36 protein-coding genes and 1 tRNA gene are annotated in these 41276 nt (G+C 68.0%); 22 read left to right on the top strand and 15 right to left on the bottom strand.

What is annotated here, in order from left to right; translation table 11 throughout:
* Positions 1-498: 498 nt before the first annotated feature.
* Positions 499-1059 (bottom strand): OsmC family protein, encoded by a 561-nt coding sequence (locus tag MKL09_RS23485; RefSeq protein ID WP_244024224.1) that lies wholly within the window; start codon positions 1057-1059, stop codon positions 499-501.
* A 157-nt stretch (positions 1060-1216) separates the two neighbouring features.
* Here MKL09_RS23485 and MKL09_RS23490 point away from each other — a divergent pair, with 157 nt between their 5' ends.
* The 7 genes from MKL09_RS23490 (at position 1217) to MKL09_RS23520 (ending at position 12315) form a co-directional block, all read left to right on the top strand.
* Positions 1217-2140 carry a LysR family transcriptional regulator gene (locus MKL09_RS23490; RefSeq protein ID WP_244024226.1) on the top strand — a complete coding sequence of 308 codons (924 nt, stop codon included), beginning with the start codon at positions 1217-1219 and terminating at the stop codon, positions 2138-2140.
* Between the two features lie 170 nt (positions 2141-2310).
* A complete protein-coding gene (locus MKL09_RS23495) occupies positions 2311-2664 on the top strand; it encodes a hypothetical protein (RefSeq protein WP_244024227.1) in 354 nt (117 codons plus the stop codon).
* 2205 nt (positions 2665-4869) lie between these two features.
* Positions 4870-5160, top strand: coding sequence for a hypothetical protein (locus MKL09_RS23500; RefSeq protein ID WP_244024229.1), 291 nt, complete (start codon positions 4870-4872; stop codon positions 5158-5160).
* A gap of 97 nt (positions 5161-5257) precedes the next feature.
* On the top strand, positions 5258-6175 hold the full coding sequence (locus tag MKL09_RS23505) for a formylglycine-generating enzyme family protein (RefSeq protein WP_244024283.1): 918 nt from the start codon (positions 5258-5260) through the stop codon (positions 6173-6175).
* A gap of 50 nt (positions 6176-6225) precedes the next feature.
* Positions 6226-7866, top strand: a complete 1641-nt coding sequence (locus tag MKL09_RS23510; protein WP_244024284.1) for an arylsulfatase — start codon at positions 6226-6228, stop codon at positions 7864-7866.
* Positions 7867-7942: 76 nt separating this feature from the next.
* Positions 7943-8965: a transporter gene (locus MKL09_RS23515; protein ID WP_409566975.1), complete on the top strand. Its 1023-nt coding sequence runs from the start codon at positions 7943-7945 to the stop codon at positions 8963-8965.
* Positions 8966-9495: 530 nt separating this feature from the next.
* On the top strand, positions 9496-12315 hold the full coding sequence (locus tag MKL09_RS23520; protein ID WP_244024231.1) for a PAS domain-containing protein: 2820 nt from the start codon (positions 9496-9498) through the stop codon (positions 12313-12315).
* 263 nt (positions 12316-12578) lie between these two features.
* Here MKL09_RS23520 and MKL09_RS23525 read toward each other — a convergent pair whose 3' ends face one another.
* Positions 12579-12779 (bottom strand): hypothetical protein, encoded by a 201-nt coding sequence (locus MKL09_RS23525; RefSeq protein ID WP_244024233.1) that lies wholly within the window; start codon positions 12777-12779, stop codon positions 12579-12581.
* Positions 12780-12845: 66 nt separating this feature from the next.
* Positions 12846-13184 carry a hypothetical protein gene (locus MKL09_RS23530; protein ID WP_244024235.1) on the bottom strand — a complete coding sequence of 113 codons (339 nt, stop codon included), beginning with the start codon at positions 13182-13184 and terminating at the stop codon, positions 12846-12848.
* A gap of 247 nt (positions 13185-13431) precedes the next feature.
* Here MKL09_RS23530 and MKL09_RS23535 point away from each other — a divergent pair, with 247 nt between their 5' ends.
* The 3 genes from MKL09_RS23535 (at position 13432) to aqpZ (ending at position 15395) form a co-directional block, all read left to right on the top strand.
* Complete coding sequence (locus MKL09_RS23535) at positions 13432-13665, top strand: hypothetical protein (protein WP_244024237.1); 234 nt, start codon at positions 13432-13434, stop codon at positions 13663-13665.
* Between the two features lie 358 nt (positions 13666-14023).
* Complete coding sequence (locus MKL09_RS23540; protein WP_244024239.1) at positions 14024-14554, top strand: MucR family transcriptional regulator; 531 nt, start codon at positions 14024-14026, stop codon at positions 14552-14554.
* A 91-nt stretch (positions 14555-14645) separates the two neighbouring features.
* Positions 14646-15395 carry an aquaporin Z gene (gene aqpZ / locus MKL09_RS23545; RefSeq protein WP_244024241.1) on the top strand — a complete coding sequence of 250 codons (750 nt, stop codon included), beginning with the start codon at positions 14646-14648 and terminating at the stop codon, positions 15393-15395.
* A gap of 754 nt (positions 15396-16149) precedes the next feature.
* Here aqpZ and MKL09_RS23550 read toward each other — a convergent pair.
* From MKL09_RS23550 to MKL09_RS23580, 7 genes are all read right to left on the bottom strand, one after another.
* A tRNA-Ser gene (locus MKL09_RS23550) sits at positions 16150-16241 on the bottom strand.
* A 12-nt stretch (positions 16242-16253) separates the two neighbouring features.
* Positions 16254-17084 carry a glycosyltransferase family 2 protein gene (locus MKL09_RS23555; protein ID WP_244024288.1) on the bottom strand — a complete coding sequence of 277 codons (831 nt, stop codon included), beginning with the start codon at positions 17082-17084 and terminating at the stop codon, positions 16254-16256.
* 11 nt (positions 17085-17095) lie between these two features.
* Entirely contained in the window at positions 17096-18364 is a 1269-nt protein-coding gene (gene lysA, locus MKL09_RS23560; protein ID WP_244024243.1) for a diaminopimelate decarboxylase, read from the bottom strand.
* A 135-nt stretch (positions 18365-18499) separates the two neighbouring features.
* Entirely contained in the window at positions 18500-18847 is a 348-nt protein-coding gene (lptM, locus tag MKL09_RS23565) for an LPS translocon maturation chaperone LptM (protein WP_244024245.1), read from the bottom strand.
* 116 nt (positions 18848-18963) lie between these two features.
* Complete coding sequence (locus tag MKL09_RS23570; protein WP_244024247.1) at positions 18964-19266, bottom strand: 3',5'-cyclic-nucleotide phosphodiesterase; 303 nt, start codon at positions 19264-19266, stop codon at positions 18964-18966.
* A gap of 127 nt (positions 19267-19393) precedes the next feature.
* Positions 19394-20083, bottom strand: coding sequence for a hypothetical protein (locus MKL09_RS23575; protein WP_244024249.1), 690 nt, complete (start codon positions 20081-20083; stop codon positions 19394-19396).
* A 109-nt stretch (positions 20084-20192) separates the two neighbouring features.
* Positions 20193-20813, bottom strand: coding sequence for a DUF1134 domain-containing protein (locus MKL09_RS23580; RefSeq protein WP_243962467.1), 621 nt, complete (start codon positions 20811-20813; stop codon positions 20193-20195).
* Between the two features lie 624 nt (positions 20814-21437).
* Here MKL09_RS23580 and MKL09_RS23585 point away from each other — a divergent pair.
* Entirely contained in the window at positions 21438-21887 is a 450-nt protein-coding gene (locus MKL09_RS23585) for a YHS domain-containing (seleno)protein (RefSeq protein WP_244024251.1), read from the top strand.
* Here the strand turns inward: MKL09_RS23585 and MKL09_RS23590 are convergent.
* On the bottom strand, positions 21868-22752 hold the full coding sequence (locus tag MKL09_RS23590; RefSeq protein WP_244024253.1) for a 3'(2'),5'-bisphosphate nucleotidase CysQ: 885 nt from the start codon (positions 22750-22752) through the stop codon (positions 21868-21870). The genes MKL09_RS23585 and MKL09_RS23590 overlap by 20 nt on opposite strands.
* A gap of 347 nt (positions 22753-23099) precedes the next feature.
* On the opposite strand from MKL09_RS23590, the gene MKL09_RS23595 reads away from it, so the two are divergent.
* Together MKL09_RS23595 and MKL09_RS23600 are read left to right on the top strand one after the other, a co-directional pair.
* A complete protein-coding gene (locus tag MKL09_RS23595) occupies positions 23100-24110 on the top strand; it encodes a cytochrome-c peroxidase (protein ID WP_409566976.1) in 1011 nt (336 codons plus the stop codon).
* Positions 24111-24233: 123 nt separating this feature from the next.
* Positions 24234-25895: a methyl-accepting chemotaxis protein gene (locus MKL09_RS23600; protein WP_244024257.1), complete on the top strand. Its 1662-nt coding sequence runs from the start codon at positions 24234-24236 to the stop codon at positions 25893-25895.
* Between the two features lie 24 nt (positions 25896-25919).
* Here MKL09_RS23600 and MKL09_RS23605 read toward each other — a convergent pair whose 3' ends face one another.
* Positions 25920-28856 carry a bifunctional [glutamine synthetase] adenylyltransferase/[glutamine synthetase]-adenylyl-L-tyrosine phosphorylase gene (locus MKL09_RS23605; RefSeq protein ID WP_244024259.1) on the bottom strand — a complete coding sequence of 979 codons (2937 nt, stop codon included), beginning with the start codon at positions 28854-28856 and terminating at the stop codon, positions 25920-25922.
* A 424-nt stretch (positions 28857-29280) separates the two neighbouring features.
* On the opposite strand from MKL09_RS23605, the gene chpT reads away from it, so the two are divergent.
* The 9 genes from chpT (at position 29281) to MKL09_RS23650 (ending at position 38564) form a co-directional block, all read left to right on the top strand.
* Entirely contained in the window at positions 29281-29991 is a 711-nt protein-coding gene (gene chpT, locus MKL09_RS23610) for a histidine phosphotransferase ChpT (protein WP_244024261.1), read from the top strand.
* 103 nt (positions 29992-30094) lie between these two features.
* Positions 30095-32839 (top strand): hybrid sensor histidine kinase/response regulator, encoded by a 2745-nt coding sequence (locus MKL09_RS23615; protein ID WP_244024263.1) that lies wholly within the window; start codon positions 30095-30097, stop codon positions 32837-32839.
* 45 nt (positions 32840-32884) lie between these two features.
* The gene (locus MKL09_RS23620) at positions 32885-33376 is read left to right on the top strand and encodes a chemotaxis protein CheW (RefSeq protein ID WP_244024265.1); all 492 of its coding nucleotides are present in this window, start codon (positions 32885-32887) and stop codon (positions 33374-33376) included.
* Between the two features lie 10 nt (positions 33377-33386).
* Complete coding sequence (locus tag MKL09_RS23625) at positions 33387-33779, top strand: response regulator (protein ID WP_244024267.1); 393 nt, start codon at positions 33387-33389, stop codon at positions 33777-33779.
* 46 nt (positions 33780-33825) lie between these two features.
* Positions 33826-35019 (top strand): chemotaxis-specific protein-glutamate methyltransferase CheB, encoded by a 1194-nt coding sequence (gene cheB, locus MKL09_RS23630; protein ID WP_244024269.1) that lies wholly within the window; start codon positions 33826-33828, stop codon positions 35017-35019.
* Positions 35016-35882 carry a CheR family methyltransferase gene (locus MKL09_RS23635; RefSeq protein ID WP_244024271.1) on the top strand — a complete coding sequence of 289 codons (867 nt, stop codon included), beginning with the start codon at positions 35016-35018 and terminating at the stop codon, positions 35880-35882. Before cheB ends, MKL09_RS23635 begins: the two co-directional genes overlap by 4 nt.
* A 284-nt stretch (positions 35883-36166) precedes the next feature.
* Positions 36167-36826, top strand: a complete 660-nt coding sequence (locus tag MKL09_RS23640) for a hypothetical protein (protein ID WP_244024273.1) — start codon at positions 36167-36169, stop codon at positions 36824-36826.
* 184 nt (positions 36827-37010) lie between these two features.
* Complete coding sequence (locus tag MKL09_RS23645; RefSeq protein ID WP_244024275.1) at positions 37011-38027, top strand: asparaginase; 1017 nt, start codon at positions 37011-37013, stop codon at positions 38025-38027.
* 6 nt (positions 38028-38033) lie between these two features.
* Complete coding sequence (locus MKL09_RS23650; RefSeq protein WP_244024277.1) at positions 38034-38564, top strand: isochorismatase family protein; 531 nt, start codon at positions 38034-38036, stop codon at positions 38562-38564.
* A gap of 4 nt (positions 38565-38568) precedes the next feature.
* Here MKL09_RS23650 and MKL09_RS23655 read toward each other — a convergent pair whose 3' ends face one another.
* The 3 genes from MKL09_RS23655 to MKL09_RS23665 form a co-directional block, all read right to left on the bottom strand.
* Positions 38569-39162 carry a sigma-70 family RNA polymerase sigma factor gene (locus MKL09_RS23655; RefSeq protein ID WP_409566977.1) on the bottom strand — a complete coding sequence of 198 codons (594 nt, stop codon included), beginning with the start codon at positions 39160-39162 and terminating at the stop codon, positions 38569-38571.
* Complete coding sequence (locus MKL09_RS23660; RefSeq protein WP_244024279.1) at positions 39156-39434, bottom strand: NepR family anti-sigma factor; 279 nt, start codon at positions 39432-39434, stop codon at positions 39156-39158. Before MKL09_RS23660 ends, MKL09_RS23655 begins: the two co-directional genes overlap by 7 nt.
* A 653-nt stretch (positions 39435-40087) precedes the next feature.
* Positions 40088-41044 (bottom strand): hypothetical protein, encoded by a 957-nt coding sequence (locus MKL09_RS23665; protein WP_244024281.1) that lies wholly within the window; start codon positions 41042-41044, stop codon positions 40088-40090.
* Positions 41045-41276 lie beyond the last annotated feature (232 nt).

Consider the following 41276-nt stretch of genomic DNA (forward strand, 5'->3'; position numbering starts at 1 on the left):
GACCGAACCGCCGACGTACCGGCGTGAGACGCTCCCGGCCTCGGTATCAAGCGCGATCCGAGGCCGGTCCGCCGCCGACCGGATGATTCCTACCAACGCGATTGATAGTGGCGCACCTGCCGTTCGCGGCGTCGCTCGTCGATGCGAGATGGCATCGGAGCATGCTGCCGCCGGGGCTCTCCTTATCGGCGACCGGCATCGGCCTGTGTGCATGTCAACGACCGTTTTCGACGCCCATCCGACCGTGGTGACGCTGCGGTAGCCGCTTGCCACCGGCAGGGCCCCCTGGGGGGCAGACAGGGCCTGGGTTACGGGATCGTCCCGAACCCGCCCCCGCGGATCACGACGGTGCGCCAGGTCCGGAACGCCCAGGACGAGCGATGTTCGTCCCATGCCATGATCGCGAATGTGCCTCGACATTTGGCCCGAGGGCCGCAGGCGATATCCCCCTGCGCCACCTGAAGGAGGGAGATCGGCTCCCGACAGGATACGAGCGGATCACCGCCGCGCGGTCGTTTCCAAGGTGACGTCGAGATGGACCGGGTTGTGCAACGTGTTCGCCACCGGCGACCACAGCACCGCGTGCTTGACCAATGAGTCAAGCGCCTTCCGCGAAGCGTCCGCGTCGATCCTCACCGAGACCCGTATCGCCTCGAAACCGATGGTCTTGGGATGGAGGTCACCGGTTCCCCAGGCGGCCGTGGTGTTGATGTCGGCCTCGACGCCGAGTTCGAGCGCCCTGATCGGGATGCCCCGCGCGAGGGCGTTGGCGTGGATGCCGATGGAGAGGCATGACCCGAAGGCAGCGAGGAGCGCCTCCGAGGCGTTCGGCGCGGCGGTCTCGCCGAGCAGGCCGTCGGGTTCGTCCTCCATCACCCGCTGGGGCGGCAGGTCGCGGATGTAGTTGAGCTGCCGCAGGCGCCCTTGCGCGACCGTGCGGCACCGCAGGGTCCGGATCGCGGCCGGGTCCGACTTCCCGTCGGCGATGACAGCCTGGAGCCGACGCCCGTCGACGGTGTCGGGGAGCGGAGATCCGGGCTTGATGGGGGGCAGCGCCATACTTGTGTCCTTCGTCCTGAATAACTGGCGCAAAAGTTATGCGTCTGAAAATAAATCCTCGTTGGCGATTGTCGCGTATTGAGTATAAGCTTTTCCTTGATGAAGTCGGCTTCCAAAGTCGGCGAGGGGAGATGCAAAAACGGATGGCGGCGCGCGGATGCTGGACTGGGATGACCTGAGGTTCTTCCTGGCGCTCTCGCGGCATGGCTCGCTCTCCGCGGCCGCCAAGGCGCTCCACGTCTCCCAATCGACCGTCGGGCGGCGCCTGACCTCGCTGGAGGCGACCCTGGCGGTGCGGCTGCTCAACCGCACGCCGGAGGGCTACGTGCCGACCCTTGCCGGTGCCGCCGTGCGCGAGAAGGCGGAACGGGTCGAGGTGGAGGCCATCGCGCTCGAACGGGACGTCAGCGGCCGCGACGCCCGATTGCGGGGCCTGGTCCGTGTCACCTGCGCCGAGACGATGGCCGCGCACGTCCTGGCCCCGAGCTTCGCCCGGCTCCACGCGACGCATCCCGACGTGGTGATCGAGCTCATCCCCAATTCGCGGGAGCTCAGCCTGTCGATGCGCGAGGCCGACATTTCGGTGCGGCTGAGCCAACCCGAGCAGCACGACCTCGTCGTCCGACGCATCGGCGGCATCGCCTTCGGCATCTACGCGACGGCGGAGTACCTGCGGGATTACGGCGCGATGGACTTCGACGAAGGCTGCTCGGGGCATCGCCTCATCACGCAACTCGACGACGTGCAGGAGATGACGCAATCGGCCTGGCTCACCGAGATAGCCTCGCGGGCGACAGTGGTCCTGCAGACCAGCAGCCACGAGGCCGCGGTGCTCGCAGCGGCCAACGGCGGCGGCCTGGCTTGCCTGGCACGGTTCCGAGCGGACGCCGAGCCGCGACTGATCCGGCTCCCGGTGCCGATCGAGCCGCCCGGCGCCGACGTCCTCCTGCTGGTCCACAAGGACAACCGCGACACCCCACGGATACGGGTTGTGCTCACGCACATCACAGACTGCATCCACGGGCTTGCGCCGATGCTTCAGCCTCAGGATACGACCGTCCGGGTGGTCGAGCGGTCGTGAGACCGACCCCGGGACGCGGGTCTGCCCCGCATTCGATGTTGCGACGCAGCAAAGTGGTAAGCGTAGGATCGAGGAAGCGCTACCCTCGCATCGACGGGTGAGGGACGGCATCGGGTCGAACGCCCGGCGGGCGGAACCGCGATGCTGCCGGCAAGCCGAAGGCTACCCCGATGCGCATCATCCCCAACCTTGCGATCCTCGCCCTCGCCCTCGCGCCGCTTCCCGCGCTGGCATCCTCCTGTGCCGAGCAGATCGGCACCATCGAGAGACGACTCGACAGCGCCGGTGCGGTGCAGGTCTCCGGTCTACGGGCCGGGCATGTCCTGCGCCCCGGTTCGCTCAGGGCCGTGGCAGCAGTCCGCGTCGACCCGCCGAGCGACCCGGAGACCGTCTCGACCCCCGGTCACATGGCGGAGGCGGAGGTCCTCATCGTTCGTGCGGCCGGGGAGGATCAGAGAGGCGACCAACGCGCCTGCGAGAACACCATGACCCAAGCCAAGGGCATGATCGGCGCCCTGCCGTAATCGCCGAGCGGAGCCGGGGGCGCCACGCTGCTCGGACGGCTTCCAGGCGACGCAATCCGGTCCATGACTGGTCCTCGGGATCGCGTTCAAGCGACGAAGAATATGGATCGGCGTCGAAGCGTGCCCATTCCACAGGCGGGCTTAAGTTATGGAGATGGCAAGTGAAGTGTATGATTAGGTGAGTCCATGATCGACGCCGATTGCTAGCACGCATAAATCTCAGATTTTGGACTCAATACAAAAAGCTGGACGTATTTGTTCAAAGATCACGCTTCGATATTGCTTCACAAACAGATCGCCAACCGGTCATAGCTGCTAGCCCCCGTGAGCCCCGCGGACGAGGGTGCGTATTACGGCTCAGGTTGAAGATTTTATGATGAATCGAGAAGCGGAAACAAAATGTATTACGAATAAATCCCGCAACCGCTAAAATGATGTAATGTGAGAAACCGGACATAGGCGACGATCGTCCGCTGAAGATTGATCTCAATGGCTCTTTTAACGATCCTGCAGCCCTCCGAAGACAGTGCTTTCGCTCGTCGTCGCAAGGTGGCCCTCGCCAATACGAAGTGGTTCCGCGCCATGGGGTGGCGCGCGCTCCGTGATGGCGCACCGAAGAGTGAACTGCGGGCCGCCAACGCACGGGCTGCCGCTCAAATCATCCTTCGGCAGGCCAAGCGCGAGGCGATAATCAATCGCCTTGCCACCGGTGCCTTGGCAGTCGTGGGCTAGCATCCGCAACCGGCTCTCTGTCACAGAAGCATGGGAATATAATAACGATAGCGAGCGATTGTTATTTGAACCATCTAGGAAACAATATCTAAAAATATAAACTGTAGACGTATCCTTCGGATCGGCTTAATCATTCAGATCGTTCCTGCAAGATATCCATGCTGCCTTCGCCGGTCGTCGCTGGAGAATCGACTATGAAATACTTGCTGGTTTCGCTCGGTCTTTTCGCGTTCATTCCAACTGAGGCCAGTGCGATGGTCTGCGCCAGGGGCATCTATCGTGCGGGCTGCGTCGGACCCAATGGCGCCATAGGGGTCCGCCGGGGCGTCCCTGGACGTTGGGCCGGGATACACAGGCCCATGGTCGGACTGTACGGGCGGGGCGCCCGAGGTGTCGCGTTCCGCGGCGGCGGGTTCCGGGGTAACTCTCGCCGCTGACCGCCGCCCGCATGGCCTCTCGGCCGTGGTGCAGGCAAGCCCAGCCACGCTCAAATAAATCTGCGGAGGCATCGGTCATGCAAAGACAATACGTGCGTATTGCCGGCACCATCGCGGAGAAGGTCATCTTGGCTCTTGAGGAAATGGGCCCGGACAAGAGGCTCTTCGGAGCGGGTAGAGAAACTGCTGCTCGTGGCCTGAGGCGGGAACTGGTGGCCGTCATGCCAACCCCGTCTGCGGGAATGCTCGCCGATGCCTGCAACCGATATCTCGCGACAATGCCAGATCGGGGATCGTCGGCTCCTCAGGTCGAGAGGATCAGCACGTTTGATGGGTCCGTAACGATGCGGGCCGGCACAAGGGCATAACCCACGCTCGACACGACCCTCGCGGTGAGCCGTTCGGTTTCTGCCCCATCGCGACAAGGCCGACCCACCCTGAGCCTGGATCGCGTCGCCGCTTGCCGGAGCGGTCGCCCCGGATGCCGGCGGTCCGGGGATTCGCCGGCGATGGCATTCCGGAGGCGAAATCTAGCGACAGCGAGATATTGATGCCGCCGTCAATTTTGACGATCTGGTTTGCAAAAATGAATGCTGTCGAGAGGCGTAAATCTGCCTAACTGCTCGCGAGTATCCTGCGAGTTAGTCTCGCAACTCCTCGCCGATTGTTGCTGGAGAGCGCATCATGAAGCACCTGATGGTTTCACTCGGTCTTTTCGTTGGGATGTTCGCACTCGTCCCGAGCGAAGCCAGTGCGATGGTCTGCGCTCGGGGCATCTATCGCGCTGGTTGCGTCGGCCCCAACGGCGCCGTGGGCGTCCGCCGTGGCGTCTACGGACCTCGGGTGGGGATGTACGGACGCGGAGCCCGAGGTGTCGCGTTCCGTGGCGGCGTGTTCAGGCGTGGCTTCCGCCGCTGAGACGCTCCCGCGGCACGTGCAGGGTCTGCCCGCGGAATAGCGCTTCTGCCGCGTTCCGATGGCTGCAAACCACACCCTAGCAAGCGGCGAAATAGCAATCGGACTGAGAGATCGACTGATGTGGAAACCAGTTATCTTCCTGCTTTCAATGTTTTTAGCGGTCGCGGCTGCTCAAGCGAAGGACGTTCCTCATTTCGACATCGAGGCGATCTGTCGCGAGGCGCCGTCGCTCGGTCAGAGCATGAAAAGTACCGATCAAGGCTGCATTCATGACGAAACACAGGCCCGGGCGCAGGTCGGTCAGCAGTGGTCCCGTTTCACATCCCAGCATCGGGACGAATGCGTTCAAGAAGCAACCATAGGAGGGCCACCAAGCTATGTCGCTCTGCTTACCTGTTTGCAGATGTAGCTTGAATATTAGGCGATAGGAGCACGAGATGGTTGGCGCTTCGTCGATTGCAGCGACCCAGCTCGCTCCTGCGACAACGCCCATTGTTCGTGAAGGTATGCGTTGGATACCCGGCGGGACCTTCCGCATGGGATCGGATCGGCACTATCCCGAGGAAGCGCCGGCTCGGCGCGTGGCCTTGGACGGCTTCTGGATCGACGAGGCCCCGCTAACGAACGCACAGTTCGCGAAGTTCGTGATGGATACCGGCCACCGCACCGTGGCCGAGATCCCCCCGGATCCGAGGGATTATCCCGGGGCCCTTCCGCACATGCTCCATCCCGGGTCACTCGTGTTCATGCCGCCACGCGAGCCGGTGAACCTGCGTTTCCCGAGCCAATGGTGGACGTTCATGGCGGGCGCGGACTGGCGGCACCCCTATGGACCGGGAAGCGCGTCCGAAGGGCTTCACGACCATCCCGTCGTGCATGTCGCGTTCGCGGATGCCGAGGCCTACGCGATGTGGGCGGGGAAGGCCCTGCCGACCGAGGCCGAATGGGAGTTCGCCGCCCGGGGCGGCCTCGAAGAGACGGAGTTCGCCTGGGGGAACGTGCTCGACCCCGGGGGGACGCTGATGGCGAACATCTGGGAAGGCCAGTTCCCCCACAGGAACACCTCCTCGTTCGAGAGGACGTCGCCCGTCGGCAGCTTCCCGGCGAACGGTTACGGCCTGTCCGACATGATCGGCAACGTCTGGGAGTGGACCACGGATTGGTATGCCTCCGGATCGAGGGATGCCTCCCAACAATCCTGCTGCATCCCCCGGAACCCGCGGGGTGGTCGCGAGGAGGACAGTCTCGATCCTGGCCAGCCTCGCATCAGGATCCCCCGCAAGGTGGTGAAGGGCGGATCGCATCTCTGCGCGCCCAACTACTGCCGGCGCTACCGGCCGGCCGCACGGCACGCGCAGCCGGTCGACACGTCGATGAGCCATGTCGGCTTCCGATGCATCATCAGGGAAGGAAACCGGACGTGAGACGCAACGCGACGGACGAAGGCCGCGCGGTCGATGAGGACCATGTGGCCATGAATCGCCGCAACATGCTTCTCAGCGGCACCTCGTTGCTCGCGACGGCCGGGCTCGTGGCCGCCGCCCAGGTCAAGCCCGCTACGGCTCAGCCGTCGACGCCGCCATCGGGGCAGAAACCGAACATCGTGGTCATCATGGGCGACGACATCGGCATCTGGAATATCGGCGCCTACCACCGTGGCATGATGGCGGGACGCACGCCCCACCTCGACAAGGTCGCCGCCGAGGGCATGCTGTTCACCGACTACTACGCCGAGGCGAGCTGCACGGCGGGACGCGCCGCCTTCATCACCGGCGAGTTGCCGATCCGTACCGGCATGACCACCGTCGGCCAGGCCGGTGCCCCGACCGGCCTCCCGGCCCAGGCGGTGACCATCGCCACCGCGCTGAAGGGAATGGGCTACGCCACCGGCCAGTTCGGCAAGAACCACCTCGGCGACAAGAACGAGTTCCTGCCCACCGTGCACGGCTTCGACGAGTTCTTCGGCTACCTCTACCACCTCGACGCGATGGAGGACCCGGCGCATCCCGCCTATCCGCAGGACCTGCTGGGCAGGGTCGGCCCGCGCAACATGGTCCATTCGTGGGCGACCACCGCGGACGATGCCACCGACGACCCACGCTGGGGCAAGGTCGGTAAGCAGCGGATCGAGGACGCCGGGACACTCTATCCGAAGCGGATGGAGACGGTGGACGACGAGATCCGCGATCTGGCCCTCGGCTTCATCGACAAGGCCAAAGCCGACGGCAAGCCGTTCTTCGTGTGGCTGAACCCGACCCGGATGCACGTCACGACGCACCTGTCGCCGAAGTATCAGGCGTTGCGCAACTCGAACAACGGCTGGACCATCCACGAGGCCGGCATGGCACAGCTCGACGATGATGTCGGCCTAGTGATGAAGAAGCTGACGGACTTGGGCGTGGACGACAATACCATCGTCGTCTTCACCACCGACAATGGTACCGAGGTCTTCACCTGGCCGGACGGCGGCCAGACCCCGTTCGCGCAGTCGAAGGGCACGGTGATGGAGGGCGGCTTCCGCGCACCGGCGATGATCCGCTGGCCGGGCAAGGTGCCGGCCGGCAAGGTCGAGAACGGCGTCATCTCCGGCCTCGACTGGTTCCCGACCCTGGTCGCGGCCGCGGGCAATGCGAACGTCGCCGAGGAGCTCAAGGCTGGCAAGACCATCGGTGACCAGACCTACAAGGTCCATCTCGACGGCTACAACCAGATGGATTTGATCACCGGCAAGGGCCCCTCGAACCGCGACGTCATCTGGTATTTCGGCGAGAGCGATCTCGGTGCCGTGCGGGTCGGCGACTACAAGTACCGCTTCGTCGATCAACCTGGCGGATGGTTGGGCGACAAGACAAAGCCGGACGTACCCTACATCACGAACCTGCGCCTGGATCCCTTTGAGCGCACCGGCTGGCCCGCGGACGGGACCAAGGCCGGGTCGCAATATTACATGAGCTGGTTCCTGTACGAGTTCTGGCGCTTCGCGTTCGTCCAGCAGGAGGTCGAGAAGCTGGCCATGACTGCGGTCGAGTTCCCGCCGATGCAGAAGGGCGCGAGCTTCAACCTCGATGCGGTGAAGGCGAAGATCGTGGCGGCCAGGTCGGCGATGGGCAAGTGACGGATGGTTTTTCGGGCCCTGATCCAAGCATAGCTCATTTGAGAGCATGGCTTTTCTAGCTTACTTGGAGAGCGTGATGCTTGATCTTAGCCGTTCAATGTGCGCATACGCCCTTGCGGTGCTCGTTGCAGCGTGTGTGCTTATTCCCAAAGAGGCCGATGCGGCCGAAGCAGCGCAGGGTGTATACATACTGGGTAATCGCGGACCGCTGGCGGGGGTGACGCCCCCGCCGGGCTTCTACTTCGAGAGCGAGACCTACTTCTACCAGGGCGATCTCGGCGGCAACCGCACCTTCCAAAGCGGCGGCGTCGTGGCGGCGAACGTGAAGCTCGATATCTCCGCGACCTTCATGACACCGGTCTGGGTCACGCCGGTCGAGATCCTGGGGGGGAACCTCGGCTTCTCCATCACCATTCCGTTCGGGACGCCCAACGTAAGCGCGGGGGCGGTCCTCTCGTCGCCCCGGATCGACCGGATCATCAGCGGGCGCGAGCGGGACGCGGTGTTCGACGTCGGCGACATCTACCTCGCCTCGTTCGTAGGCTGGCATTCCGGCAACTTCCACTGGAGCGCCACGGCCCTCGGGGTCGTCCCATCCGGCTCCTACGAGACCGGGCAACTGTCCAACATCTCGCTCAATCGCCCGGCGCTCGACCTCAGCGGGGCGCTGACCTACCTCGATCCGGTCCTCGGCTACGAACTCTCGGTGGTGCCGGGGATCACCTTCAACTGGATCAACCCGGCGACGCAGTACCTCACGGGCACCGAATTCCACCTGGAATGGTCGGCGTCGAAATACCTGAGCAAGGAATTGTCGCTGGGCCTCGTCGGGTATTTCTACGACCAGCTCACGGGGGATGGCGGATCCGGCGACAGGATCGGGCCCTTCAAGGGCCGGGTCACGGCCCTCGGTGGCCAGATCGGCTACACGCTCAAGGTCGGCGAGATCCCCGTCTCCACGAACGTGCGCGTTCTGCGCGAGTTCGATGTCACGAACCGTTTCCAAGGCACGGCGACCTACCTGACCATCTCGGCCCCGCTCTGGGTGGCCCCCCCAAGGGCCGCCGTCGCCCCTGCACCGGTCATCGCCAAATTCTGACGCGGGATAGATCGGGCGGCCTCTGGGATCTCAGCGGTGGAAGCCGCCGCGGAACGCGCCACCACGGAAGGCGGCACCCCGCGCGCCGTGTCCGTACATCCCGACCCGGGGACCGTAGACGCCGCGCCGGATCCCGACGGCACCGTTGGGTCCGACGCATCCGGCGCGACAGATGCCCCTGGCGCAGACCATCGTCTTGGGAATGGCGAGGCCCGGTGGAGCTCGCCAAGCGGACCGTGATGACGTCGTTTCCGCACATCAGGCCATCCGGCGATACAATCCTCTCGGCGGCGATGCCGCCTGTCTTATTGGGCGCCACGGGGCTACGGTCGATCCAGGGCGCCCGATGACCCATCGATATCGCGAAGTTTCCTAGCCGTCCTACCTTCTTGCTCTTGGTCAGGCCCGGCACCCGCTGGAAGCCTGGGAGGCCGTCCAGTCCGGCTGATCCCACCGGGATGCCAGGATCCCAATTCGCCTCGGTTGGGAACCGGAAGCATCCAGGGCCCTCTCCGCCCCGGACCCGCACGATGAACGATGGATACGAGACCGTCCTGATGAGGGAGGGTGGCGCGATGGGGGCGCTGATCCGTGACCACGATTGGTCCGCGACCCCGTTTGGGCCGACGGCGGAGTGGGGGAGGCCCCTGCGCGCGGTCCTGGCGATGTGCCTGACCTCGCCGGCCATCAGCGCGCTTTTCTGGGGGCCCGACTTCAGGCTGCTCTACAACGATGCCTACGCGCCGGCCCTGGCCGAGCGACACCCCGGGGCGCTCGGCCGGCCCGTCGCGCAGGTCTGGTCCGAGATCTGGGACATCCTCGGCGCCCAGCTCATCGCCGTGATGGAGACCGGGCAGGGCCTGGTGACCGAGAACCAGTTGCTCATGATCGAGCGACGGGGCCGCCGCGAGGAGACGTTCTGGTCCTACAGCCTGGTGCCCGTGCGCGACGAAGGCGCGGCGGTGGCCGGCATCTACGTCACGGCGAGCGACAGGACCGCTCAGGTGCAGGCCGAACGGCGGCTCGCGTCCGCGACCGCGCGGCAGCGCCGGCTGTTCGAGTGCGCCCCGGGCTTCATCGCGATACTCCAGGGGCCCGAGCACGTCTTCGAGTTCGCCAACGAGGCCTACGTCCGCCTCGTGGGAGAGCGCGAGCTACTCGGAATGAAGGTCCGAAGCGCCTTGCCGGACATCGAGGGACAGGGTTTCTTCGAGCTCCTCGACGAGGTCTACGCGTCGGGTCGGCGCCATCTCGCCGATCGCGTGCCGATCCGCCTCCGCCGATCCTCGGAGGTGGTGGAGGAGCGCTTCGTGGCATTCATCTACGAACCCACCCGTGACGAGGCGGGCCGGGTCACCGGCATCTTCGTGGAGGGGCACGACGTCACCGAGACTCACCTGACGCAGGAGGCCCTGCGCGAGAGCGAGGAGTTCAACCGGCGCATCCTCGCCAGCAGCACCGATTGCATCAAGGTGCTCGACCTCGACGGCAGGCTGGTCTTCATGAGCGAGGGCGGACGGCTCGCGATGGAAGTCGCGGATCTCGACGCCATCGTCGGGAAGCCATGGCCGGACCTCTGGCCGGGTCAGGGACATCGGGACGCGCTGGACGCTGTCGCGGCCGCCCGGGCCGGGCAGCCCAAATACTTCCAAGCTCTGGCCATTACGGCGGCCGGGACGCCGAAGTGGTGGGACGTCCGGGTCACGCCCATCCTCGATGCGGCGGGACGGCCGGAGCGGATCCTCTGCGTATCCCGGGACGTTACCGCCACCCGGACGGCCGAGGAGTCCCTCAGAGACTTGAACGCGACGCTGGAGCAGCGGATCGAGGATCGCACGCGCGAACGAGACCGGGCCTGGAAGAATTCCCGCGACCTCCAGGCCGTCGTCGGTGCGGACGGTATCTTTCATGCCGTCAACGGGTCCTGGACGACTGTCCTCGGATGGCACCCCGACGAGGTCGTCGGGCGATGCCACCTCGACTTCAACCATCCCGACGATATCCAGGCGAGCACCGCGGCGCGGGACAGGGCGGCGACCGAGGGGTTGCCGGTCTACGAGAACCGCGTGCTGCACAAGGACGGCACGTATCGCTGGATCTCGTGGGTGGCCGCGCCCGAGGATGGGGTGATCTACGCGAGCGGTCGGAACGTCACCGCGGAAAGGGAGGCGGCCGCCACCCTCGAAGCGGCGCAGGATCAGCTTCGCCAGGCGCAGAAGCTGGAGGCGGTGGGCCAGCTCACCGGCGGCGTCGCGCACGATTTCAACAACCTGTTGACCGTCATCAAGTCGTCGACCGATCTGCTCAAGCGACCGGACCTCCCGGAGGAGCGGCGCGCCCGCTACATCGCCGCCATCTCGGATACCGTCGCGCGCGCGGCCAAGCTCACGGGCCAACTCCTGGCCTTCGCGCGGCGACAGGCGCTCAAGCCCGAGGTGTTCGACGTGGGCCGGAGCGTCGGCACGGTCGGCGACATGGTCTCCTCCCTGACCGGGTCGCGCATCGAGATCGTCACGAACCTGCCGGACGTGCCCTGCTTCGTCCGCGCCGACCCGAGCCAGTTCGATACGGCCCTGGTCAACCTGGCGGTGAACGCCCGGGATGCCATGGACGGCCAGGGTCGGCTTACCATCCGGGTCTCGGTGGTGGACGGCATACCTGCGGTCCGTCGGCATAGGCTGGTGAGCGGAAGCTACGTCGCGGTTTCGATATCCGATACGGGAAGCGGCATCCCGCCGGACCTCGTGGAGCGGATCTTCGAGCCGTTCTTCACCACGAAGCGCGTGGGACAGGGCACCGGGCTCGGCCTCTCCCAGGTCTTCGGGTTCACCAAGCAGTCGGATGGCGAGATCCGAGTCGAGAGCGCCGTCGGGGAGGGGACCACCTTCACCCTCTATCTGCCGGCCGTCGCCGGGGATGTCCGCGTGGCGGACACGAGCGAGCCCGACACCCTGGTGGACGGGCACGGCACGTGTGTGCTCATGGTCGAGGACAACATGGAGGTCGGTGCGTTTGCGGCCCAGACTCTGGCCGAACTCGGATACACCACGGTCTGGTCGGTGAACGCCGAGGAGGCCTTGGTCGAGCTGGAGAAAGACACCCAGCGCTTCGACGTGGTGTTTTCCGACGTCGTGATGCCGGGCATGGGCGGGGTCGAGCTCGGCCACGCCGTCAGGAAGCTTCATCCGGACCTGCCGGTGGTCCTCACCTCCGGCTACAGCCACGTCCTGGCGCAGAACGGCACCTACGGATTCGAGCTCCTGCACAAGCCCTACTCGGTCGAGCAACTGTCGCGTATCCTGCGAAAGGCCGCGAGCTGGAAGCGGCGCAGACCCCTGACGACCGAGTAGCGCCACGGGGGGCGGGCGTCCCTTCGTCATCGCAGCCGTTCGGGCCGTGCCCGGAGCGCTGGTTACCGTTTCACGCGGCGACCTGCTCTGTCGCGTCGTGAGATGCGGAACCGCTGGGGTGTGCCGTCATCATCGAGGGGGGATCGTCCTGCGCGGCCAGGGTTCGATGACGGACTTCCGGCTCGGCGTGAAGCGCGCCCGCGGCGGTCGTCCAGAGCGGCATCCGTGATCCCTCGGGCCGTTGGTTGTGCTCCCCGCGGCCATCAATCACCCTGCTGCTTGATCTTGTGGTCGATCCGAGCCGACATCGCTTCCCCGCGGGCGGCGCCCTCGTCGCCATGGGTTTCCCCGGAACCGATCAGCCGTGCGTGGTGCCACAGCTCCCAGAGCCAACTCGCCCGTCGGTCCGTGCCATTTTCGGAGCCCGCACGCACGCGAACCTCGTAGCCGTTCTCGTCTTTCATGATTCATGACCTTGCGGGCGACCGGTTTCGGAGGCTTCTTCGTTCGATGGTCGCATGGACTGGCCTTCACGCCGTCCGCATCGTCACCGCCCCCTGGACGGGGTTGACAGCCTCGACGCGCGGGACCGACAGGCCGCATTCCGCCAAGGCGGCGAGGTAGCGGTTGCAGGCCGCGACGAGAATGTCACCGGAGGGGGTGGGCAGCACCGCCAGCAACTCGCGCGTCAGACCGGCGACGGCGGCGTCCCGGCTCGCGTCGGGAAGCCGCTCGTCCGCATCCAGCCGCTCGAGGGCTTGGACGACGTTCTCGGCGACGATGCCGGCGGAGCGCATGGTGTCGCCCCGGATCAGCATGGTGCCCCGAGGTTGGCCGGCGAGAAGGTTCAGCGGACGTGCCGAAGGCAAGAACCGTCCAACCGTCTGGCGGCTTCCCAGGTCCGGGCCGCCGCGGAATAGGAACACCGAACCAGTAATCCGGGCCTTTGGAAAGCATCATAATTGCGGGGCCGGTCGTCATAATCAATCGGCGCCAAAGAATTACCAGAGTTGCTAGACTTATCCCTATGGGTCGCCGGTCGGCATCCCGGCCGGTGCATGGGTAGCTCACCCGATCCGCCGGTGCACCGGGACTTCATCCGGTTCCGATGGAAGGATGACCATGCTGACGCACATCTGCATCGATCCGACCGATCAATACGGCGAGGCCGAGGTCGTGGTCGTGTTCAAGAAAAGCGATGGCGCCATCCGTCTGATCACGGTGACCGATACCGGGCACCACGACATCCTTCCCGATCTTGAGGAGGTCCAGCGACAGGACCTCCTGCATGAGATCGCCGAGGCCTTCCGCGGGCCGGCGCGGCTGCGGGCTCAAGAAAGCGCATGCTGACATGGATCGGCCGTCTAATGCCGCGTGGCGACGGCGAGCCCGGCTTCGCGGGAATGAGCCGATGCGCTCGGGCGGCGGGGTCCGCCATCGCGCGACGGTGGAATGCGGTCCGGTGGGATCGGCGCCTGCATGGAGACGGGGGCACGATGCGTCCGGTCGCATTGCCCGTCGTTTCATCGATCCTGCTCACGGGCGTGGGCCTATGGTTCGTCCTGACGAACATACGCGCTTGAGGCCGGACGGGGGCAGCCGCTCGGGTCCGCGACACCGATGTCCCGGGACATGGTCGCACGCCCGGCCGGCATCCCGCCGGCTGCCCGCTGGTGGCAGACGCAGATCCCTCAAGGTCAGGTGCATCATGAAAGCATATGCGGGGGCCTTCGGGGTCGACGGAAGGAACGCGGTCGAACTCGCCGCCGACATCGTCTCGGCCTATGTGTCGAACAATCCGGCCCTGCCTTCCGAGATGCCGGGCATTCTCGCCGCCGTTCACGCAGCGCTTGTCGGGTTGCGCCGGGATGGCCCGGCCCGGAAGCCCACGGCGGCCTCGATCCGGAAATCGGTCACGCGCGAAGCGTTGATCTCGTTCGAGGACGGCAAGCCTTACAAGACCCTGAGGCGTCACCTCGGCGCCTTGGGGCTCACCCCTGAACTCTACCGGGAGAAATGGGGTCTGCCGCGGGACTACCCGCTGGTGGCGGCCGGCTACTCGGCCGCGCGGTCGGCCTCCGCCAAGAGGATTGGTTTCGGCCAGCCTCGGAGGGCGGGCGCGCCGGGATCGTGCGTCGTGGCGCGTGCAAGTCCGGACGCGGCGAAGCGTGCCGGGACGGCGGGAGTCTTCGCGGCGGCGGGTGCAGCCTGCATCCCCGAGCAGGCTGCTGCCGAGTAGGCCGCTTGCCACCCGGGCCCCACGCGCGCCGCGCAAGCCAGAGCACGCCTCGGCGACGATCACCTCACGCACAAGCCCAGGGAGGGCTCCGATGCCAGATCATTCGACCATGCGGCGCGCGATTGCCGAACTGCTCGGCACGTTCTGGCTGACGTTCGGCGGATGCGGGGCGGCGGTCTTGTCGGCAGCCTTCCCCGAACTCGGCATCGGCTTCCTGGGCGTATCCTTCGCCTTCGGCTTTACCGTCCTGACCATGGCCTACGCCGTCGGGCACATCTCCGGCGGCCACTTCAATCCTGCCGTCACCCTCGGCCTCTGGTCTGCCAAGCGATGCGCGACCAGGCATGTCGTCCCGTACGTCGTAGCGCAGGTCGCGGGCGCGGTCCTCGCCGCCGGTGCCCTCTACCTCATTGCGTCAGGCAAGCCGGAATGGGTCCCGAACGGATTCGCCTCGAACGGCTACGGCGATCTCAGCCCCGGCAAGTTCGGCGTCGGCGCCTGCCTCGCCATGGAGTTCCTGGCGACGTTCTTCTTCCTGTTCATCATCATCGGCACAACCTCGAAGGGGGCGGCGGTGGGTTTTGCCGGCATCCCCATCGGTTTCGCCTTGGTACTGATCCACCTGATCTCGATCCCGGTGACCAACACCTCGGTCAACCCGGCGCGAAGCACGGGACCGGCGCTGTTCGCGGGCGGGCCGTATCTCGCGCAGCTCTGGTTGTTCTGGCTCGCGCCCATCGCCGGGGCCATGGTCGCGGGCAGCCTCGCCCGCTGGTTCTATGAGCCGGCCGACATCGTCGAGACCACGGTGGTCGAGAAGGCCGCCGTCCTGCCGGCCTGAGGTCGTGCCCCCGAACGCAGTAAGGACGAGGCGGCTGGATGCCCGTCATCGCGGAGCCGGGTTCACTTCACTGAGCGCCCGCCGTGTCGTGGGTCCGGCCTCAATCCACTTATCGTATCGCAGCACCGTCTCGGTACCAGTCGAGACGCCGGATCGATCCCGGCCAGCCTCTATGTTCGCGGACGGCATGCTGATCCGGTCGTCCGTCGTGAGATGATTTGTGACACGACAGCTTGAGTCAGATCGCGACCGGCTCGTAACCCTGGAGTCCACACCGCGTAGTGCCACCTTGATGAACGCCTACCGTGGCAAGTCCCCCTGGGTCCGTATAAAAAGGGGCCTTTTTCAGCGATACATCAACGCGATCGTACAAGCATCAGAGCAAGAGTATCCTAGACGAGGAGCTCACTCATACTTGGCGTCGCTCTCGGTGACGGCCACGAACACGTCGCTGTTTGAGATCGCCGCCGCAGCAGGCGATCACATCATCACTATCTGCCCGACAGCGGGTGCACTCTGCTGTCCGACGGCGTTCGGCCTTGCCGAAGAAGCATGCACTTCAGCGAGATAGCTCGCTCCGCGTTTACCGGAGACTTTGCAGTGGGTCAGTGAGGACTAGCCGACGATCACAGCAATATTGTGCTGCGTCCGCGGTCGTCCACTCGGATCTCGCATCGCTGTCAGAGCCCAAGTTGGACCCCGGCAGACCGGGACTCAAAAACGCCAGATGATTCAAGCAATTAAACGAATCAAATGGCGGAGACGGAGGGATTCGAACCCTCGATACCCCTTTCGGGGTATGCTCATTTAGCAAACGAGTGCCTTCAGCCGCTCGGCCACGTCTCCGGCGCTCTGGCTCTAGAAGGTCGGATCGGGCGGGTCAACCCGATCCGGGCCGGTGGCTGCGCGGCGGCGGCGTTCGTAGTGCTTGGCGATGCGCAGATGCCGCGACATCGCGTAGTTCATGGCCGTCAGGAAGCCGTAGGTTCCGCGCAGGACGTGGCGCCGGCCGAGATAGGCCTTGAGGAAATTACCCGGCAACTCGACGAACACGCGCCAGCTCGGAATCACCACGCCCCGGGCTTCGAGGTCATCCGCCTGCTGGTCGGAATAGCGGTTGAGCTTGTCCAGCTGGTCGCCCAGCGAGCGCACCGAGAAATGGTGGATGATCCCCCGGAGGCGGCCGGGCTTCACCCCGGGCTCCAAGGCGACGCGGTCGTGGACCGGGGAGGGGGCATAGCGGCCCCGGTCCTTGCGGTAGAGCCGCACCGGGGTGAGCGTGTAGGCCCAGGGATGGGGCCGCCCCTCGCCGGGAAACACCTCCGCGATGCCGATCCGCCAAGCCGGCCGGCTGGGCTCGCCGGCGGCTAACAGGGCGCGGATCTCGGCGGCGAGATCGGGGGGGACGACCTCGTCGGCGTCGAGGTTCAGCAGCCAGACGTGCCGGCACTGCTCCTCGGCGAAGCGTTTCTGCGGGCCGTAGCCCGGCCAGGGGTTGTGGATCACCCGGGCGCCGAGCGAAGCCGCCAGCGCCTGGGTGCCGTCCGTGGAGCCCGAATCGACCACCACGAGATCGTCGGTCAGGTCGCGCACCGCCCGGATGGTCGCGCCGATCCGGTCGGCCTCGTTCCGGGCGATGATGAAGATCGACAGCGGCAGCGGCGCTAGGCCGCTCGCCCGAGAGCCCATCAGCGCTTCGGTCACGCCAGCCAGTCCGGCACCCGGTCGAGGGCGACGAGAGCCTCCACGCTCACGCGCGGGCGCACCACGGCCGCCCGATCGCCGCGCACCAGCACCTCCGGCACCAGGGCGCGGGTGTTGTAGGTGCCGGCCTGGACCGCCCCGTAGGCGCCTGCGCTCATCACGGCGATCAGGTCGCCGGCCGTCACCGCGGGCATCTCGCGGTTGAGGGCGAGGTAGTCGCCGGTCTCGCAGACCGGGCCGACCACGTCGGCGACCATGCGGGGCGTGTCCGGCCCCGGCTCGGCGACGGGGCGCAGCCCGTGATAGGCCTCGTACAGGGTCGGGCGGATCAGATCGTTCATCGCGGCGTCAACGATCACGAAGGTGCGTCCCTCGGAGTGCTTCACGTACAGCACCCGGGTCACCAGGATCCCGGCATTGCCGGAAATCATCCGGCCGATCTCGAAGACCGGGCGCAGGCCGAGCGGCGTGAAATGCGGCCGGAGGGTCTCGGCCAGGGCGGCGGGGTCGGGCGGCGGGGCGTTGTCGTCGCGGTACGGGATGCCGAGGCCGCCGCCGAAATCGATGTGGCGCAGGGGATGGCCGGCCGCCAGGAGCTGCCGGGCAAGCTCGGCGAGCAGCTTGGCCGCGCTAGCGAATGGCGCCAGGTCGGTGATCTGGCTGCCGATATGCATGTCGACGCCGTGGATCGCGATCCCCGGCAGCGCGGCGGCCGCGGCATAGACCGCCGGGGCCCGGGTGATCGGGATGCCGAACTTGTTCTCGTACTTGCCGGTGGAGATCTTGGCGTGGGTGCCGGCATCCACGTCCGGGTTGACCCGCACCGAGACGGGGGCCTTCAGGCCGAGGGCGACGGCCGTCTCGGAAAGCTGGGCCAGCTCCGGATCGCTCTCGACGTTGAAGCAGAAGATGCCGGCCTGGAGCGCCGCCACCATCTCGTCCCGGGTCTTGCCGACGCCGGAGAACACGATCTTGGCTGGATCGACCCCGGCCGCCAGCGCCCGGTGCAGCTCGCCGCCGGAGACGATGTCCATGCCGGCGCCCTGGTTGGCGAGCGTCCGCAGCACGGCCTGATTCGAGTTCGCCTTCATGGCGAAGCAGACCAGCGCGTCGTCACCCGCGAAGGCTTCGGCGAACACGCGGTAATGCCGCTCCAGGGTGGCGGTGCTGTAGCAGTAGAACGGCGTGCCGACCTCCGCGGCGAGGCCCGTCAGGTCGACGTCCTCGGCCTGCAGGCGGCCGTCGCGATAGTGGAAATGGTGCATCTCGGCCGTGTCTCTCCTGCACGCCGGAGCGCAGGGTGTTTCCCGTGAAACATCCCGACGGCCTGCCGGCGGGGCGCCCAACGACGAGGGGCGCGAGACGGCGCAGGCGCGGAGCGCGGCTCCGGCACAAGCCGTCTACAGCAGCGGATCGAGAATGAAAGGCTCCTTGGGGATCCGATAGCCGCGCTTCGCGCCGCGGCTGGTCTCGATCGGCGCCCCGGTGCCGCCCGGCGGAACCGCCGCGACGGAGAGTTCGTCCCCGGACCGCACGCCCTCGGCCGTCGGCTCTTCCGCGCCGCCGCCGAGGCCGACCGAGACCGGCAGGGTCCGGCGGCCGTTGGCCGTGTCGGATCCCGCCTGCGCGGCCGGGGCCGGGGCTGCAGTCTGCGGCGGCTCGAGAGAGCCCCGTCGTCCGCAGGCGGAGACCGCAAGGGCGACGAGGCCGGACACGGCGAGGAGCTTCAGGGCGGGAGACGACAACATCACGCGCGGGTCCGACGGGCTCGGCGCCGGCGCTCGAGAGCCGGCGGGAACGCTAGCTTAGCGGTTGCCGGGCGCCGGCGCGAGCGCGCAGCCGCCACACGAGTCCCGGTCTCGCCTCAGCCGCGTTGGTCCTTGGTGCCCTGCGCGCCCTGCTTGCCCTTGGCCGGGGCGTCCTGCTGCTGCTGGGCCTCGTAGGCGTCGATCGCCCGGCGGCAATTCTCGCTGAGCTTCTTCCAGTTCTTCTGGAAGCAAGCGTCCGTGGCGGGATCGTCGGGGGCCAGGTTGCCGCAATAGGTCAGGTAGTCGCCGGTGCAGTATTTCTTCAGGGTCTCGTTGCCGCGCTTCGACTGCTGCGCCGCAGCCGGCAGCGTCAGGGCGGTGGCCGCCGCGACGGCGAGAAGGATTGGCTTCAGGCGCATGGGGATACGTACCATCTCTTGGAGTCAGGAATGTCGGGATCAATCCGGGTTGCGATGATGCCTTTGCATGGTCGAAACAAGGCAACCCGCGAAGGTTTCTCGGTGGCGATCGGCCGGCGCGGCCCGGTCAGACGCGCTCGGGCTGCGGGGCCGGGAACGCCGCCCTGGGCAGCCGGTCCTGACCGGTCAGGGCGTCGGCGACCTCGGTGATCCGCCGGCGCAGATCGGCGTATTCCCCCTCGGGGCCGCCCTGGCGATCCGCCAGAGTCTGGGCCAGGGCCTCCTCGGCCGCCTTCAGGCTGGCGCGCAGGGCGTCGCGCTCAGCTGCCAGGGCGGCCTGATCGTCACCCTGCGGCTGATCGGCCCTTCGGCCCTGCCGGACCGCCAGCAGGCTGTCGAGCAGATCCGCATGCGCCTCTTCGAGGACGCGCAGGGTGGCGACGCTCGCGGTGCCGTCCTCGCGGGCGCTGGCCAGCTCGGTCTCGAGCTCCCGAGACTTGGCCTGCGCCTGCGCGATCTCCGCGTCCCGGGCCGCCACGTCCCGGGCGAGGGCGGCCGCCCGCATCGCGCCGGCGCCGATCGCCGCGAGGTCCTCGTGGCGCTTGGCCTGCACGGTCTCGACCCGGCGCTCCAGGCGCCGCTGCTGCACGGCGAATTGCGCGCGCAGGAAATCCCGCTCCGCGGCGATCTCGGCCGGCGACAGCGGCAGCCGTGCCTCGGCGCGTCGCCGCGCCAGGCGTGCCGCGCGCGCGTTGAGCGCCGGGAGCAGCAGCAGGCCACACAGGCTCGCCGCCAGAAAACCCAGCGCGAAGATCATCACGGTTTCGATCACGAGGGAGCAGCCCGCGCATACGGCCGGAAGACCCGGCCCGGCCTCAGTCTAACCCAGGTCGGTTGCCGGGGCGAAATCAAGCTACGCTCATCAATCAGAACGGGTTCCAGGTCGCCTCCCGGGTGAACTTGAGATAGCCGACATTGATGCCCAGCCGCGCGCCGACGCCGCTGCGGATCGGGACCACGATGATGCGGTCGCTCACCACCGCGGTCATGCCGAAGCCGCCGACCAGATAGGCCGAGCCGTCGACGCCGCCGAAGCGCCGGAACAGCTCGCGCACGTTCGGCAGGTTGTAGACCAGCATCATGGTGCGCGCGCCGTCGCCGCCGACATCGAAGCCCACGGACGGACCCTGCCAGTAGACGTGCTTCTGACCGGCATTGCGGGTGTAGAGCGTCCCCTCGCCGTAGCGGACGCCGGCCACCACCGCGCCCCCGCCCTCCTGGCCGAGGATGTAGCCGTTCGGCTCCCCCCAGCGCCGCCCCGCCTCCTCGACGGTGAGCGCCAGACCGCGGGAGACCGAACCGAAGAAGCGGTGGCCCGATTCGACGATCTCGCCGGGGCGGAACGTCTCGGGCGTATCCTGGTCCTCGCCGCGGGCCAAAGCCGCGCCGATCCCGGCGAGGCCCGCCAGCGGCGTGCCCAGCGCCAGGCCGAGGCCCGCGCGGAGCAGGTGGCGGCGGTGGGTGCCGCGCTCGTCTCGTGCCGTCATCGTTGCCTCCTCGCCCGGTTCGACTCCGCATCGCCTTTTTCCCGAAAGCCGGTGGCCACCTTTCGGGACGATGCTCTAACGGTTCCGCGGTGGATCCTGTCGCCACGCCCACGGGCCGGTCTCAGCCGCCGCCGCGACCGGGATCGTCTCGCGATCCGGGACGGCGCGGACCGCTCCGTCGGACCAGCTTCTGAGGAAAACCGCAAGATGTGGTTAACGCGCCCTGACGCCGCCCCCGCACCGGGCTCGATGCGCGCGCCGGATCGCGACGCCGGACCTCATGGTGTTCATGCATCTCCGGACGAGGCGCGGGTCCCCTCTCCCGTGCGGGAGAGGGACAGGGTGAGGGGTGCGACCTTTCCGGAAAGACCTGGTCCCTCACCCCAACCCTCTCCCGCACGGGAGAGGGGGTGCGTGGCGGCTTTCGCAAGCCGATGTGTGAACGTCGTAGCCACCAAGAGGGTGGGGGAAAGGCCTAGTGTTTCAGGGGCTTGCTGCCGATACCGACGGGTCGATCAGCTAGGCCCCGCACCGGGGGCAACCGATCTTCTCAAATGCGCCGGTCGCATCAAGAAACTATGCCTCCGCCCGATCGCATCGCGATCGGGAACCGCCAAAGCTCTGTTGCTCGCCGCCCTCCTGATCACGGCCGGTGTGCCGGCAGTGGCCGAGCCGGCAGCAACCACGATCGAGCTGCTGGCGCTGCAGGGCTTCGACCCGGTCAGCTACTTCCTGAAGGACGGGCCGGTGGCCGGCGCCGCGCGGTTCGAGCTGTCCTGGGGCGGCCGGGTCTGGCGCTTCGCCAGCGGCGCCGACAGGGCGGCCTTCCGAGACAATCCGGAGGTCTACGCCCCGCGGCTCGGCGGCTTCGACGCCGCCGGGATCCTGGACGGGCGCCTGGTCGATGCCGACCCGCTGGTCTTCGCGGTGATCGGCGAGCGCCTCTATCTGTTCCGGGACGGGGAGCGGCGCGCCCGGTTCCTGGCCGAGCCCGCGCTGGTCCGACAGGCGGAAGCCGCCTGGCCCGGCCTTCAGGATCAACTGGATATGCCGATCAGGGATGCGCCGCGGTGAGGCGCGTCTTCGGCGTTCGCCCCTTTCCGCCTGGGGCGGGCAGGGCGAGCCCGATAGCCAAGTCCGGGTCGCCCAGGGCCGCGAACGGCCCGTTGCGGTAAGCGGCCCCATAGCGTCCGTACAGGATCGGACCGCCGCCCGGGACCACCACGCAGCCGCCGGCCGCCGTCAGGATGTGGTCGCCGGCGGCCGTATCCCATTCCATGGTCGGGCCGCAGCGGATGTAGACGTCCGCCTCGCCGGCGGCGATCAGGCCGAACTTGAGCGCGGATCCGGATTGGCGGGTCTCCGACACGGGCAGCGCTGCGAGGCAGGTGGCGGTCTCGGGATCGCCGTGGCGCCGGCTCCCCAGGGCCATGAGGCCGCTGCGCGGCGCAGGGCGGGTCCGCACCGGCCGGCCCGCGCCCGGTCGCCCCTCGATCACCGGGCCCTCGACGCTGGCCTGTCCCGCCCACCAGACCCGGCCGAGGCCGGGGGCGACGAGGGCGGCGGCCACCGGCCGCTCCCCCGCCACCAGGGCGATGTTGACCGAATAGTCGGGCGTCCCGGCCAGGAAGTCGCGGGTGCCGTCCAGGGGATCGACCAGGAAGAAGCTTTGGGCCGGCCGCGCCGCGAGGTCGTCGGCCTGCGCACTTTCCTCGGCGATGATTGCGATCCCGGGAAAGCGCGCGGTGAGCGCCGCGACGATCAGGGCCTCGGCCTCGACATCGGCGTCGCTCGACGGCGAGCCGTCCGGCTTGAGGGCGTGCGAGCAAGGGCCGCGATGATAGCGGCGCAGAACCTCACCAGCGGCGCAGGCGATCTCGGCGAGCGCTGCGGCAATCCGCTCGCGCTCAGGCCCCGAAAACATCGCCGCGCCGATCATTGTTGCCTCCCGTACCCGCCTGCATGCCCGAGCGGGTTGAGATTGTCGACGGTTTCGGCCGGGAAACGGTTCCGTTGCGTGGTCCTGCGCGTGGGAAAAGTCGCCGCCGAACGGACCGCTTCGACCTTGGCGCGGGCGATTCAGGCACGATCCATCCCTCACGGCCCAGCGCGGGCCCCCTCAAACACCTCAGAACGACGCGCCGAAGAAAAAACCGACCGTGCGATCTCTTCTTAAGGAACAGCTAAACCGGGACCGGATAGTTCTGTGCGATATCAGGCAAAAAACTTGCGGTTGGGCTGCGAGTTTTGTTACGCAGATCGACCAAGCTAAATCCGAGACACGTCATGGCTCCAGGAAGACATTTAACGCTGCCGATATATTTGCTTATTTTGTTTTGGTCTTTTGGTACGAATGCAGCAGATTTGGATGCCATCAAGGCTCAATACAAGAGGCCGACCGCGATTACATTCCCGGAGGATGCGCCGTTCTCGCCACAGACGGCGACCCTCGGCAAGATGCTGTTCTTCGATCCCCGGCTGAGCGGGAAGCAGAATCTCAGCTGCGCGAGCTGCCACAATCCGTCCTTCGGGTTCGAGGTTCCCGTCCCCGGGGCGATCGGGGCGGCCAACACGCCGCTCGCCCGCAAGGCGCCGACCCTGCTGAACGCCGCCTGGATCCCGACGCTCTTCTGGGACGGGCGCGCCCCGAACCTGGAGACGCAGGCGATGGGACCGATCACGGCCGAGGCCGAGATGGACGGCAAGTTCACCGAGATCGTCGCCACGCTCACGCGCATACCGGAATACCGGGCCTGGTTCGGCAAGCTGTTCCCGCGTGACGGCATCACCCAGGACAACCTCCTGACCGCGATCGCCACCTACGAGCGGACGGTCGTGGCGGAATGGGCGCCGTTCGACCGCTGGATCGAGGGCGACGCGACCGCGATCTCGCCGGCCGCACAGCGCGGTTTCGCCCTGTTCACCGGCAAGACCGGCTGCTCGGGCTGCCATACCGGCTGGAACTTCACCGACAACAAGTTCCACGATCTCGGCATCCCGACGACGGATATCGGGCGCGGCGCCTTCGAGCCCGACAATCCGCTGGCGCAATATGCGTTCAAGACGCCGGGGCTGCGCAACCTGACCTACCGGTCGCCGTTCGGGCATGCCGGCCAGTTCGCCAACCTCGAAGAGATCGTCGCGTTCTACGAGACCGGCGGTGTCGATCGGCCATCGAAGTCGCCGCTGATGAAGCCGCTCACTTTGAGCCCGGAGGAGCGCGCGGACCTGATCGCCTTCCTGCGCTCGCTGACCGCGGAACAGACCCGGACCGCCTTGCCGAACCTGCCGAACTAGCGCGTCGCCCCGGATGCCGGATCCGGGGCGACGCGCCAAAGCTTTGATTTTGCATCATTTTTTCCCGATAGCCGGCAATCGTCCTTCGGGATGGTGCGCCAAGCGGTAAACCGGGAAGTCGCCATGTCCATCCGCTACAAGATCCTGCTCCCGCTCCTCGGCTTCCTGCTGCTTGCCGGCCTCCTGGCCGGGATCACCGGCCTCGTCGGCCTCGGCGCGGTCGGCGATCTGTCGCGGCTCGCCGACCGCACCACCGAGGCGGCCGAGACGAGCCGCGCCGCCCGCGACCAGTTTTACCGGGCCGAAGACCTGGTCGGGCGCGTGAGCGCGATGACCGACCTCCTCGACATGGCGCCGATCCAGACGGAGTTCACCGGGGCGGGCGACCGATTGACGGTGCTGCTCGGGCGCCTGAACGAGATCGCCCTGTCCGAGCCGATGCAGGCTTTGGTCCGGAGCGCGGAAGCCGAGGCGCGGCAATGGCGCGGCGATGCCGAGGTGCTGCTCGGCATCCGGCCGGCGCGGGAGATCCCGGTTCAGGAGCGGATGGCCCAGCAGAGCCGGCGCCTGCGGCAGCGATTCGACGAAGCCGTAGCCCTCGCCGCCGCGGATGCCCGGGCCCAGATGCAGGCGACCCGCGAGGCCACGGCCTGGAAGATCTGGGCGATGCTCGGGCTCGGGGGCGGCGTGGTCCTCATCGGATCGATCACGGCGTGGTGGCTCGCCGGAAACCTGGGCCGGCCGCTGGTCAGGCTGACCGACGAGACCATCCGCTTGGCGAACGGCGACACGAGCGTCGCGCTGGCTGCCGCGCACCGCCGGGACGAGATCGGCGCCATCGCCCGCGCCGTCGTGGCGATCCGCGACACCTCCCGCGCGGAGGCCGCTCAGCAGGTCGAGGCCACCGAGGCCGGCCGCCTGCGTGAGGAGCAGGCCCGGCGCGCGATGCTGCACGATCTCGCCGACCGGTTCGAGCGCTCGGTCGGCGGGATCGTCGCCCATGTGACCGAGGCGGTGACCGGCCTGCAGGCCTCGTCCGGCACGATGCAGGTCGCCGTGGGGGGGACGGCCCTGCGCTCCACCAGCGCCGCGGAGGCCGCGCACCGGACCGCCGGGAACGTCAACGCCGTGGCGGCGGCGGCCGAGGCTCTGGGCTCGACCGTGCAGGAGATCGGCCGGCAGGTCGCCCATGCCGCCGACATGTCCTCCGCCGCCGTGGAGGCCGCCGCGCGCACCGATGCGATCATGGCGGCCTTGTCCGCGGCCGCGACCCGGATCGGTGACGTGGTGGGCTTGGTCTCCACCATCGCGGGCCAGACCAATCTGCTGGCGCTCAACGCCACGATCGAGGCGGCCCGCGCCGGGGAGGCCGGCCGGGGCTTCGCCGTGGTGGCGTCCGAAGTGAAGGAGCTGGCCGCGCAGACCGCCAAGGCCACCGACGAGATCGGCCAGCAGATCGGCGCCATCCAGGGTGCGACCAGCGGGGCCGCCGAGGCGATCCAGGACATCACGGCCCAGATCCACGCGCTGAGCGGCGTGACGACGCGCATCGCCGGCGCGGTCGACGGGCAGGGCGTCACCACGCGGGAGATCGTGCGCAGCATGTCCGATGCGTCGGGGGGGACCGACAAGGTCACCGCCGACATCTCCGAGGTCGCCCGCTCGGCGGGCGATGCCGGTCATGCCGCCAAGGCCGTCGCCACCTCCGCCGACGATCTGGCGGTCCAGTCCCGCGCCCTGCACACGGAGATCGATCAGTTCCTTAGAAACGTCCGGGCCGCCTGAACGCGTCGCCGATGGGGCGATGCCCTATCCTGGGGACGCTCCGATCACCGTCCGCTTGATCCGCGCCAGCAGCGCGCAAGTCCGGCGCCGGTGGCGATGCAACTCCGCCGCGAGGCTGCGGGCATCGGGCAGGCCCACGGCCTTGGCGATCTGCCGGGCGGCGCTGTCGGAGGGGACGGCGCCGGGATCGGTCATCACCAGCCGCTGCCACTGGTAGACCGCGTCGAGGAAGTCGTAGGTCTCCGCCAGGGGCTCGGCCATGGCGGCGGGCAGCAGACCGTGCTCACCGGCCCGGCGCAGGATCGCCTCGCCGGAGAGATCGATGCCGTCGTGCCAGGCTTGGGGGTGGCTCAGCACGATGGACTGCGCCAGGAAATCGAGATCGAACAGCCCGCCGGGGGCGAGCTTCAAGTCGTAGGGCCCGGCATGGCCGCGCTCGTTGGCCACCAGCCTGCGCATGTCCCCGGCCGCGGCGCAGACCTGGGCTGGATCGCGCGGCTGCGCGATCGTCTCGGCGATCACCGCCATGACCGCCGCCCCGAGTTCGGGATCGCCCGCCACCACCCGGGCCCGGGTCAGGGCCATGTGCTCCCAGGGTTCGGCCGCCTCGCGCTGATAGGTCACGAAGCCGTTGAACTGCACGGCGGGCGGGCTGTGGCTGCCGTAGGGCCGCAGGCGCAAATCGACCGCGTAGAGCCGGCCGCGGCGTGTGGCGGTGGTGAGCGCCGCGTAGAGGCGCTGGGCCAGGCGGTTATAGGCCACGACCGCGTCGAGCGGGCGCGGGCCGTCGCTCATCCGGTTCTCCGGATCGAAATCGTACAGGAACACCAGATCGAGGTCGGAGACCGCGCTGAGCTGCCGGGATCCGAGCCGGCCGAGCGCCAGGACGCAGCACCGGCCCTTGGGCACGGCGCCGTGGTCCCGGGCGAAGCGGCGCTCTTCCGCTTCGAGGTTCAGCGCGACCGTCGCCTCGGCGATGGCCGAATAGGCCTCCCCGGCCTGGCGCGGCGTGATCAGGCCGGACAGGAGCCGCGCCCCCGTGACGAAGGCCATCTGGCGGGTGGCGTCCCGGCACCGGTCCCAAAACTCCTCGCGGCTCGCGGGCTGCCCGACCAGCGCTCGGTATTGTTCCTGCACCTGCTCGGGGGCCGGCACCGGCGCCACGAAATCCGGGTCGAGCACCGTGTCGAGCACGTGGGGGCTGAGGCTCACCGTGTCGGCGAGATGGGGCGAGGTCCCGAGAATATCGGCGAACAGCAGGCGCAGGCGCGCGTGCGAGCGCAGGATGGCGAGCAACTCCGCCACCGCGGGCATCCGGGCGAAGGCCCGGTCGAGGGTGAGGAGAGCGGCGTCCGGATCGTTGGTTCCGCCGAGCGCCCGCAGGAGGCTCGGGAGCAGCTCGGTCAGGATCTCCCGCGCGCGGCCCGCTTGGAGCGCCGGCCGGCGGCCGACATGCCAGCCCTGCACGGTCTCCCAGGCCAGCCGGGAATCGCGGAACCCGAATGCGGCCAGGGTCTCCAAGGTGGCGGGGTCGGGCTCGCTCTCGCCGAAGACCAATAGGTCCTCCGGTTCGCCGTCCCCCGGCCGCGCCTCGAACAGCAGGGCGTAATGGGCCTGGACCCGGCCGGCTTGGTGGAGCAGCGCCGCCTCGAACTCCGCCCGCGTGTCGAAGCCCGAAAACCGCGCCAGGGCGTCGAGCGCCGCATCCCCGGTGGGCAGGCGCTGGGTCTGCTCGTCGCGGATCATCTGGATCCGGTGCTCGAGGGTGCGCAGGAACCCGTAGGCCGCCGTGAGCTCGTCGCGGGCTTTCGCGTCGATCCAGCCCTCCTCCACGAGGCGGGCCAACATCTCGACGGTCCGGCGCCCCCGCAGGGCGGGCTTGCGGCCGCCGAACACGAGCTGCTGGGTCTGGACGAAGAACTCGATCTCCCGGATGCCGCCGCGGCCGATCTTGATGTCGTGGCCGGCCACCGTGATCGTGTCGTGCCCGCGAACCAGGTGGATCTGGCGCTTCATCGCGTGGATCTCGGCGATGGCCGCGAAGTCGAAATGCCGGCGCCAGATGAACGGCGCGAGATCGGCCAGGAACGCCGCCCCGGCCGGGATGTCGCCGGCGATCGGCCGGGCCTTGATGAAGGCGGCGCGCTCCCAGTTCTGGCCCAGCGTCTGGTAATAGTCGAAGGCGAAGCCGGTGGAGAGCGCCACCGCCGTCGAGCCCGGGTCCGGCCGCAGCCGGTAGTCGATCCGGTGGACGTAGCCGTCGGCGGTACGCTCCGACAGGAGCTTCACCAGGCCTTGCGCGAGCTTGACGAAGAACGCCTTGGGATCCCCGCCGGTCGCGGCGGCTGCGCGCTCGCCCTCGTAGAAAACGATCAGGTCGATGTCGCTGGAATAGTTCAGCTCGGCTCCGCCATGCTTGCCGAGCGCCAGGATCACGAGCCCGGAGTCGACCTGGGGTGCCTCCGGGTCCCGCGGATGGAACCGCCCGGCCGCCATGCCCTGCCGGAGCAGGGCGTCGGTGGCTGCGCTCACCGACGCGTCGGCGAAATCGGACAGGGCTCGGACGACCGCGTCGATGTCCCAGCAGCCGCCGAGATCGGCGAGCGCCACCAGGAGGGCGTGCTCTTCCCGGTTGCGGCGGAGCCAGCGTGCGACCTCCGCCAGATCGGGATTGTCGCCGCAGGCGCCGCCCACCGCGCGCTGCCGGGCGATGATCGCGCGGCTCGCGGCCTCGGGCGGCTGTTCCATCAGGCCGACCAGGCGCTCGGGCGAGCGGGTGACCGCCTGCCAGAGGAAGGGCGAATGGTCAGCCAGCCCGAGCAGCAGGGCGCGGCAAGCGGGGGTGAGGAAGCCCGGCGGGCAGGCCGGTTCGATCTCGGCGAGCCGGGCACGCGCCACGTCGGGATCGGCGGGCTTCAAGCTGGGGCGGAGGTTTTCGCGCAGGGACGGTGCGGGCTGCATCGGGCGGGGCCAGATCAGCGAGGGCGGTCGGGTGCCGCGGGCCGGCGCACCGGGACGCGGGCTGCCTGACGCCCGATGGCGGTTTCGCGTCTCACGCCGCTTCCTCCCTGGCTCGAGCCGGGTTCGATCGCGTCGGGCCGTGGGACGGCTCGCGCGGGTTGGCCGCCACCGTACCCGATCCGGGCGCGGCCGGCACCGGGGCCGGTCGAACCGGCCGGTAACGCTTTTCAAAGCCGACCGTGGCGTCTATCCGTGCGGACCGATCCATCGCCCCCGGTCCGACCGGCGGGCCGCGTGGGATGTTTCGCGGGGACTCGACCGCTGATTGGGCGGCCAAGGATCGGTGAGTCCGATCGGCGGCTCCGAAGCGATGAGCCGGCCCGCAGAGTGTCCGACGTACAGATCCGCCCGCCCGGAGCGCACCATGTCCTCCCCGAACGCACCCCGCCTGAATCTCGACGGCCTCGACCTCGCCGCCCTGCTTTGCTCCCGCGTCTGCCACGACGTGATCAGCCCCGTCGGCGCGATCGTGAACGGGCTGGAGGTGCTGGAGGACGACGATGACGAATCGATGCGGGTCTTCGCCCTCGAACTGATCGGCAAGAGTGCCCGGCAGGCCTCGGCCCGGCTGAAATTCGCCCGGATCGCCTTCGGGGCGGCGGGCTCCGCCGGCGCCTCGATCGACCTCGCCGATGCCGAGGGCGTGGCCAAGGGCATGTTCAGCGACGAGAAGACCAAGCTCGCCTGGAGCGCGCCACAGGCCCTGTTCCCCAAGAACAAGGTCAAGCTGCTCCTGAACCTCGTGATGATCGCCACCTCGGCGATCCCGCGGGGCGGGCTGATCGACGTCGTCGTTTCCGGCGACGGCGAGGCGCCGACCCTGGTGCTCAAGGCCAAGGGCTCGCATGCCCGCATCCCGCCCCATGTCGAGGAGCTGATGGCCGGCAGCCCGGAGAGCGGCACCGTCGATGCCCACGGCATCCTGCCGTTCTATGCCGGCCTCGTGGCGCAGGCCGCCGCCATGGATGTGCGATTCGCCATCGAAGGTGATGAAGTGACGATCACGGCCTCGCCGACAGTGATCGCGCCCCCCGCAGAGGCCGGTGACGAAGCTTCCGACACTGCTCTGGCCTAAAAAACTGGAAAACCTCGGGGTGGGGAGGGGATCGAAACGCTTCCCTAACCCCGCGTGAGTAAGTACGTTGCGCGAGAGCCTCTTCGTGTAACGAGTATCGCTTATGGACGACCTGCTTCGTGAATTTTTGACCGAGAGCGGGGAACACCTCGACACGGTCGATGCTGAATTGGTTCGGTTCGAACAAGATCCGAACAACCAGACGATATTGCGGAATATTTTTCGCCTCGTTCATACGATTAAAGGAACCTGCGGGTTTCTCGGGTTGCCGCGCCTCGAAGCCTTGGCGCACGCCGCCGAGACCTTGATGGGTCGCTTCCGGGATGGCCTGCCCGCCACCTCCGAATCAGTCACGGTGATTCTCTCGACCCTGGACCGGCTCAAGGCGATCCTGGCCGACCTGGAGGCCACCGGCACCGAGCCGGCGGGCTCCGACGACGATCTGATCTCCGAACTGGAGCGCATGGCGACGGCCGAGCCCGCGGCCACGCCGGCCCCCGCGCCCGAACCGGTTCTGCCGGAGCCGGTCTCCCGCGAGCTGAAGCCCGGCGAGGTCTCCCTGGACGATCTTGAGGCCGCGTTCCTGGCGGCGCCGGGTCCGAGCGAGGCGGATTTCGCCGCGCCGGTGGCGGCCCCCGTCGAGGCGCCCAAGGCCGAGGCGCCCAAGACCGAATCACCGAAGGCCGCCGCGCCGAAGCCTGCGACGCCGAGGGCCGAGGCCGCCGAGGTCGATTCGACCAAGGCCGAACCGGCGGGGGACGCCGAAGCCGTGGTGGCCACCGAGACCACGGCGACCGGCAGCAAGATCCAGACGATCCGCGTGAATGTGGATACGCTCGAGCACCTGATGACCATGGTCTCGGAGCTGGTGCTGACCCGCAACCAGCTCCTCGAGATCGCCCGCCGCCACGAGGATTCCAGCTACAAGGTGCCGCTCCAGCGCCTGTCCCACGTCACGGCCGAGCTGCAGGAGGGCGTCATGAAGACGCGCATGCAGCCGATCGGCAGCGCCTGGCAGAAGCTGCCCCGCGTGGTGCGCGACCTCTCGGCCGAACTCGGCAAGCAGATCGACCTCGTGATGGTCGGCGCGGAGACCGAGCTGGACCGGCAGGTCCTCGAGGTGATCAAGGACCCGCTGACCCACATGGTCCGCAACTCGGCCGATCATGGCCTCGAGTCGACCGCCGGGCGCGTGGCGGCGGGCAAGCCGGCCCGCGGCACGATCCGGCTCGCCGCCTATCACGAGGGCGGTACGATCACGATCGAGATCGCCGACGACGGCAAGGGCCTCGACCTCGCGGCGATCCGCAAGAAGGCGGTGGAGCGCGGGCTGGCGGCCCAGGCCGATGTCGAGCGGATGACCGACGCGCAGGTCGCCAAGTTCATCTTCGACGCCGGGTTCTCGACTGCGGCGGCGGTCACGTCGGTGTCGGGCCGCGGCGTCGGCATGGACGTGGTCAAGACCAACATCGAGACCATCGGCGGCATCATCGACATCGCCACCACGGCGGGCCGCGGCACCACCTTCACCATCAAGATCCCGCTGACGCTGGCCATCGTCGCCGCCCTGATCGTGCGGGCCGGCGAGCACCGCTTCGCCCTGCCGCAGGTGGCCGTGCTGGAACTCGTGCGGGTCGATGCCGGGGCGCAGCGGGTCGAGCGTATCAACGGCTCGCCGGTGCTGCGCCTGCGCGAGCGGCTGCTGCCGATCGTCTCCCTCACCGGCCTGCTCGGACAATCGGACGGGCAGGGCGCGGAGACCGAGCAGGCGGGCTTCGTGGTGGTGGCCCAGGTCGGGCGCGAGCGCTTCGGCATCCTGGTCGACGAGGTCTTCCATACGGAGGAGATCGTCGTGAAGCCGATGTCGGCCAAGCTCCGGCACATCCCGATGTTTGCCGGCAACACGATCCTGGGCGACGGCGCCGTCGTGCTGATCGTCGACCCCAACGGCGTAGCCCGGCAGGTGGCCCAGGGTATCCAGGGCAGCAACAGCCATGCCGATGCCGACGCCGAAAGCGAGGCGGCCGAGATGGGCGATGCCAAGACCACGCTGCTGGTGTTCAAGGGCGGCCAGGGCAGCTTCAAGGCGGTGCCGCTCTCGCTGGTCACCCGCCTCGAAGAGATCGAGTGCGACAAGGTCGAGTGGCTGGGCGGCCGTCCGCTGATCCAGTACCGCGGCCGTCTGATGCCGCTGGTCCCGGCCGACTCGGCAATCACGATCCGCTCCGAGGGCACGCAGGCGCTGGTGGTGTTCTCCGACGGCGAGCGGGCGATGGGCCTCGTGGTCGACGAGATCGTCGACATCGTCGAGGAGCGCCTCGACATCGAGATCGCGGCGGACCGCTCGGATCTGATCGGCTCGGCGGTGCTGCGCGGCCGCGCCACGGACATCATCAACATCGCCCACTTCCTGCCGCTCGCCTACGACGACTGGGCGCGCGGCCCGAAGAAGGCGGAGCAGGTCTCGACGCTTCTGCTGGTCGACGACTCGGCCTTCTTCCGCGACATGTTGAGCCCGGTTCTGAAGGCCGCGGGCTATCAGGTCGTCACAGCGGCGAGCGCCGAGGCCGCGCTGACGATCCTGCAGTCGGATGTGCGGATCGAGGTCGTGGTCACCGACCTGGAGATGCCGGGCCGCAGCGGCTTCGACCTCGTCGCCGCCATGCGGAGTGCCGAGCCGCGGCTCGCCGGCCTGCCGGTGATCGGCCTGACCGGGACGGTCGGCGCCGACGCGGTGGAGCGGGCCCGGGCGCTGGCGATCAGCGACCTCGTGGCCAAGTTCGACCGCAGCGGGCTGATCGCGGCTTTGGCCGAGATCAGTGCCACCAATGTCTCGCAAGCCGCCTGATCCCGGCTCCGCCCGCCACACGACGATCGAATCCGGAGAGTTCTGATGCAGGCTGCCAACGCCAACGGCGCCGAGACCGGCCCCACCGACGAGTATGTTACCGTCTATGTGGCCGACACCCTGTTCGGCCTGGCGATCGAGCGGGTCCACGACGTGTTCGTCCCCTCAGGGGTAACGCCGGTGCCCCTGGCGCCCAGCGAGATCGTCGGCCTGCTGAACCTGCGCGGGCGCGTGGTCACGGCGGTGTGCCTGCGCCGGCGCCTGGGCCTGCCCGATGCCGTGGCGCAGGACGACAAGGCCAGCCCCAAGATGGCGATCGGCCTGGAGCAGACCGGCGAGACCTTCGCGCTCGTGGTCGACGGCGTCGGCGAGGTGCTGAAGCTCGGCGCCGACAGCCGCGAGGCGGTGCCTATCAACCTGGATCCGCGCTGGCGCAACCTCGCCACCTGCGTCCACCGCCTCGACGGCCGCCTTCTGGTGATCCTCGACGTGGACGCGCTCCTCGGCTTCAGCGCTGCCGGCGCGAAGGCGGCGTGAGGGAGGGGGTATGAAAGCGCCACACGAGACGACCTGCCTAGTGGTCGACGATTCCGCGGTGATCCGAAAGGTCGCGCGGCGGATCATCGAGGCCCTGGGCATGAATGTAAGCGAGGCTGAGGACGGCAGCGCCGCCCTCGAAGCCTGCGCGGCCAACATGCCGGACGCGATCCTGCTCGATTGGAACATGCCGAACATGGACGGCTACACCTTCCTCCAGACCCTCCGCCGGAGCGAAGGGGGCGCAGCCCCGAAGGTCCTGTTCTGCACAACCGAGAACGATGTCGGAGCGATCGCCCGGGCTCTCCGAGCCGGGGCGGACGAGTACATCATGAAGCCGTTCGACCGCGACATCCTGGCGGCCAAGCTCGAACAGGTCGGCTTGGTCGCAGACGCGGCCTGAATTCGACACCGCCATCGCTCAAGACCCAGTTCCCGAGGCAATTATCATGGCCCTGAGCCCCGCGGTGGTCCCACTCCGCAGTCCGCCTGCACACTCTACGACCTCCGCGGCGGCGCCAATCCGCGTGCTGATCGCCGACGATTCCGCCGTCGTGCGCGGGCTCGTCGCCCGCTGGATCGCCGAGGCCGGGTTCGAACTCGCCGGCACCGCCTCCAACGGCCGCATCGCCCTGGAGATGATGGCCAAGCACGACCCGGATGTCGTGCTGCTCGACATCGAGATGCCGGAGCTCGACGGCACGACGGCGCTGCCGCGCATGCTCGCGATGAGCCCGAATCTCCAAGTCGTGATGATGTCGACGCTGACCACGCGCAACGCCGACATCTCGCTGAAATGCCTCGCCCTCGGCGCGGTCGACTACATCGCCAAACCCGAGAGCAACCGCGGCGTCACCACCTCGGAGACGTTCCGGGTCGAGCTGATCGAGCGCGTCCGGGTCTTCGGCGCCGCCCGCGCCCGGGCGCGGCGTCCCGCGGGTGCCCCGGGAGTCCAGCCGGCCCCCGCCCACGCGGCGCCCGCTCTGGCACCCGTCGCGCCGGCCCCGCGTCCGCCGACCCCCTTCACCCTCCGACCGAAGGTGCGAAGCCGCACCCAGCCCCGGGCCCTGCTGATCGGCTCCTCGACCGGCGGCCCCCGGGCCGTGGGCGAACTGCTGGAGGGCATCGGTGCCGCCACCCTGCGCCGCCTGCCGGTGCTGATCGTGCAGCACATGCCGCCGATCTTCACCGCCGTGTTCGCCGAGCATCTCTCCACCCGCACCGGCCTGCGCGCGGCCGAGGGCAAGGCGGACGAGCGCCTGGAGGCGGGCCGCATCTACGTTGCGCCGGGCGGGCGCCATATGGGGCTCGTGGCGGGTCCCAACGGGCCCACGATCCAGCTCACCGACGGGCCGCCGGTGAATTTCTGCCGCCCGGCGGTCGATGTGCTGTTCAAGGATGCGGCATTGGTCTTCGGGGCCGCCACCGCGACGGTGATCCTCACCGGGATGGGCTCGGACGGCACCAACGGCGCCCGCGCGCTCACCGATGCGGGCGGCCCGGTCCTCGCCCAGGACGAGGCGACCAGCACCGTCTGGGGCATGCCCGGCAGCGTCGCCCGGGCCGGCCTCGCCGAAGCCGTGCTGCCGCTCCCCGAACTCGCGACGGCGCTGCGCGCCCTGATCACGGGGCAGCCGTCATGACCGAACTCGAGTTCGAATATCTGCGCAGCTTCCTCAAGCAGCGCTCCGGCCTCGCGCTGACCGCGGAGAAGCGCTACCTCGTCGAGAGCCGCCTGACACCGGTTTGCCGCCGCTTCGGGCTCGCGACCCTCGGCGAGCTGATCGGGTCGCTCAAGCTCGGCCAGGACGGGGCGATCGAGCGCGCCGTGGTCGAGGCGATGACCACGAACGAGACCTTCTTCTTCCGCGACCGCATCCCGTTCGACCTGTTCCGCGACACGATCCTGCCCGAAGCCCTGGCGCGCAATGCCAGCAAGCGCCGGCTGCGGATCTGGTGCGCGGCGGCGTCCACCGGCCAGGAGCCTTATTCCCTGGCCATGCTGCTGCAGGAGGCCGCGCCCAAGCTCGCCGGGTGGCAGGTGGAGATCGTCGCCACCGACCTGTCCACCGAGGTGATCGAGAAGGCCAAGCTCGGCCTCTACAGCCACTTCGAGGTCCAGCGCGGCCTGCCGGTGCAGTGGCTGATCAAGTACTTCACCCAGATCGGCGAGCAGTGGCAGATCGCCCAGAGCCTGCGCTCCATGGTGGATTACCGGCAGCTCAACCTGCTGCACAGCTTCGCGTCGCTCGGCCAGTTCGACGTGATCTACTGCCGCAACGTGCTGATCTACTTCGACGCGCCGACCAAATCGGACGTGCTGGCCCGGCTCGCGGCCCAGCTCGCGCCGGGGGGCGCCCTGCTGCTCGGGGCCGCCGAGACGGTGATCGGCCTGACCGACCGGCTCAGCCCGAATCCGAAGCAGCGCGGCCTCTACGGCCACGCCGAGCCGGTGGGCCGGGCCCAAGAGATGGCCGCGCCCCTGCGCGTCGCTGCCGGCGTCTGACGGCCCGGCCGCTGGTCGAAGCCCGGTTCGGACCGGGGAAGCGGAAGCGGGAATCGCGCACGCCATCGGACCCCGGAGCTTCGTCCTGGATATCGGATCCAGACGCGGCTCCGGGGTTCTGCTGTCTCGGCAACCCGAAAGCTGGCATTCACCTTTCGGTGAGGCCTCAAAATGGGACCATCCAGATCTCTGTTTCGGAAAGACGCTTTTAAGAACCGCGTGGGTAATTTGCACACGGACCCGCCGCCGGGCGAATCCGGCGAATCCGTGCCCAGAGCGCCCGTATGAGTACCGTCTCCTCCGCCACGACCTCTCAGTTCGCGGTCCAGCGACCGCCGCCGCCCCAGGGCTCCGGCAAGACCCGGATGACCGACACGATCAGCAGCGAGCTGTCGGCCGGCACCCTCAGCAGCACCGACGCCACCGCCCTGACGAGCGCCCTCAGTTCGATCGATTCGAGCCTATCGTCGGGCACGACCGCCTCGACGTCGAGCAGCAGTGCCGCGGATACCAAGCTCGACCCGTCGTCGATGAAGGACCGGATCGACAGCCTGATCTCCAATCAGGTCAGCAGCGGCAGCCTGACGAGCGATCAGGCCACGGAGCTGAAGACCCTGTTCGCCAGCCACGGCCAATCGACCCAGACCGCCGACGCGACCGGTTCGAGCGCCGACGGCGTCTCCGGGGCCGGCGGCCCGCCTCCGGGGCCGCCGCCCGGCCCGCCCCCGGGTGCCGACGCTTCCGGAAGTTCGTCCAGCAGCACGTCCTCCGGCAGCACGTCCTCCAGCGGAACATCCTCGACCGGCACGTCCGCGAGCGACCTGCTCTCGACCTTCATCCAGCAGCTCCAGGCTTCCCAGTCGAGCGGCGCGAGCTACGGAGCGAGCGGCACGACCGGCTCAGGCACCAACGCCTCGGCCCTGCTGTTCGACTTCCAGAGCTGACACCGCGGCCGCGGAGGGAGCGACACCTTCGCGGCCCCGCCCTTGCCGCCATATCCGCGTCCCGTCGCCCGGCGCATCGCCCGCCTGCGCGCAGCGGGGTCGACCGCGGCCAGCCGAGCCTGCATTCAAGGGCCTGCATGGCCCGGGACCGGTGGACGGCCCGGCGGCGGCCAGGAGGCGCGGCATGGCGGCAAGATACGGGGCGGGATTGCCCAAGGTCGCGTTCATCGGCACGGGCGGGACGATCGCGTCGCTGGGGCGCGATGCCCTCGACATCCTCGACTATTCCGCCACCGACCGGCGCCTGGAGGCCGGGGCGATCCTGGACGCGGTCCCGGAACTTGCCGCCGTCGCCGCCGTGATCCCGGTGCCGTTCCGGGCGGTCCCGAGCCCGGCGATCGGGTTCGCCGAATGGCGCGACCTCGTCCTGTTGTGCGAGCGCACCGCCGCGGAACATCCCGATCTCGCCGGCATCGTCATCGGGCACGGCACCGCCACCCTGGAGGAGACCGCTTACGCGCTCAGCCTCACCTTGACGGTGGATCTACCGGTGGTGCTGGTCGGCTCGCAGCGGCCGATGAGCGCGCTGTCGACCGATGCCAAGCTCAATCTCGTCGCGGCGATCCGCACCGCCGCCGCGCCCGAATCCCGCGGGCGCGGCGTGCTGGTGGTGCTCAACGACGAGATCCAGGCGGCGCGCGAGGTGACCAAGACCTCGGTGGCCCGGCTGCAGACCTTCCGAACCCCGGATTTCGGCGTGCTGGGCCAGGTCGACGGCGATCATGTCCGGTACTACCGCCGCTCCGAGCGCGCGCACGCCCCGGGTACGCCCTTCGACATCCGAAGCCTGCCCGCGCTGCCGCGGGTCGACGTGTCCTACGGCTACGCCGACGCCGACGGCACCGCGGTGCGGGCGTTCCGGGCGGCCGGCGCCCGCGGCCTGGTCTCGGCCGGGCTCGCACCGGGCATGACCCCGCCGGGCGAGGCCGACGCCCTGGAAGAGGCTGCCGCCGCGGGCATCCTGGTGGTGATGTCGACCCGGGCCGGGAGCGGGGTGGTGCCGCTGACCACGCGCCTGCGCGCCCGCAATATCCTCAGCGCCGACAACCTGACGCCGCAGAAGGCGCGGATCCTGCTCGCGCTGGCGCTGACCGTAACGGCCGAGCCCGAGGCGGTCGCGCGCTTCTTCGCCACCTACTGAGGAACGATGCCGCTGATCGATCCCGCCCGTTCGCTTCTCCTGGTCATCGACCTCCAGGTCCGGCTGATGCCGGTCATCGCCGACGGCGCCGGGGTGATCGCCAATACGGGGCGCCTCGTCGCGGCGGCCGAGATGCTCGACGTGCCGGTCCTGTTCACCGAGCAGAATGCCGGCGGCCTCGGGCCGACCGTGCCGGACCTCGCCCCGGAGCCGGGAACGGCGTTGCCCAAGATGAGCTTCGGCGCCACCCAGGCGCCGGGTTTCCTCGACCGGATCGGCGATCGCGACCTCGTGGTCGCCGGCTGCGAGGCGCATATCTGCGTGCTGCAGACGGCGCTCGGGCTCCTCGAGGCCGGGCGGCGCGTCTCCGTGGTGGCCGACGCGGTCGGCTCGCGCCGGCCCGAGAACCGGGATGCCGGCCTCGCCCGGATGGCGGCCCACGGGGCCGAGATCGTCACCACCGAGATGGTGGTGTTCGAGTGGCTCGGCACCGCCCGGCACCCGCGGTTCCGCGAGGCGGTCAAGCTGATCAAGTAGGCGCTCAGCGACTGTCCAGCGCCGCCCGGGTGCGGGCATCGGTGCCGATATCGTCAGGGCCTTCGAGTTCCAGGACCTCGATCAGGCGCATCCGGGCGCGGCTGACCCGGCTCTTGATCGTTCCGACCGCGACGCCGCAGATCGCGGCGGCCTCCTCGTAGGTGAAGCTCTGGGCTCCCACCAGCACCAGGGCTTCCCGCTGGGCATGGGGCAGACGGTTCAGGGCGCTCTGGAACTGCGCCATCTCCACCCGGATCTCCTGCTCGGGCAGGGAGGTCAGCTGGCCGGCGAGCACGCCGTCGGCATCCTCGACCTCGCGCTTGCGCTTGCGTTGTTCCGAGTAGAATAGGTTGCGCAGGATCGTGAACAGCCAGGCCGTGAGGTTGGTCCCGCGGCGGAAGCTGCCGGCATTGACCCAGGCGCGCACCAGCGTGTCCTGGACGAGGTCGTCCGAGCGGTCGAAATCGTAGGTCAGCGAGAACGCGAAGGCCCGAAGCGCCGGGATCGCCCCGAGCAGGAGATCGCGCATCTCGGCATCGACCCCCTGGGATGGCGGCCCGGAATTGCTGCCGGCGGGAGCGGCTTGGGTCATCAGCATCGCGGGGCCTCCGTCTCGGAGCATGCGGCGAGGTCGTCGATCAGCGTTCGGAGCCGCTCCGGGATCGGCAGAGCCAGGACATCGGCGTAGTGCAGGCGCAGGCCGCGTCCGATCCGGGCGCGATCCGCGTCGCTGATCGCCCGGCGCCCGGGCGCGGACCCTTGGCCGGGGCCATCGGGCAGGGGGGCGGTATCGTTTGCGGGCGCCAACTCGGCTCCGTCCGCGCCTCCGACGAGGCGCGTCACCACCCGGTCATCCTTGCCCTGGCTCATGATCACGCCCCGACCATCGACGATGCGGCCCGAGGGGCCGGTGCTCCGCCGTCCCGGTCTCGCGATCGGCCTCGGCGGAAACGCGATTCATCGCCTTCCGACGGCGCTGGTAGGCGCGATGGATTTAATCGGTTCTGAACTTCGCATTCATCAAATCTTAATGTCGTAATTTATGAGCTAGACCATGATTAATCGACGTAAATAACAGATACAATGCAGAAATACTGGACTTAGCTTGGCTGTAAATCAAGGTCGTGTGCGACGGCTGAATGAATGCTGAGCACGCGTCTCCGGCTTCCGGCCCCGCGCTCCCCCGCCGGACGGGGCAGACCGCACGGTGCACGCGCGGCCGAAGTGGAAACTGACGGGTTGCCGAGGCAAGCAATGAGCTGCGGACTTCAGCCGCTCGCGCTCCACGGCGCGCATTGCGCCGGAATATGGTGCCGGTGGAGAGGAGCAAAAGGCTCTAAAGAGCATCCTAAGATGTTGATTTACAATGATTTTAACTTGCGCTCAAGGCCTCTTGTTACACCAGATGATACACCAAGTGGTCTCGGTTTGGGATACGCGTGGAGGGGTTTAGGCTCACAGAGTGTTCCCCGCTTTAGCTATGAGATGTAGGAAAGACCCGGAGCACCAGTTGCGAGGTGGCGTTATTGACCTAGCAAGGGATTTCTGAAGCGCTCCCTGGGCGGGCTTTTCATGGCAAGCACCGTTGGATCGATAGCCGCCATAGCCTCATCCAGCGTGCTCACACGGCGTCTTCGGATTTGCACAGGGACGTTGAGGGTTACCGGGCTTGGTATGTTCGCAGCCGAGACACGAACCCGGATCACTCCTCGGACCATCTCCGAACCATCGCTCTCCATCAGCACGCGCCAATCAAAATTCTCGGGGTCGAGTTGGTGCCGGAACTGCTCACAACGAAGTTCCCACTCAGCGGATGGCTCATCGTGCCGAGGGTGGAAATAAAAGCCGTAAGGATCGCGCGTGGAACTGCCTGCTAAAGATTTGTAGAGCGGAATCGCTGGAAGGCCTGAGCCTTGGAAGGCATCTGAGTTACCAATCGAGCGCACAGCATCGAAGATACTCGCCCCCATCCCTCCTTCTGGAGCATATACGCCCGATGGCGGCTTTGGAGGAGATGTAAGGCCGCCGTTGTTCTCCTCTCGAAATTCCCTGACCAAATCCAAACAAACTCCCGACTTACAAACGAACGATATGGCTAAGTCATCGGCGGGCGTTGAGCCGCTGTTGATCAACTCAAAGTGAACATGCGCCTTGGCCTCCTTGTTGTTGAGGTACGTATGGTATGATCTCAATGACTTCTCGATGCCTTCTCGCCATCTCTCGTGCCTTGTGTTGTAGTGGGACACATCAATGTCGGAGGGCGGACTCCAGACGACGCGACCAAACACGCCCTGATACGCCCCTCCGACACCTTTGCGGCTCTTGCCGGTTTCTGGCTCCGGAAAATCACGCTTTGGTGGATGCAAACGGTCAAGTTCTGCCTTGATTGTGGCAAGTTCATCAGCTGTGAGAGTTTCATACTGAGTCACTTCGACGTCCAGGCGCTCGATGAACCCTCCACTCGGATCCTTAGCTTGCACAGAGAGAACGGGTTGATCGTCCCCCTGTGAAGTGGTCCGCCCTGAAGCATGGCTTTTGAGCCGACAGAGGACGGAACAGATGGCCTAACGACCCAAGCCGGAGGAGATCGTGAGTAAGCTGCTTCAGTTCGACGTGCTGGTCTCACACGGACAGAGCGTCGCCGCGTCGATCAGGGCGACAGGCGTGCCCGAGTGAACATACCATGGCGGCCGCAAAGAGTACGGCAGCCTG

Source organism: Methylobacterium sp. J-048 (assembly GCF_022829515.1).
Taxonomy (GTDB): Bacteria; Pseudomonadota; Alphaproteobacteria; order Rhizobiales; family Beijerinckiaceae; genus Methylobacterium.

Excerpts from the sequence above, each read along its gene's own strand:
- MKL09_RS23485 (WP_244024224.1), bottom strand. The coding sequence starts at position 1,059 with ATGGCGCTGCCCCCCATCAAGCCCGGATCTCCGCTCCCCGACACCGTC.
- MKL09_RS23490 (WP_244024226.1), top strand. The coding sequence starts at position 1,217 with ATGCTGGACTGGGATGACCTGAGGTTCTTCCTGGCGCTCTCGCGGCAT.
- MKL09_RS23495 (WP_244024227.1), top strand. The coding sequence starts at position 2,311 with ATGCGCATCATCCCCAACCTTGCGATCCTCGCCCTCGCCCTCGCGCCG.
- MKL09_RS23500 (WP_244024229.1), top strand. The coding sequence starts at position 4,870 with ATGTGGAAACCAGTTATCTTCCTGCTTTCAATGTTTTTAGCGGTCGCG.
- MKL09_RS23505 (WP_244024283.1), top strand. The coding sequence starts at position 5,258 with ATGCGTTGGATACCCGGCGGGACCTTCCGCATGGGATCGGATCGGCAC.
- MKL09_RS23510 (WP_244024284.1), top strand. The coding sequence starts at position 6,226 with ATGAATCGCCGCAACATGCTTCTCAGCGGCACCTCGTTGCTCGCGACG.
- MKL09_RS23515 (WP_409566975.1), top strand. The coding sequence starts at position 7,943 with ATGCTTGATCTTAGCCGTTCAATGTGCGCATACGCCCTTGCGGTGCTC.
- MKL09_RS23520 (WP_244024231.1), top strand. The coding sequence starts at position 9,496 with ATGAACGATGGATACGAGACCGTCCTGATGAGGGAGGGTGGCGCGATG.
- MKL09_RS23525 (WP_244024233.1), bottom strand. The coding sequence starts at position 12,779 with ATGAAAGACGAGAACGGCTACGAGGTTCGCGTGCGTGCGGGCTCCGAA.
- MKL09_RS23535 (WP_244024237.1), top strand. The coding sequence starts at position 13,432 with ATGACCATGCTGACGCACATCTGCATCGATCCGACCGATCAATACGGC.
- MKL09_RS23540 (WP_244024239.1), top strand. The coding sequence starts at position 14,024 with ATGAAAGCATATGCGGGGGCCTTCGGGGTCGACGGAAGGAACGCGGTC.
- aqpZ (WP_244024241.1), top strand. The coding sequence starts at position 14,646 with ATGCCAGATCATTCGACCATGCGGCGCGCGATTGCCGAACTGCTCGGC.
- MKL09_RS23555 (WP_244024288.1), bottom strand. The coding sequence starts at position 17,084 with ATGGGCTCTCGGGCGAGCGGCCTAGCGCCGCTGCCGCTGTCGATCTTC.
- lysA (WP_244024243.1), bottom strand. The coding sequence starts at position 18,364 with ATGCACCATTTCCACTATCGCGACGGCCGCCTGCAGGCCGAGGACGTC.
- lptM (WP_244024245.1), bottom strand. The coding sequence starts at position 18,847 with ATGTTGTCGTCTCCCGCCCTGAAGCTCCTCGCCGTGTCCGGCCTCGTC.
- MKL09_RS23570 (WP_244024247.1), bottom strand. The coding sequence starts at position 19,266 with ATGCGCCTGAAGCCAATCCTTCTCGCCGTCGCGGCGGCCACCGCCCTG.
- MKL09_RS23575 (WP_244024249.1), bottom strand. The coding sequence starts at position 20,083 with ATGATCTTCGCGCTGGGTTTTCTGGCGGCGAGCCTGTGTGGCCTGCTG.
- MKL09_RS23580 (WP_243962467.1), bottom strand. The coding sequence starts at position 20,813 with ATGACGGCACGAGACGAGCGCGGCACCCACCGCCGCCACCTGCTCCGC.
- MKL09_RS23590 (WP_244024253.1), bottom strand. The coding sequence starts at position 22,752 with ATGATCGGCGCGGCGATGTTTTCGGGGCCTGAGCGCGAGCGGATTGCC.
- MKL09_RS23595 (WP_409566976.1), top strand. The coding sequence starts at position 23,100 with ATGGCTCCAGGAAGACATTTAACGCTGCCGATATATTTGCTTATTTTG.
- MKL09_RS23600 (WP_244024257.1), top strand. The coding sequence starts at position 24,234 with ATGTCCATCCGCTACAAGATCCTGCTCCCGCTCCTCGGCTTCCTGCTG.
- MKL09_RS23605 (WP_244024259.1), bottom strand. The coding sequence starts at position 28,856 with ATGCAGCCCGCACCGTCCCTGCGCGAAAACCTCCGCCCCAGCTTGAAG.
- chpT (WP_244024261.1), top strand. The coding sequence starts at position 29,281 with ATGTCCTCCCCGAACGCACCCCGCCTGAATCTCGACGGCCTCGACCTC.
- MKL09_RS23615 (WP_244024263.1), top strand. The coding sequence starts at position 30,095 with ATGGACGACCTGCTTCGTGAATTTTTGACCGAGAGCGGGGAACACCTC.
- MKL09_RS23620 (WP_244024265.1), top strand. The coding sequence starts at position 32,885 with ATGCAGGCTGCCAACGCCAACGGCGCCGAGACCGGCCCCACCGACGAG.
- MKL09_RS23625 (WP_244024267.1), top strand. The coding sequence starts at position 33,387 with ATGAAAGCGCCACACGAGACGACCTGCCTAGTGGTCGACGATTCCGCG.
- cheB (WP_244024269.1), top strand. The coding sequence starts at position 33,826 with ATGGCCCTGAGCCCCGCGGTGGTCCCACTCCGCAGTCCGCCTGCACAC.
- MKL09_RS23635 (WP_244024271.1), top strand. The coding sequence starts at position 35,016 with ATGACCGAACTCGAGTTCGAATATCTGCGCAGCTTCCTCAAGCAGCGC.
- MKL09_RS23640 (WP_244024273.1), top strand. The coding sequence starts at position 36,167 with ATGAGTACCGTCTCCTCCGCCACGACCTCTCAGTTCGCGGTCCAGCGA.
- MKL09_RS23645 (WP_244024275.1), top strand. The coding sequence starts at position 37,011 with ATGGCGGCAAGATACGGGGCGGGATTGCCCAAGGTCGCGTTCATCGGC.
- MKL09_RS23650 (WP_244024277.1), top strand. The coding sequence starts at position 38,034 with ATGCCGCTGATCGATCCCGCCCGTTCGCTTCTCCTGGTCATCGACCTC.
- MKL09_RS23655 (WP_409566977.1), bottom strand. The coding sequence starts at position 39,162 with ATGCTGATGACCCAAGCCGCTCCCGCCGGCAGCAATTCCGGGCCGCCA.
- MKL09_RS23660 (WP_244024279.1), bottom strand. The coding sequence starts at position 39,434 with ATGAGCCAGGGCAAGGATGACCGGGTGGTGACGCGCCTCGTCGGAGGC.